Annotated in this window: 52 protein-coding genes and 1 riboswitch (1 of these 53 cut by a window edge); of the genes, 28 read left to right on the forward strand and 24 right to left on the reverse strand. The window is 69.6% G+C overall.

The window, feature by feature from the left end:
• Positions 1-1,159 precede the first annotated feature (1,159 nt).
• Positions 1,160-2,422, reverse strand: a complete 1,263-nt coding sequence (gene thrC, locus UA75_RS08340; RefSeq protein WP_075739760.1) for a threonine synthase — start codon at positions 2,420-2,422, stop codon at positions 1,160-1,162.
• A gap of 11 nt (positions 2,423-2,433) precedes the next feature.
• Positions 2,434-2,563: riboswitch (SAM riboswitch) on the reverse strand.
• Between the two features lie 379 nt (positions 2,564-2,942).
• On the opposite strand from thrC, the gene holA reads away from it, so the two are divergent.
• Positions 2,943-3,923 carry a DNA polymerase III subunit delta gene (gene holA / locus UA75_RS08345; RefSeq protein ID WP_075739761.1) on the forward strand — a complete coding sequence of 327 codons (981 nt, stop codon included), beginning with the start codon at positions 2,943-2,945 and terminating at the stop codon, positions 3,921-3,923.
• A 314-nt stretch (positions 3,924-4,237) separates the two neighbouring features.
• Here holA and rpsT read toward each other — a convergent pair whose 3' ends face one another.
• Positions 4,238-4,498, reverse strand: coding sequence for a 30S ribosomal protein S20 (gene rpsT, locus UA75_RS08350; protein WP_075739762.1), 261 nt, complete (start codon positions 4,496-4,498; stop codon positions 4,238-4,240).
• Between the two features lie 253 nt (positions 4,499-4,751).
• On the opposite strand from rpsT, the gene UA75_RS08355 reads away from it, so the two are divergent.
• Positions 4,752-5,558 carry a sulfite exporter TauE/SafE family protein gene (locus UA75_RS08355; RefSeq protein WP_232251178.1) on the forward strand — a complete coding sequence of 269 codons (807 nt, stop codon included), beginning with the start codon at positions 4,752-4,754 and terminating at the stop codon, positions 5,556-5,558.
• A gap of 94 nt (positions 5,559-5,652) precedes the next feature.
• The gene (locus tag UA75_RS08360) at positions 5,653-6,123 is read left to right on the forward strand and encodes a hypothetical protein (RefSeq protein WP_075739763.1); all 471 of its coding nucleotides are present in this window, start codon (positions 5,653-5,655) and stop codon (positions 6,121-6,123) included.
• Between the two features lie 205 nt (positions 6,124-6,328).
• Here UA75_RS08360 and UA75_RS08365 read toward each other — a convergent pair whose 3' ends face one another.
• From UA75_RS08365 to UA75_RS08375, 3 genes are all read right to left on the reverse strand, one after another.
• Positions 6,329-7,417 (reverse strand): 3-deoxy-7-phosphoheptulonate synthase, encoded by a 1,089-nt coding sequence (locus UA75_RS08365; protein WP_075739764.1) that lies wholly within the window; start codon positions 7,415-7,417, stop codon positions 6,329-6,331.
• Positions 7,418-7,805: 388 nt separating this feature from the next.
• A complete protein-coding gene (locus tag UA75_RS08370) occupies positions 7,806-8,048 on the reverse strand; it encodes a hypothetical protein (RefSeq protein WP_075739765.1) in 243 nt (80 codons plus the stop codon).
• Positions 8,049-8,052: 4 nt separating this feature from the next.
• A complete protein-coding gene (locus tag UA75_RS08375; protein ID WP_075739766.1) occupies positions 8,053-8,970 on the reverse strand; it encodes an SPFH domain-containing protein in 918 nt (305 codons plus the stop codon).
• Positions 8,971-9,162: 192 nt separating this feature from the next.
• Here UA75_RS08375 and UA75_RS08380 point away from each other — a divergent pair, with 192 nt between their 5' ends.
• Positions 9,163-9,546: a VOC family protein gene (locus UA75_RS08380; protein WP_075739767.1), complete on the forward strand. Its 384-nt coding sequence runs from the start codon at positions 9,163-9,165 to the stop codon at positions 9,544-9,546.
• A gap of 101 nt (positions 9,547-9,647) precedes the next feature.
• Here UA75_RS08380 and UA75_RS08385 read toward each other — a convergent pair whose 3' ends face one another.
• The gene (locus UA75_RS08385; RefSeq protein ID WP_157434062.1) at positions 9,648-10,370 is read right to left on the reverse strand and encodes a hypothetical protein; all 723 of its coding nucleotides are present in this window, start codon (positions 10,368-10,370) and stop codon (positions 9,648-9,650) included.
• 214 nt (positions 10,371-10,584) lie between these two features.
• Here UA75_RS08385 and UA75_RS08390 point away from each other — a divergent pair, with 214 nt between their 5' ends.
• Positions 10,585-11,052, forward strand: coding sequence for a hypothetical protein (locus UA75_RS08390; RefSeq protein WP_232237677.1), 468 nt, complete (start codon positions 10,585-10,587; stop codon positions 11,050-11,052).
• 1,043 nt (positions 11,053-12,095) lie between these two features.
• On the opposite strand, the gene UA75_RS08395 is transcribed toward UA75_RS08390, so the two are convergent.
• The 3 genes from UA75_RS08395 to UA75_RS08405 all read right to left on the reverse strand — a co-directional run bounded on the left by UA75_RS08395 (position 12,096) and on the right by UA75_RS08405 (position 14,575).
• Positions 12,096-13,070 carry a sigma-70 family RNA polymerase sigma factor gene (locus UA75_RS08395; RefSeq protein WP_075739770.1) on the reverse strand — a complete coding sequence of 325 codons (975 nt, stop codon included), beginning with the start codon at positions 13,068-13,070 and terminating at the stop codon, positions 12,096-12,098.
• A 276-nt stretch (positions 13,071-13,346) separates the two neighbouring features.
• Positions 13,347-13,772 (reverse strand): D-aminoacyl-tRNA deacylase, encoded by a 426-nt coding sequence (gene dtd, locus UA75_RS08400; protein WP_075739771.1) that lies wholly within the window; start codon positions 13,770-13,772, stop codon positions 13,347-13,349.
• Positions 13,773-13,906: 134 nt separating this feature from the next.
• Positions 13,907-14,575: a lysophospholipid acyltransferase family protein gene (locus UA75_RS08405; RefSeq protein ID WP_075739772.1), complete on the reverse strand. Its 669-nt coding sequence runs from the start codon at positions 14,573-14,575 to the stop codon at positions 13,907-13,909.
• A 180-nt stretch (positions 14,576-14,755) separates the two neighbouring features.
• Between UA75_RS08405 and UA75_RS08410 the strand changes: the two genes are divergently transcribed.
• Entirely contained in the window at positions 14,756-15,082 is a 327-nt protein-coding gene (locus UA75_RS08410; protein WP_075739773.1) for a DUF3099 domain-containing protein, read from the forward strand.
• Positions 15,083-15,289: 207 nt separating this feature from the next.
• Here the strand turns inward: UA75_RS08410 and UA75_RS08415 are convergent, their stop codons facing one another.
• The 3 genes from UA75_RS08415 to UA75_RS08425 form a co-directional block, all read right to left on the reverse strand.
• A complete protein-coding gene (locus UA75_RS08415) occupies positions 15,290-16,111 on the reverse strand; it encodes a sporulation protein (RefSeq protein WP_075739774.1) in 822 nt (273 codons plus the stop codon).
• 167 nt (positions 16,112-16,278) lie between these two features.
• Positions 16,279-17,202, reverse strand: coding sequence for a carbohydrate kinase family protein (locus UA75_RS08420; RefSeq protein WP_075739775.1), 924 nt, complete (start codon positions 17,200-17,202; stop codon positions 16,279-16,281).
• Complete coding sequence (locus UA75_RS08425; protein ID WP_075739776.1) at positions 17,199-18,122, reverse strand: pseudouridine-5'-phosphate glycosidase; 924 nt, start codon at positions 18,120-18,122, stop codon at positions 17,199-17,201. Before UA75_RS08425 ends, UA75_RS08420 begins: the two co-directional genes overlap by 4 nt.
• A 39-nt stretch (positions 18,123-18,161) precedes the next feature.
• Here UA75_RS08425 and UA75_RS08430 point away from each other — a divergent pair, with 39 nt between their 5' ends.
• The gene (locus UA75_RS08430; protein WP_075739777.1) at positions 18,162-18,425 is read left to right on the forward strand and encodes a DUF3039 domain-containing protein; all 264 of its coding nucleotides are present in this window, start codon (positions 18,162-18,164) and stop codon (positions 18,423-18,425) included.
• Between the two features lie 104 nt (positions 18,426-18,529).
• Here the strand turns inward: UA75_RS08430 and UA75_RS08435 are convergent, their stop codons facing one another.
• Positions 18,530-19,876, reverse strand: coding sequence for a YihY/virulence factor BrkB family protein (locus UA75_RS08435; protein WP_075739778.1), 1,347 nt, complete (start codon positions 19,874-19,876; stop codon positions 18,530-18,532).
• Positions 19,877-20,147: 271 nt separating this feature from the next.
• On the opposite strand from UA75_RS08435, the gene UA75_RS08440 reads away from it, so the two are divergent.
• Positions 20,148-21,896, forward strand: a complete 1,749-nt coding sequence (locus UA75_RS08440) for a DEAD/DEAH box helicase (protein ID WP_075743555.1) — start codon at positions 20,148-20,150, stop codon at positions 21,894-21,896.
• Between the two features lie 279 nt (positions 21,897-22,175).
• Here the strand turns inward: UA75_RS08440 and UA75_RS08445 are convergent, their stop codons facing one another.
• Entirely contained in the window at positions 22,176-22,982 is an 807-nt protein-coding gene (locus UA75_RS08445; protein ID WP_198042967.1) for an FkbM family methyltransferase, read from the reverse strand.
• Between the two features lie 348 nt (positions 22,983-23,330).
• Here UA75_RS08445 and UA75_RS08450 point away from each other — a divergent pair, with 348 nt between their 5' ends.
• The 4 genes from UA75_RS08450 (at position 23,331) to UA75_RS08465 (ending at position 28,024) form a co-directional block, all read left to right on the forward strand.
• A complete protein-coding gene (locus tag UA75_RS08450; RefSeq protein ID WP_075739779.1) occupies positions 23,331-24,452 on the forward strand; it encodes a sugar ABC transporter substrate-binding protein in 1,122 nt (373 codons plus the stop codon).
• Between the two features lie 77 nt (positions 24,453-24,529).
• Complete coding sequence (locus tag UA75_RS08455; RefSeq protein ID WP_075739780.1) at positions 24,530-25,309, forward strand: ATP-binding cassette domain-containing protein; 780 nt, start codon at positions 24,530-24,532, stop codon at positions 25,307-25,309.
• A gap of 103 nt (positions 25,310-25,412) precedes the next feature.
• A complete protein-coding gene (locus UA75_RS08460) occupies positions 25,413-26,852 on the forward strand; it encodes a sugar ABC transporter permease (protein WP_083683027.1) in 1,440 nt (479 codons plus the stop codon).
• 8 nt (positions 26,853-26,860) lie between these two features.
• The gene (locus UA75_RS08465; protein ID WP_075739781.1) at positions 26,861-28,024 is read left to right on the forward strand and encodes an ROK family protein; all 1,164 of its coding nucleotides are present in this window, start codon (positions 26,861-26,863) and stop codon (positions 28,022-28,024) included.
• 134 nt (positions 28,025-28,158) lie between these two features.
• On the opposite strand, the gene UA75_RS34400 is transcribed toward UA75_RS08465, so the two are convergent.
• The 4 genes from UA75_RS34400 to ppgK all read right to left on the reverse strand — a co-directional run bounded on the left by UA75_RS34400 (position 28,159) and on the right by ppgK (position 32,039).
• Positions 28,159-28,338 carry a hypothetical protein gene (locus UA75_RS34400; protein WP_075739782.1) on the reverse strand — a complete coding sequence of 60 codons (180 nt, stop codon included), beginning with the start codon at positions 28,336-28,338 and terminating at the stop codon, positions 28,159-28,161.
• Between the two features lie 359 nt (positions 28,339-28,697).
• On the reverse strand, positions 28,698-29,444 hold the full coding sequence (locus UA75_RS08475; protein ID WP_075739783.1) for an SDR family oxidoreductase: 747 nt from the start codon (positions 29,442-29,444) through the stop codon (positions 28,698-28,700).
• A gap of 235 nt (positions 29,445-29,679) precedes the next feature.
• On the reverse strand, positions 29,680-31,083 hold the full coding sequence (locus tag UA75_RS08480; RefSeq protein WP_075739784.1) for an RNA polymerase sigma factor: 1,404 nt from the start codon (positions 31,081-31,083) through the stop codon (positions 29,680-29,682).
• Between the two features lie 194 nt (positions 31,084-31,277).
• Complete coding sequence (ppgK, locus tag UA75_RS08485) at positions 31,278-32,039, reverse strand: polyphosphate--glucose phosphotransferase (RefSeq protein ID WP_075739785.1); 762 nt, start codon at positions 32,037-32,039, stop codon at positions 31,278-31,280.
• A 156-nt stretch (positions 32,040-32,195) separates the two neighbouring features.
• Between ppgK and UA75_RS08490 the strand changes: the two genes are divergently transcribed.
• On the forward strand, positions 32,196-33,050 hold the full coding sequence (locus UA75_RS08490; RefSeq protein WP_232237678.1) for an inositol monophosphatase family protein: 855 nt from the start codon (positions 32,196-32,198) through the stop codon (positions 33,048-33,050).
• Between the two features lie 525 nt (positions 33,051-33,575).
• Here the strand turns inward: UA75_RS08490 and cei are convergent.
• A complete protein-coding gene (gene cei / locus UA75_RS08495; RefSeq protein WP_083683030.1) occupies positions 33,576-34,286 on the reverse strand; it encodes an envelope integrity protein Cei in 711 nt (236 codons plus the stop codon).
• 547 nt (positions 34,287-34,833) lie between these two features.
• On the opposite strand from cei, the gene UA75_RS08500 reads away from it, so the two are divergent.
• On the forward strand, positions 34,834-35,136 hold the full coding sequence (locus tag UA75_RS08500; RefSeq protein WP_075739787.1) for a DUF4193 domain-containing protein: 303 nt from the start codon (positions 34,834-34,836) through the stop codon (positions 35,134-35,136).
• Between the two features lie 124 nt (positions 35,137-35,260).
• Here the strand turns inward: UA75_RS08500 and UA75_RS08505 are convergent, their stop codons facing one another.
• On the reverse strand, positions 35,261-35,851 hold the full coding sequence (locus UA75_RS08505; RefSeq protein WP_083683031.1) for a DUF3093 domain-containing protein: 591 nt from the start codon (positions 35,849-35,851) through the stop codon (positions 35,261-35,263).
• 24 nt (positions 35,852-35,875) lie between these two features.
• On the opposite strand from UA75_RS08505, the gene dut reads away from it, so the two are divergent.
• The 4 genes from dut to UA75_RS08525 all read left to right on the forward strand — a co-directional run bounded on the left by dut (position 35,876) and on the right by UA75_RS08525 (position 38,378).
• Entirely contained in the window at positions 35,876-36,379 is a 504-nt protein-coding gene (gene dut / locus UA75_RS08510; RefSeq protein ID WP_075739788.1) for a dUTP diphosphatase, read from the forward strand.
• Between the two features lie 3 nt (positions 36,380-36,382).
• The gene (locus UA75_RS08515) at positions 36,383-37,078 is read left to right on the forward strand and encodes a DUF3710 domain-containing protein (protein WP_075739789.1); all 696 of its coding nucleotides are present in this window, start codon (positions 36,383-36,385) and stop codon (positions 37,076-37,078) included.
• A 122-nt stretch (positions 37,079-37,200) separates the two neighbouring features.
• Positions 37,201-37,581: an OB-fold nucleic acid binding domain-containing protein gene (locus UA75_RS08520; RefSeq protein ID WP_075739790.1), complete on the forward strand. Its 381-nt coding sequence runs from the start codon at positions 37,201-37,203 to the stop codon at positions 37,579-37,581.
• Entirely contained in the window at positions 37,578-38,378 is an 801-nt protein-coding gene (locus UA75_RS08525; RefSeq protein ID WP_198044239.1) for a DUF3159 domain-containing protein, read from the forward strand. Before UA75_RS08520 ends, UA75_RS08525 begins: the two co-directional genes overlap by 4 nt.
• 156 nt (positions 38,379-38,534) lie before the next feature.
• On the opposite strand, the gene UA75_RS08530 is transcribed toward UA75_RS08525, so the two are convergent.
• Entirely contained in the window at positions 38,535-39,215 is a 681-nt protein-coding gene (locus UA75_RS08530; protein WP_075739791.1) for a potassium channel family protein, read from the reverse strand.
• A complete protein-coding gene (locus UA75_RS08535; RefSeq protein WP_075739792.1) occupies positions 39,215-39,880 on the reverse strand; it encodes a potassium channel family protein in 666 nt (221 codons plus the stop codon). Before UA75_RS08535 ends, UA75_RS08530 begins: the two co-directional genes overlap by 1 nt.
• Positions 39,881-40,510: 630 nt before the next feature.
• Here UA75_RS08535 and UA75_RS08540 point away from each other — a divergent pair.
• From UA75_RS08540 to UA75_RS08565, 6 genes are all read left to right on the forward strand, one after another.
• Entirely contained in the window at positions 40,511-42,520 is a 2,010-nt protein-coding gene (locus tag UA75_RS08540) for an APC family permease (protein ID WP_075739793.1), read from the forward strand.
• Positions 42,520-43,908, forward strand: coding sequence for a class I SAM-dependent RNA methyltransferase (locus tag UA75_RS08545; RefSeq protein WP_083690653.1), 1,389 nt, complete (start codon positions 42,520-42,522; stop codon positions 43,906-43,908). The genes UA75_RS08540 and UA75_RS08545 overlap by 1 nt, the downstream gene beginning before the upstream one ends.
• A gap of 397 nt (positions 43,909-44,305) precedes the next feature.
• Positions 44,306-46,294 carry a 1-deoxy-D-xylulose-5-phosphate synthase gene (gene dxs / locus UA75_RS08550; RefSeq protein WP_075743561.1) on the forward strand — a complete coding sequence of 663 codons (1,989 nt, stop codon included), beginning with the start codon at positions 44,306-44,308 and terminating at the stop codon, positions 46,292-46,294.
• Positions 46,295-46,576: 282 nt separating this feature from the next.
• The gene (locus tag UA75_RS08555) at positions 46,577-47,296 is read left to right on the forward strand and encodes a response regulator transcription factor (protein ID WP_075739794.1); all 720 of its coding nucleotides are present in this window, start codon (positions 46,577-46,579) and stop codon (positions 47,294-47,296) included.
• The gene (locus UA75_RS08560; RefSeq protein WP_075739795.1) at positions 47,293-48,429 is read left to right on the forward strand and encodes a sensor histidine kinase; all 1,137 of its coding nucleotides are present in this window, start codon (positions 47,293-47,295) and stop codon (positions 48,427-48,429) included. Before UA75_RS08555 ends, UA75_RS08560 begins: the two co-directional genes overlap by 4 nt.
• A 151-nt stretch (positions 48,430-48,580) precedes the next feature.
• Positions 48,581-50,740 carry a flavin monoamine oxidase family protein gene (locus UA75_RS08565; RefSeq protein ID WP_075739796.1) on the forward strand — a complete coding sequence of 720 codons (2,160 nt, stop codon included), beginning with the start codon at positions 48,581-48,583 and terminating at the stop codon, positions 50,738-50,740.
• 421 nt (positions 50,741-51,161) lie between these two features.
• On the opposite strand, the gene UA75_RS08575 is transcribed toward UA75_RS08565, so the two are convergent.
• The gene (locus UA75_RS08575; RefSeq protein ID WP_075739798.1) at positions 51,162-51,614 is read right to left on the reverse strand and encodes a type II toxin-antitoxin system PemK/MazF family toxin; all 453 of its coding nucleotides are present in this window, start codon (positions 51,612-51,614) and stop codon (positions 51,162-51,164) included.
• 249 nt (positions 51,615-51,863) lie between these two features.
• Between UA75_RS08575 and lepA the strand changes: the two genes are divergently transcribed.
• From lepA to UA75_RS08595, 4 genes are all read left to right on the forward strand, one after another.
• Positions 51,864-53,711, forward strand: a complete 1,848-nt coding sequence (gene lepA / locus UA75_RS08580) for a translation elongation factor 4 (RefSeq protein WP_075739799.1) — start codon at positions 51,864-51,866, stop codon at positions 53,709-53,711.
• Positions 53,712-54,008: 297 nt separating this feature from the next.
• Positions 54,009-55,052 (forward strand): recombinase RecA, encoded by a 1,044-nt coding sequence (gene recA, locus UA75_RS08585; RefSeq protein WP_075739800.1) that lies wholly within the window; start codon positions 54,009-54,011, stop codon positions 55,050-55,052.
• 3 nt (positions 55,053-55,055) lie between these two features.
• Positions 55,056-55,625 (forward strand): regulatory protein RecX, encoded by a 570-nt coding sequence (locus tag UA75_RS08590; RefSeq protein WP_075739801.1) that lies wholly within the window; start codon positions 55,056-55,058, stop codon positions 55,623-55,625.
• 319 nt (positions 55,626-55,944) lie between these two features.
• Positions 55,945-56,625 carry an HAD family hydrolase gene (locus UA75_RS08595; protein WP_075739802.1) on the forward strand — a complete coding sequence of 227 codons (681 nt, stop codon included), beginning with the start codon at positions 55,945-55,947 and terminating at the stop codon, positions 56,623-56,625.
• A gap of 492 nt (positions 56,626-57,117) precedes the next feature.
• Here UA75_RS08595 and eda read toward each other — a convergent pair whose 3' ends face one another.
• Positions 57,118-57,671, reverse strand: partial view of a bifunctional 4-hydroxy-2-oxoglutarate aldolase/2-dehydro-3-deoxy-phosphogluconate aldolase gene (eda, locus tag UA75_RS08600; RefSeq protein WP_075739803.1) — the 3' portion only. 82 nt of this gene lie beyond the right edge of the window; only the last 554 of its 636 coding nucleotides appear in the window; the start codon falls outside the window, past its right edge — the gene reads right to left on this strand; its stop codon occupies positions 57,118-57,120.

Raw genomic sequence — 57,671 nt, forward strand, 5'->3', positions numbered from 1 at the left:
CACCGACTCGGGTCGTCCCCGGACATGACGTGGCGCCGCCGGCGGGCGCCGGGCTTCGGGTACTGACACTCGACGGGCCGTACATCGGATGGCCGCCCATGCCGAGTTGGGCGGTCCCGCCATCCGGCGGGTGCCGATGCCACGGCAGAACCTGCCACCCGGCGGGCGCGCCGGGTGAGTCTTGCCTGCCGACGCGGCAGGCGGGTGGAACGAACCGCCACGGCGCAGAACCAACGGGAAGGGCGGAGGTGGAGGCGGGCGGGTGGGAAGGGGGAGGGGGAGGGAGGGAGACAACCCCGGCGGTCTCGGTCTCGGCCGCCGCCGCATTTCCGTGCGGCACGAGGCCGGTCGATGTGAGCCTGCATCTCAGCGCGGCGCCGGAGTCGGCCACGTCATGGACGGGCGATGCCGCCTGCCGCGCGCCGTTGCCAGCCGGCGCTACCCGGTGCTGGGGTACCGCTGTCCGGTTCACCTGACCGGGTCGTCGATCACGTCCGATGCCGCTGGGCCGGGGGTGTGACGGCTTGGCGTCGCCGCATACGTGGCTGCCACTCACCGAGTGGGCGTTGCCGCCGCACACACGGGCGCCGCAGATGCAGACGCCGCTCACACAGACGCGGTTTCTCGTCCCGGGCCGTCATTCGGCAGCCGACGTCCATCGCCGCGCCACGGAGAGACGCGGCGACCGACGGCAGCCGCCTGCCCCGGCGTAGCGGGGCGGCGCCGGTAGTTCAGCGGCGCCTGATGGAGCTGAACTGCGGTCCTGCTCCGGACCGGACCGAGCGACCGCGCCCGCGAATCCCGATCGCAGCGGAGACGGAGGACCGGTATTCGCCGCCGACTTCGCCTGTGGCGTCGACCCGGCACGTATTCCATGACTGCGCCCGGCCGATTCGTCCCGCCGAATCCGCCCTGGCCGAATGCGCCCGGCCCCACGTGCAGGGTCTGCTCGCCAAGCCCAGAGAGGACCGACTGGACGGCACCGCCTTAGACGCACCGCGCCGAACTGCCGTGAGGTGCCCCGACTGAAGACACTCCAGCCGGAGGACTTCGGCGGAACGGCGGGAACAGGCCTCGCCGTTAGCGCGCCGTCGGAGGGGAGACGACTGTCTGCACTCCGACGGCGCGACTGTCCGGCTTCGGCACAGGCTTCCGGTCGTCAGTACCCGAGTGCCTCGTGCACTGCCTTCGAGGAGGGCGGCACCGTGGCCTTGGGACCGACATGGTCCTGAATGGCATCGAGCGTCTTGAGCCCGTCGCCGGTGATCAGCAGTACGGTCTCGGCCTCCGGATCAAGCTTGCCCGCCTCGATGAGCTTCTTCGTCGTGGCCACGGTGACCCCGCCTGCGGTCTCGGTGAAGATCCCCTCGGTCCGGGCCAACAGGCGGATGCCCGCCACCACCTCGTCGTCGCTGACGTCCTCGATCGCTCCGCCCGTCCGCCGTACGGCGTCCAGCACGTAGGGCCCGTCGGCGGGCGCGCCGATCGCCAGCGAGCGAGCGATCGTGTCCGGACGCACCGGTTGCACCACGTCGCTGCCCGCTCGGAACGCGGCCGACACCGGCGAGCAGCCGGTCGCCTGGGCACCGAAGACGCGGTAGGGCGTGGGCTCCACCAATCCGAGCGTCCCCAGCTCCTGGAAGCCCTTGTCGACCTTCGTGAGCTGGGCCCCGGAGGCGATCGGCACGACGATCTGTTCTGGCAGCCGCCAGCCGAGTTGTTCGGCGACCTCGAAGGCGAGTGTCTTCGAGCCCTCGGCGTAATAGGGCCGCACGTTGACGTTGACGAACGCCCAGTCCTCGTGTTCGGCGGCCAGCTCGGTGGCGAGTCGATTCACGTCGTCGTAGTTGCCGTCCACGGCGATGAGCGCGCCGTCGTAGACGGCGGTCGTCAGCACTTTCGCCCGCTCCAGGGAGGAGGGGATCAGCACGATGGACCGCCAGCCCGCCCTGGCCGCCGCGGCGGCGACGGCGTTGGCGAGATTGCCGGTGGAGGGGCAGGCCAAGACCTGGAAGCCCAATTCACGGGCGGCGGCCAGTGCCACGGCGACCACGCGGTCCTTGAACGAATGGGTGGGGTTGCCGGTGTCGTCCTTGACCCACAGGTTCTTCAACCCCAGTTCGGCGGCGAGGCGATCGGCGCGAACCAGTCGGGTGAGGCCTGGCTGGGTGTTGGCGTGGTCGTCGACGTCGGCGGGCACCGGGAGAAGCCCGCGATACCGCCAGATCGATCGAGGCCCGGCCTCGATGTCCTCCCGGCGAATCCTGCCGAACTCGTAGGCCACCTCCAGCGGCCCGAAACACTCGGCGCAGGCGAACTCGGCGGCCAGCGGAGTTCGATTCCCGCATTCCCGACAGGACAGGGCGGCGGCGGGACCAAGGTCCAGCGTGGCGTTCGTGGGCGTGCGCAGGGTCGTCGTCATCGCGAGGCCTCTCCTCATCTTTCCCGCAGCGCGGGCCGGAATTGGCACCGTGATCGTCGAATGCCGCTGGACGCGGCCGGGCTGTCGACGCCGGTTGCCGGGGTTTCGCAGGGCCGGACCCTCTACCCCTCTGGATGAAGTGTTCAGTTGTGTCACCAACCCTAGGGCATCGAAACGGGTCGAAACCACCCTCTGTCCGAGGTGTGGGACCGCCGAGCCTCGGAGGTGCCCTGGGGGACGTCGAGCCGGGCCGACGAGCGGGCGGTCCGACTGACCAGGTGCAATCCCGGCTGCCGACCAGGGCAGACCCGAGCGGCGAGCACAGCGCGGCGCCGACGTCGGACATGCCACGTCCGTACCTCGGCTGTACTGCGACGAGGTCCTTCCCGACCCCGGAGGACCGCGCCGCCCCGCCGGGGTCTGCGGACCCGCTCCGACACCGAGGTCGCGGCTGGCCGGTCGCCGGCTGCCGGACTCGACTCCACGGAGGTCGGTCGGGGACCCGTGCCAGGATGAGCGGGTGAACACGCGAGTCGCCCCACCTGCTCCGGTTCAGCTCGTCCTCGGTGAGGAGGAGCTGCTCGTCGAGCGTGCGGTGCGGGCGGCGTCGGAGGCGGCGCGACAGGTCGACCCGATGACCGAGACGGTGCGGGTCAAGGCCGGCGAACTGACCCTCCCCCGGTTCACCGAGCTGGTGAGCCCGTCGCTGTTCGGGGAAGGGCGGGTCGTCGTCGTGGACGCCGCGCAGGATGCCGGACAGGAACTCGCAGAAGCGCTCGTCTCCTATCGGCCGCAGCCCGACGACGGGATCGTGCTGGTCGTGGTCCATTCCGGCGGTGGTCGGGCCAAACTCGCGAAGCAGCTTCCCGCCACCCTCCGCAAGGCGGGCGCGGACGTCCGGGAGTGCGGGAAGATCACCAGAGCCGCTGAGCGGGAGAACTTCGTTCGCAACGAGGTTCGCCAGGTGGGCGGACGGATCGATCCCGGCGGGGTCACCGCCTTGGTCGAGACGGTGGGGTCGGACCTGCGAGAACTCGCCGCCGCCGCCACTCAGCTCGTCGCCGACACCGAGGGGCCGATCGACGAGGCGACGGTGCGCCGCTACCACCGGGGCCGGGCCGAGGTGACCGGGTTCGCGGTCGCGGAGAAGGCCGTGACCGGCGATCGAGCCGGTGCGCTCGAAGCGCTGCGGTGGGCACTCCAGCTCGGCGTGCCCGCCGTACTCGTCGCCGACGCCCTGGCCGACGCCGTGCGCAGCATCGCGTTGGTGCGCGGGGCGCGCAACGGCGACCCGTTCCAGCTCGCGGGGGAGTTGGGCATGCCGCCGTGGAAGATCAAGAAGGTGCGTACCCAGGTTCGCGGTTGGGAGGAGGCCGGACTCGCCGAGGCGATGCACCTGGTCGCCCGACTCAACGGCGAGGTCAAGGGGCAGGCGGCCGACGCGAGTTACGCATTGGAACGCGCGGTCTTCGGCATCATCGACGCCCGCGCCCGGCACTGACTCCGCGCCCTCGGCGACGGGCGGGTGGTCGAAGCTCGTCCGCAACGGTCTCGGCAGCCGCCTGAGCCCACAGCCGGGCCTCACTGCCGACGTTCAGCGCACCGCACTCCCGCGACGGTGCCGACACGGCCAGCGATGACACCTGTCATGGCTGTGACCAGGCCGGACGCAGAAAGGACGCCTCGGGCAACCCGAGACGTCCTTCCGATGGTGCTGAAACCTGCCCCGCGTCTTTCCGGTGCCGTGGCGGCGACTCGTTCACAGCGCCGTCGGGAACCGGAGGTCTTTGCGGGCCGAAGCCCTTCCGGGACGGCTCAGAGCTGGTTCGCGCGCTGCGCGATCGCCGACTTCTTGTTCGCGGCCTGGTTGGCGTGGATGACGCCCTTGCTCGCGGCCTTGTCCAGCTTGCGGCAGGCCTCACGGCTCAACTCGACGGCCTTGGCCTTGTCACCGGCGTCGGCGGCCTCGCGGAACTTGCGGATCGCGGTCTTGACCGAGGACTTCACCGACTTGTTCCGCAGCCGGGCCTTCTCGTTGGTCTTGATCCGCTTGACCTGTGACTTGATGTTCGCCACGCGACAACCCCTCGGTCTCGATGTGTGTTCTGTCGTGCCGCGTTCGTCGTGGCGCTGCCGGGATGACCCGTGAGCGACGAGGCTCGACGGTCGCTGGCAGCCTTCCTCCATAGCGGAATGCCACACGGCACGACGGCGAAGTCTAACAGCCCCGGATCAGCGCTTTTGCCGCGCGCCGACCTGCGAGAACGCTGTGACGATTCTCGCGCCGCGAGGCCCCTCCCACGATGGTCGTGCTCCGTAGGCTCGACGGGTGTTCAACCCGCTCGATTGGCCTGGCTTCGCCGACGTGTCGATGGCCGCACTGCTGTTCCTGTGCGCCGCCGCGTTCGCTGCGGGCGCGGTCGATGCGATCGTCGGCGGTGGCGGGCTGATTCAGCTGCCCGCCCTGCTGCTGATCATGCCGGGTGGAGACACCTTGTTGAGCCTGGCGACGAGCAAGGTCGCCGCCTTCGCAGGCACGGCGTCTGCGGTTCCCACTTATGCGCGGCGGACTCGCATCGACTGGTGGACCGCCGTGCCGATGGCGTCGATCGCGTTCGGCGGAGCGGTCGGCGGTGCCGCGTTCGCGAATCTGCTGCCGGGGCAGGTGTTGAACGGGGTCGTGCTCTTCGCGCTGGTCGCCGTCGGGATCTACACCTGGCGCAAGCCCTCGCTCGGGTCCGTCGAGACGCCGCGCTTCGGACGGCGTGTGCAGATCCTGCTCGCCGGACTCGGCGGCATGACGATCGGCTTCTGGGATGGGCTCGCCGGGCCGGGCACCGGGTCCTTCCTGGTATTCCTGCTGGTGGGGCTGCTGGGCTTCGCGTTCTTACACGCCTCGGCGACGGCCAAGCTGGTCAACACCGCCACCAATCTGGGGGCGCTCTGCTATTTCATCCCGGCAGGCAAGGTCCTGTGGGGGCTCGGGCTGGTGATGGCGGTGTGCAACATCGCAGGCAGCGTCTCGGGAGCGTTGCTCGCGACCAGCCGAGGTTCGACCTTCGTGCGCAAGGTCTTCCTGTCGGTGGTCGCCGCGATGGCCCTGACGCTCGGCGCTCGGCTGTTCTTCGGTACCTGACTCCCTCGCCTTGTTCGTCGCCCGCTCGCATAGGTCCGGTATCGGTTCCCGCCGGAAGGTCGACAAGCGGTGCCCATGGCCAGAAGATGGCCGCGTGCAGTCTCGGCCAGACACGTCCTATACCCCGCGTCCGGTTCGTTTCCTCGGCATCGAGGAGGCAGGTGGGTGGCGGATCAAGTGCTACGGCATAGCCGAGGGCTCGCGATATCCGAGGGCCGAGTTGGTCGATGCGGGTGTCGCGCGCGCGGTCGAGGTCCTCGCGTCGGTCCGAGGCGATCAGGGCGCGCACGGTGTCGCCTACCTGATGGCCCATGACTCACGGGACCAGTGCGTGGTGTCGGTGGACTGGTGGATGCGTTCTCATGAACTGTGGCAGCGGTCGTTCCGCTCGTCGGTGGAGCGGCCGGAGGAGTTCTCCGAGATCCGTGAGGTGCTGGTGGCGCAGGTGTGGGAGTTGGCCGTGATCGGATACGAGCGCGCGGCGTGGATGCGACACGTGCTGGCGAACCGCAGCGGCCCCGATTTCGGTGCCTATCTCGACGACGCCTTCGAAGGGCTCGTCTGAGCCCTGTGGCCTTTCACGTGAGCGGCGTGGGGGAGAGGGAGACCGGAACCTGACTCCGAGCGTGCGCGGCCTGCCTGACCCGCCGCCCCGCCGCTTCCGCGACGTCGGCTCCCGTCTCGCTCTCCCCGCGTCGCCCCTGCCCCATCCGCAACGCACGTACCTCTGACCAGCCCGATCGGCCGGGGTCGGAATAGACCGCTCCGGGTCAGCCGTGCCTGGCCGATCGGCGCTCGGCGACGGCGGCGGCGAGCCCGTGCAGCGTCGACTCGGTCGTCTCCCAGTCCATGCAGGCGTCGGTGATGCTCTGGCCGTACTCGAGTTCCCTGCCGGGGGCCAGATCCTGGCGGCCCGCCACCAGGAAGCTCTCCAGCATCACGCCGACGACGCCGTGCTCGCCCGCCGCGAGCCGCCCGGCCACCTCGGCAGCCACGACAGGCTGCCTGCGGTGGTCCTTCCCGCTGTTGCCGTGGCTGGCGTCGATGACGGTCCGTTCGGGCAGCCCGGCGGCACGGAGCAGGGCCGTTGTCGAGGCGACGGACTCCGCATCGTGGTTGGGGCCCGCGGTGCTGCCCCGCAGCACCACATGGCAGTCGGGGTTGCCGGTGGTGCGGAGGATGGCGGCCAGCCCGCCGTCGGTGATGCCGGTGAAGACATGGCTTGATCCGGCGGCGGCGATGGCGTCGACCGCGACCTGGACGTCTCCGTCGGTGGCGTTCTTGATGCCGATGGGCATCGACAGCCCGCTGGAGAGCTGGCGGTGCACCTGGCTCTGTGCGGTCCGTGCCCCGATAGATCCCCAGCTGACGGCGTCGGCGATGTACTGCGGCGTGATCGGGTCCAGGAACTCGCAGCCCACGGGCAGGCCGAGCTCGAGGATGTCCAGCAGGAGCCGACGGGCCAGGCGCAGCCCCTTGTTGACCTGGAAGCTGCCGTCCAGGTCGGGATCGTTGATCAGACCCTTCCACCCCAGGGTGGTGCGGGGCTTCTCGAAGTAGACCCGCATGACGATGCGCAGGTCGTCGCGAACCGTCTCCGCCAGCGCCGCGAGCCGACGCGCGTAGGCCAGGGCCGCTGCGGGATCGTGCACCGAGCACGGCCCGACGACGACGAGGAGACGGTCGTCGCGGCCCGTGAGGACGTTGATCACCTCGTCGCGGCCGTCGGTGACCACCTGCGCGGCCTGGTCGCTCAGCGGCAGTTCGTCGCGCAGCAGCGCGGGAGAGACCAGCGGTCGGATCTCGGCGATGTGTCGATCTCGAATGAGATCCGAGGTGGAGGGAAGCGTGCTGGTCATGATCGACGCCTTTCCGCAGACCGCACCCCTTGCGACATCAGAGCCGGCCTGCCGTCAGTGGGCAGTGCACGCGAGAACAGGGCGGAAGATCCCTGTTCGCCGGCTCTGGATGGGGTTGTGGTCAGCGCGTGGTCTCGCCGCCCGGCCCATCCAGGGCCGGCTCGGTAAACCACCAATAGCGCTGCACGGCGGCGATGCTACCGGACGTGCAGGACCGAGTTTGCGTGCCGGGTCGATCCACTCATCGGAGCGTCGTCGTTCCTGGTCACGGCGGGTGGGCAGCCGTGGGGGCGAGCGCGGTGTGCGCCGCGCACGTCGTGGAACGGCTGACGGTCTGCCCGAGGTGCCGTCGACGAGAGGGAGCCCGGCGGCCTGGGTGCCGCCGGGCTCACTTCTCCGGCTCTCCTTCGGGAGCAGCCTGCGGAGGTGTCTCGGTCTGTTTCTTGGGCGGCCTGCCGCGTCGGGCGGGTTTCCCTGCGTCCTTGGGCAGTCGGCCGGCCGTGGTCAACGACCGGCGGAGGAGAAACTCGATCTGCGCGTTGGCACTGCGCAGATCGTCGTTCGCCCACCGCACCAGCGCGTCGTGCACCGCCGGATCCAGACGGAGTAGGAAGCTCTTGCGGTCCGCCACGGCGTCAGTGGTACAGCGAGCCCGCGTTGACCACCGGCTGGGTGGACCGGTCGCCGCACAGGACTACGAGGAGATTGCTGACCATGGCTGCCTTCCGTTCCTCGTCGAGTTCGACGACGCCCTGTTCGGCGATCTTGTCCAATGCCATCTCCACCATGCCCACCGCGCCTTCGACGATACGAGTCCGTGCCGCCACCACCGCGCCCGCCTGCTGACGCTGCAGCATGGCCTGGGCGATCTCGGGAGCGTAGGCGAGGTGGGTGAGGCGCGATTCGATCACTCGCACGCCTGCCGACTCGACGCGCACGCCGATCTCGGTCGACAGCTGCTCGGTGATGTCCTCGGCATTCTCCCGCAACGACGTGCTCTTCGGGTCGTCGCTGTCATAGGGGTAGCTCGTCGCGATGTGTCGAACGGCGGTCTCGGTCTGGGTCTGGACGAAGCGAACGAAGCTGTCGACCTCGAACATCGCCCGCGCCGAGTCCTCCACATGCCAGACCACCACGGCGGCGATCTCGATGGGGCTGCCGTCTGCGTCGTTGACCTTGAGGACGGTCGTCTCGTGGTTGCGGATTCGGGTCGACACCTTGGTGCGGGTGGTGAGCGGATTGACCCAGCGCAGGCCGTCGTCGCGGACGGTGCCGGTGTAGCGGCCGAGGAACTGGATCACGCGCGCCTCGCGCGGCTGCACCATGATCAGGCCCGCGAGGACGATGATTCCGATGAGCAGGATTCCGACTGCGAGTCCGATGAGCAGGCCGCTCTGGTCGTTGATCCCCATGATCCCCACGGTGACGCCTGCGGCGAGCAGGATGAGACCGAGGCATGCCATGAGGCCGCCCGGCAGCACGAAGGCGCGTTGTTCGCGAACCGACGGGGCGGGCATGGCCACCTGATCGATTGCCGAGGTCGTGTTGGTCATCGTGTTCTCCTGTTGTCCTTGACTGCCCCGACTATAGCAAACTGATATCAGATTTCTACGGGGGTGGACGGACGCTCGTCTACAGCGCTGGTCGTGTCTACCCGATCATGCGACGCTGGGAGGCTCAGCGCCGGCAGGTGCAGGCTCGGACGCGGGTGCATCCGAGCGGGCGGAAGACGAGAGGGGCAGGCGATGGAGGTCTTGAGCGGTCGGATCCTCGTGCGGCCGGTGGACCGTGCTCGTACCGTCGCCTTCTATCGCGACACCCTCGGTCTTGCGATTCACCGCGAGTTCGCGGTGGGCACCGTGTTCTTCCTGGGCACCGGCCTGCTGGAAGTCTCCGGCGAAGGGGGCGGGGGTGCGAGCCCCGATCAGTCGTTGTGGCTCCAGGTCCGAGACCTGGCGGCGACGTTGGACGAACTGCGGCAGGGCGGCTTGGAGATCAAGCGGGATGCCCGCCGTGAACCCTGGGGCCTCGACGAGGCCTGGATCGAGGACCCGGACGGGATGCGGATCGTCCTGGTCGAGATTCCGCCAGACCATCCGTTGCGGCGGGACGCCCGGACGCCCGAGTAGGCCGTAGGGCAGCAGGCTCCGAGGCCTCCCTACGCCTTCTCCGGCGGTCGGGACGTCCGGCGCGATGTGAGACCGCTGCGGCCGTCGAGCAGTCCTGCGGCTCAGTCGATCGTCAACGTCGAGGCTCCCGTCGACCAGCCGTCGGCCAGGCTCGTGATCGCGATCACCGTGTAGTCGCCCCGTGCCAGCGGTTCTCCGGTGTGAATCCACTTCCGTTCGCGCAGTTCGGGGCGCTCCCACTCCTCGGCCGCATCCTCGCCTTGTTCATGGTCGAGCTTGGCCTGTTCCACGAGATGCCGCGGCGGATGGGAGCTGAGCGGCTCCAGCGGTGCCAGCCTTCCGTCGCCGTCCACGAGCAGGACGATGCCGCTCCCGTCGTCGTCCGGGTGGACGACGACGGGAGCGGACCCCGCATGCAGGATCTCGGCGGGGGTACCGGCCTGCCTGCTCGGATCCACGGTGCCGGGATCGCCCGTGGCGCGGTCGTGGACGACCGCCGTGACCCACGGCCCGCCGGGAAGCGTGCCCAACACCAGCCATGCGGTCTCCGCGTCGTAACTCATGGCGTGATCCGACACGACGATCCAGCGCGCGGCCGGGTCGGTCAGCGCCGTCCACCTCGCCTGCTCGTCCGCAGCAGGCGCCTGCGCGTCGGGGCTCAGCAACTCGCGCACCGCCGCCGAGTCGTCCTCGGCGAGCGCCTGGGCGAACCGCTGCACGGTCGGGATCACCTCGCTGTCGTCGGGCGGGAGCGCGCAGCCGCAGGCCTGCGGGCCGGAGCCGAACAACCCGCAGGAGGCCGTCAGCAGCACGGCCGTCAGCACGCTGCCGAGCCTGAGGTGGCGACGGTGGCGAGCCGAGAGAGGAGGATGCCGTCGGTCGCTGTTCATGTCTGATCAGATGCCGCGGTCTCTGTGGTCGTTCCCGGCCCACGATGCCGGATCGCACCCCGGCCGGATTGCATAACGAACGGATAACCACCGCATTCGGAGCAACCGGCGGTCTCCCGGGGTCCGTCCTAGAGGCATGAGACGCCTGATGAATGCAGTGAGTGCGGGCGTCCTGCTTCTGGCAGTCTCCGCGTGCGCCGATACTGGAGACGATGTCGGATACGGCGGGACGCCCTCGGCCGAGCAAGCCGAGACGACCGAGTCCAACAGCCGGGACATGTCCTCGCCCGAGATCCCACCGATCGAGGAGGCGCCCGCCGACGCTGCACCGGTCGCGACCGAGCGGGTGGACAGTTCCGCGCTTCCGGACGACTACCCGGTGGAGGTGTGGACCAGCGAGGACGGCACCGTGGTCGGTGCCAACGGCCAGGAGGGCGGCTGCACCGTCGTCAGCGCCGAACTGGCGGAGGAGACCGCAGAGTCGGTCACCATCGCCCTCGTCGAGACCGGCCCCGGCGAAGAGGCGGTGTGCACCATGGACATCCGCATCCGTCCGGTGAGCGTCGAGCTCGCCGAGCCCATCGGCGAGCGCACGGTGATCCTCGAGGCGAGCTGAGCGATCGGCTCCGATGACCAACTGACCAGCCCCCCAGCAGGTGCCCGGTCCCGCGAACGCGGGGCCGGGCACTGTGCTGTGCGGCGGCGAGTGCCGAACTCGCCGCCGTTCTGCTGCCGGAACCGGTTCCGCAGGACCCCCGGCGCCGCATCAGCGGCGCCGGGCACTGTCGTCGTCGGCCTCGGCGAGCGGGCGCTGGCCTGGGGAGGAGATCGACCGCTGAGCCAGGGTGAAGTCCTCCGTGACGGCGTTTGCGCGCGGGGCGTCTCGCCGAACGGAGGCGGGCCGAGTCGCCTGTTCGTCCAGGCGAGCCCCCGATGCCTGTCTGACGGGTCGGCTGCGGCAGACGGGGGAGCCACTCGGCGAAGCGGTGGCCGCCTGCCACCGGCTCCAGATGACCTCGGCCGTCCCGGCAGGCTCGCACGCGGGCATCGACCACGGCCGTCACCGAGACGGCTCCGGACGGCGCCCACGTCACAGGAGATCCCGCAGCACCGTGCTGCTGGTCCGCTCCTGGCGGTCTCCGCCCTGTCGCCGCGACCGGTCAGCTGCGCCCGCGGTAGGGCTGGGTTGCCCTGTGCACGAGGCGAGGCCGCCTCCGGGCCGCTCGGAGCTTGTCAGCGCCTATTGCCGCGGGCTGGTGCGAGCCCACCGCCGAAGCGAACCCGGCGCGGATCGCTGTGCCCGGTGCCGGTGGCATCAGCTGCTCCGGCACGCCGACGCACAGCGCACATGGCTGGTGCCCGGCAAGTCGCGGCGGAGAGGCAGGCCCTGGACTACGGGCACCTCCTAGCGCCGTGTACCAGCGTGGCGCACCGGCATTGCCTGGCGCGTCCCCTGGATTCGGTGCGGCGGTGTCCGCTCGGGCGTCTCCGGTACACGTGGACGGGAGGTCGGACCCGCCCCCGACGGGTCCGACCTCCCGGAAGGACGCGGCAGCGGGCGGCACACGGCCGACCGCCCCCGCTCACGTTGTCGTACAAAACAGTGCCGTGATGTGAATCACAAGTCAACGCGGCCGTTCGGGTGATGCGGCGGCGCCGTCAGCTCGCGTAAGCGCGCAGCCGCTCAGCGCGGTCGCCCTGCCGGAGCTTGGCCATCACCTCACGCTCGATCTGGCGAACCCGCTCTCGCGAGAGGCCGAAGCTGCGGCCGATCTGGTCGAGAGTGCGCGGCTGGCCGTCGTCGAGGCCATAGCGAAGCCGGATCACATGCTGTTCACGGTCGTCCAGCGTGCCAAGGACACGGCGAAGGTCGTCCTGGAGCAGCCCGGAGATCACCGAGTTCTCTGCGTCGGTGGCCTCGGAGTCCTCGATGAAGTCGCCGAGCGGCGCGTCCTCCTCGGCCCCGACCGGCATGTCCAGGCTCACCGGGTCACGCGAGTGGTCGAGCAGGTCGCCGACCTTGTGCGCGGGAATACCGGACTCCTCGCTCAACTCGTCGTGCGTCGCCTCGCGGCCGAGTCGCTGATGCAGGTCCCGCTTGATCCTGGCGAGCTTGTTCACCTGTTCGACGAGGTGAACGGGCAGCCGGATGGTCCGGCCCTGGTCCGCCATGCCTCGGGTGATCGCCTGCCGGATCCACCAGGTCGCGTAGGTGGAGAACTTGAAGCCCTTGGTGTAGTCGAACTTCTCGACGGCCCGGATCAGGCCGAGGTTGCCCTCCTGGATCAGGTCGAGCAGAGGCATGCCTCGGCCGGTGTAGCGCTTGGCGAGGCTGACGACCAGCCGGAGGTTGGCCTCCAACAGGTGGTTCTTCGCTCGGTGACCGTCCCGCACGAGCGCCCGCAGGTCGGTCCGCCGCGCCGGGGAGAGGCGCTTCGCGGTGTCCAGCATGTGCTGGGCGAAGACGCCTGCCTCGATCCGCTTGGCGAGGTCGACCTCCTGCTGAGCGGTGAGTAGCGCTGTTCTGCCGATCCCGTTGAGGTACACCCGTACGAGGTCGGCGGCGGGGCCCTGTGCGTCGAGGTCGGCCTCGGCGTAGGCTTCGGCGGTAGGGATGGTCTGCGGGATGGTCATGGACTTCCCTCCCTGTCACGGGATGTCGGCAAACTGTGGCAGGACGCCGCAGCGTTGGAGCGCCGCGGAGCGCCTTGCCAGGGCGCCGGTTGATCGGGTCGTGGATTCGGAACGTCGGCTATATGGCAAACGTGCTCAGGGCTGGATTCGTTCCCGAGCCGCACAGTGAGAAGACGTCGTCGTCATCACAGCGGTTGCTCGTCCGTGCCTGAGGATCGCCTGAGAGAAAGTTCTGACCGTGGCCGAGCGTCGGGTCGTCGAGCCCCGCCTGGGCCCCTAGATCTCGACGATGACGGTGAACGGTCCGTCGTTCACACTTTCCACCGCCATGGCGGCGCCGAACCGGCCCGTCTCCACTCGGGCGCCGCGTCGTCGCAGTTCAGCGATTACCCCATCGACCAGCGGCCGTGCCTGTTCCGGCCCGGCCGCAGCGCTCCACGAGGGTCTGCGGCCCTTCCTGGTCTCTCCGTAGAGGGTGAACTGACTGACGACCAGCAGTGGCGCGCGGGTGTCCGCGCAGGATCGTTCGCCGTCCAGGATTCGGAGTTCGTGAAGCTTCGTCGCCATCGTGACCGATCGCGAAATGTCATCCGTGTGGGTTACACCGAGCAGGACGAGCAGACCAGGCTCGTCGAGCGCTCCCACCACCTCGTCGCCCACCCGAACCGTCGCCAGGGTGACCCTCGACACCACCGCGCGCACCGCGCACCCCTCTCGTCACTTCGGTCGGCGATCGCCCTGTCCGCGGGGCGGACGCGGCCTCGGGCAGGCCGCCCGATCGGTCGGATTACCTCGACCACGTCGGACGGCCGTCCTCCGGGGCTTCCGGCGCCGCTTTAGGCCGCGTCGGCCTGACGGTGGTAGCTGTCCACGTACTCCTGGCCCGACAACTCGAGGATGCGGTAGACGACCTCGTCGGTCACCGAGCGTTGAATCGGAACCGACGTCGCCATTCCGTCGTAGCGGGAGAAGTCCATCGCCGGGCCGAACCGCACGGTGACCGGCCTGATCCTCGGCAGCCGCCTGCCGATCGGCTGGACCTGTTCGGTGCCGCTCAACGCGACGGGGACGACCGGGGCTCCGGTGCTCAAGGCCAGTCGACCCACCCCGGTACGTCCTCGATACATCCTGCCGTCGCTGGACCGGGTCCCCTCGGGATAGATCGCGAAGGCCCCGCCGTCGCGGAGGACCTGCTCGGCCTGGTCGAGTGCGTCCTTGGCGGCCCGTCCGTTGCCGCGCCGCACCGGGATGTGACCGAGGCTGCCGAGAAACCACTTCCGCAGCCTGCCGCCCACGCTCGTGGTCTCGAAGTACTCGGCCTTGGCGAGGATCGAGACGCGGCGCGGCACGACCAGCGGGATGATCAGGCTGTCGATGACGGAGAGGTGGTTGCTGGCCAGGATCACCCGACCGGTGGTCGGGATGTTCTCCAGCCCCTCGATCCGAGGACGGAACACCCACCGCAGCAGCGGCGCGAGCACGCCCTTCGTCAGCCCGTAGAGCACCTGATCTCTCCTTCAGTCCTCGGTCCTGATCGTCGGCATCGGCGCCGCCGGGAATCGACCCTCGATCTTCACCCAAGTCGAGTCCCTCGTGCGTCCCGTCGCCGGTGACGTGCGTCACGACGTGGTCCGGTCTGACCCGTGGGCTGCCGGAGTGGCACGATGGCGGCTGAAGCAGGGGTGATGACCGTGAGCGCATCCGACCAGGACGACGGCCCGATTCTGATCACTGAGGCGGCTCCGTCTCATGAGGCCGAGCACGCCAGACGACGGCGAAAATACTCGATCATGATGTCGGTACGGCTGGCCTGTGTGATCGCCGCGGCCCTGACTTATCAGATCTGGTGGCTCGCCCTCGGATTCCTGCTGCTCTCCATCCCGCTGCCGTGGATGGCCGTGCTGATCGCGAACGACGCGCCGCCGCGAAAGCGGGAGGACGTGAACCGGTTCCGTCGGACGGCCCGCGAGGTGGAGGGCACGAGCCACCCGGTGATCGACTCCGCCGACTGAGCAGCAGGCCGAGCCTGCACCCCGACCACGTGCCCCGGGCGCCGACTGCCGAGGACTTGCCGGAGTGCGGTCCGGCACCAGCAGCCGGACCGCAGCCTGCTCCCGCGTCTGCCGCGATGCCGACCCTGGCGGGCCGCGTCGTCGAATCAGGCGACGGCCTCGTCGACGCACGGCATCGCGGCAGTACCTCGAGACCTCGGATCTCGGTCAGGCCAGGATCGCAGGCGTCCTCGCCACGTTCGTGAGCCAGGACTGGAGCCGGTCCTCCCAGTCCACCGTGTCGAACTCGGTGTGACTCAGCGAGAAGTCGCCCATGGTCGTCTCGCCCCGAGCCGTGGTGTCCTCGCTCTTGCTCACCCGAACCCGCTTGTCGACCTCGACCACCACCTGGAGGTCCTGCGCTCGGGCGACGAACGTCAACTCGACGTCGTGCAGGTGCTCGACGAACTCCATCGGCGGCTCGTACTCGATCTCCTGGATGAACGGAAGCTGTTGTTCCACGCCGCGGAGCGAGTTGTACTCCAGGTCGGCGGCCTTGGGCACGAAGCCGATGTTGGTCATCGCGTCGAGAATGCGCTGCTGAGAGGGCAGCGGCGTCACCACGATCGGCGCGATCGCCACCGCATCGACGAACGTCCTGACCAGGTCGGCCTCGGCGCGGATGCCCACCGCCATTCCGCTGAGGTAGCCGCTTCGGCTGATCGTGATGGGCGTCTCCCAGGGAAGGACGATCTCGAAGGGCACCATCACCGACTCACCGGGCGCGATCGTGCGCCGGTTGCCGATCTCGACCTTGGTGAGGGGAAGCGTGACGGTGGGATGCGCTGCGGGATCGAGCGTGCTGTTCTCCGCCATGTGGACCTCGGCGACGAGGTCGACGGACAGCGAGCCCAGCTCCTGGGCGGTCTGGCCGCCCAGGAGCAGGACCCCGCCCTGCACGGTCTCGCCCGGGGCGACCTCCGGTACCGAGGGCAGTACCTCGACGGTCGCCCCACCGTGTCCGAACGTGGCCAGCACCTTCTTGAGCATGGAATCCCCTCCGCCTGCGTGGGCCGCCCCGACCTCGCCGTCGGCCCTTGCCGGGCGCGATCTTCTCATCCCCCGATCGGATGAGGGAGGGTGAGCTGCGAGATCGACGCCTGATCGACGACGGGAACCGCGCGGCAGGCAGGTGGCTGCGGGGGAGGACGCCGACGTCAGGCCGTCGAGCAGGCGGCGGCCGGCGGCTGGGCGCCGATCTGCCGGACCGCGCTGCTGCCCATGTCGACCCCCGCCCGCAGGGCGTCGTCCGGTGCCGCGCCCCGCAGCCAGCTGCTCAGGAAGCCCGCATTGAAGGCGTCGCCTGCGCCGGTGGAGTCCACGCACTCGACCGAAGGCGCCTCGACGGAGACCTGTCGGTCGGCGTCGATCCAGGTCGCTCCGGTCTCGCCGGTCGTGACCACCACGGCGCCGACCTGATCGAGCAGCGCGCGGGCGGACTCGGGTTCGGTGGAGCCCGTCAATGCCGCCAGCTCGTCGGTGTTGGGCAACAGGAGATCGACGCCTGCGATGGCGGCGAGGAAGTCCTCGGTCCCCTGGGCCCGTAACAACGCCCCCGCCTGGGGATCCACCGAGGTGGTCAGGCCTGCTGCCCTGGCTGCCCGTAGTGCGGCCACGCCTGCCGGACGAGACGTGCGATCCAGCAGCAGGTAACCCGACAGGTGCAGATGTGCGGGCTTAGGGCCTGCGGCGCCGTCGAGCAGCCCCGGATCGAGGTCATCGGGGGAGACTCGGGCACTGGCGCCCCGGTCGGGCAGCATGGTGCGCTGGCCGGAGGCGTCGACCAGCACGACGACGCAGCAGGTCGCCGCAGCCGGGTCCACGGTGAAGGCACACCGCACGCCCGCCGCCGTCAGCTCCGCCGCCACCTGCCTGCCCGCCGAATCGTCGCCGACCCTGGCGACCAGCAGCGGTTCCACGTCGCAGCGGGCCAGCCACACCGAGGTGTTCGCGCCTGCGCCGCCTGCCGTGAGCCTGACCTGGGCCCTCGTGTCGCCGCCCGTGGCGAGCGGCTCTCGATGCGAGGCGACCACGTCCAGTCCGGCGTCGCCGACGACGACCACGCGGGGCTGGATCGTCATGGCGAATCCGTGAGGGCTACGGCGACCGCCGCCGCCAGCTCGGCGTTGGAGACCACGAGCTCCTCATTGGCGTCGAGGCTGACGCCCTCGCTCGCGTCGTGGAAGTGTTCCAGGAGCACGGGCGTCACGTCCTTGCCGTGCACGCCTCGCTGGGCGAGCAGCTCCAGGCCGCTGCGCAGCAGCTCCTCGTGCAGGCTCTGCGGCATCTCGTGCACGGCGGGGATCGGGTTGGCCAACACCACGCCCGCGCGGCCGGAGACCGACGATCGGTGGGCCGCCACGACGGCCGCCGCCGCTTCAGGGCTGTCCACCCGCCACGGCGAGGGCAGGCCGGAGTCGCGCAGGTAGAAGGCAGGGAAGTTGTCGGTGCGGTACGACAGCACGGGCACCGAACGGCTCTCCAGCACCTCCAGGGTCGCCGGGATGTCCAGGATCGACTTCACTCCCGAGCAGACCACCGTCACCGGTGTGGACGCCAGCACGTCGAGGTCGGCCGAGACGTCCCAGCTCGTCTCCGCGCCACGATGCACACCGCCCATGCCGCCGGTCGCGAACAGGGTGATGCCCGCCGCGTGGGCGAGCGCGGCAGTGCTGGCCACCGTCGTCGCCCCGCTGCCGCGCAGGCCCAGTGCGGGACCCAGGTCACGGCGGGACAGTTTGACCAGGTCGGCGGCAGGGTCGCAGACCCGGTCCAGCTCTGAGTCGGACAGCCCGATCCTGGCCACGCCGTCGAGCACCGCGATGGTCGCGGGTGCCGCGCCGACGGTGCGGATCACCGATTCCAGCCGGGCTGCGACTGCTCTGTTCCGACCTGCGGGCAGGCCGTGCGCGAGCAGGGTGCTCTCCAGTGCCACCACGCCCCGTCCCTGCGCGAGGGCGTCGGCGACCTCCTCATTCACGACCAGTTGCCTCGGTGTCACAACGCCTCCTGTAGTCCGTGGCCGGTTGCCTGGGGCATCATGGACGATGTGAGTACTCCGACGCAGACGCTCCCCGATGTCGACACCCGCCCGGAAGGCGTCGACACGACCAGCGACGACACGCCGAAGATGTTCCACTACGTGCGCAAAGCCAAGATCACCGAGAGCGCGGTGACCGGCACGCACGTGGTGGCGCTGTGTGGTGAGGTGTTTCCCGTCACTCGATCGCCGAAGCCCGGTTCGCCGGTGTGCCCGGACTGCAAGAAGGTCTTCGAGTCGCTGCCGCCCGGCGGCAAGGACTGACTCACCCGGACCGGACTCGGCCCGTCGTCGCGGCCCGGCTGCCACGCAGGTGGTGACACGTCGCAGCAGGGGTTTCGGCCGGGCGACGGCGTCTCCGACCCACGTCAGGGCGCACGGTCTCCGGGGTCGACCCGTCTCGTGGCCGTAGTGGAACCCGGCTCCGTTGTGCCGTCCGCAACGGAGGGCTCGGTGTCGACCGGGTCCGCAACGGCGGCCCGCGCAGCGATGACGTCTGTGGAGGCGGGCGCGGCCTGCGTCGGCACCGCATCGAGGGACGTCTCCTCGGCCGGCACGGTGCCGAGCGGCCCGGCCGTCCGTCCCGCCTCGACCCGATCGCTCGTGTCGCCACTCACAGCGGTCGCCGAACCGCCTGCTCCCGGCGCGCGGTCGCCCGACTCGCCTTGTCGCGACGTCGCCTGCTCCATCTCCCACGGCCCTGGTACGCGATGCCGTCGGCGCCAGGCCTGCCTGCCTCGTTCCAGCCGCAGCCGGGTCGTGACGCGGTCGAACTGTTCCTGTCGTCTGCGCTGCCGTTCTCGATGCGTGGGAGGGGGCGGCCACAACTCGTCGATGCCCGCGTTGACATGCGCGCCGAGGACGATGGCGAAGCCGAGGAAGAACGTGAAGAGGAGGAAGGCGATCGGCGCGCTCAGCGCTCCGTAGCTGTAGCCGGTGTCGGAGACCCAGGCGATGTAGCGACGGAGCACGACCCCGGCGGCGAGGAAGACCACCACGGCCAGCACGGCGCCGGGCAGCCCTCGGTGCCACGGCGGCTTGCGCGGCAGGGCGACCTTGTAGAGCGTCGTGATCGTGAGGGTGAGCAGCAGTCCGGCGATCGGGTAGTACATCCAGTCGCCAAGCCGGTTGATCCCCGGCTGCCACGAGTCCGGCAGCAGAGAGATGAGCAGATCGGGTCCGAGCGCCAGCACCGGCAGCGTGATCATCGCCATGAACAGGCCCGCCACGTAGAGCAGGAGCGCGACCATCCGCTGCCAGACGGGATTGCGGACGTCGTACTGCTGATAGGCGACGGTGACGGCGTCGATATAGGACGCCATCGCCGACGAGCCTGCCCACAGCGAGGTCAGGAAGCCCAGCGAGACGATGCCGCCCCTGCCCTGGGTCAGGATGTCCGTGACGGTCGGGGCGATGATCTCCTCGACGAGCGTCGGACTGAAGACGTGTGCACAGAACGCGAGGATCTGGGCCTGGACCTCCGCGACGACCTCGGGGCCGAACCAGCCGCCGACGAATCCGATGCTGCCGAGCACGCCGAGCAGCAGCGGCGGCAGGGACAGCGTCGACCAGAACGCGGCTTCGGCCGCCTCCGCGCCGATGTCGTCCTCCCAGGCTCGGCGCAGCGTCCGTCGGGACAGCGTGGCGAGTCGGGTACGTCCTCGGGCGGTCCCGTCGCGTTGCTGCTCAGCGTCGGTGTCGTCGACCTGGTCCATGGTGATGTCCAGGATGGTTCATCGACTGTCTCCGCCGATCACCGGCCGTCCGCTCGGCGAGTCGCCGACCGTGCGATGGCTGCGTGGTGGCGGCCGGACGACACCGTAGACGGGTAAACTGCCGGCTGCCCTCTTCGAGATCCCGACGCCGTCGCGGGAGTCTCCGTCACGAGGGCCTTCGTCTGTCCGCAGTCGGACTCGCCCGCCCAGCAAGGAGGTGCAGCACCTCGTGGCTCACTCGCCGTCGGACGGCCTCGTCGTCTCCTCGACCATGGATCCGCCGGTTGCGGCCGATCCGCGTGAGCGGCCGTTGCGCGCCTGGCAGCGCCGGGCGATCACCCGGTATCTCCGGGATTCACCGCAGGACTTCACGGTGGTGGCGACTCCGGGAGCAGGCAAGACCACCTTCGGTCTGCGCATCGCCGCCGAGCTGCTCGCCGATCGCGTGATCGAGCGGGTCACCGTGGTGACTCCGACGGAGCACCTGAAGCATCAGTGGGCCCAGTCCGCCGCCTCGGCGGGGATCGCGATGGACTCCTCATTCCGCAACGCGGCCGGGGCCAGCTCGGCGGACCTCGACGGCGTCGCGGTCACCTACGCCCAGGTCGCGGCCCATCCGACGCTGCACCGGGTGCGCACCGAGCGGCGCAAGACGCTGGTGATCCTCGACGAGATCCACCACGCGGGCGACGCCAAGTCCTGGGGCGACGCCGTCCGGGAGGCCTTCACCCCGGCGGCTCGACGGCTCGGCCTGACCGGGACCCCGTTCCGCAGCGACGACACGCCGATCCCGTTCATCACCTACGAACCGGACGGCGAGGGCTCCCCGCGCAGCAAGGCCGATCACTCCTACGGGTACGCCGAGGCGCTGCGCGACGGCGTGGTCCGGCCGGTGCTGTTCCTCGCCTACTCGGGTGAGGCTCGCTGGCGTACCAGTGCGGGGGACGAGTACGTCGCCCGGCTCGGGGAGCCGTTGAGCGCCGAGGAGACCGCTCGCGCCTGGCGTACCGCGCTCGACCCGGCGGGGGAATGGATTCCCGCCGTGTTGCAGGCAGCGGACACCCGGCTCTCCCAGCTCCGGGCAGGCGGGATGCCGGACGCGGGCGCCCTGGTGATCGCCTCGGATCACGTCTCGGCGAAGGCCTACGCGAAGATTCTCGCCACCATGACGGGGGTCGAGCCCGTGGTCGTGCTGTCCGACGATCCGCAGGCCTCCAGCCGGATCGGCGAGTTCTCCCTCTCCGACGACCGGTGGATGGTCGCGGTGCGGATGGTCAGCGAGGGCGTCGACGTCCCCAGGCTCGCGGTGGGTGTGTACGCCACGAGCGCCTCGACGCCGCTGTTCTTCGCACAGGCGATCGGTCGGTTCGTCCGGGCTCGCAAGCCCAAGGCGGGTCCGCCGGGGGCCAGGGAGACGGCGAGCGTGTTCCTGCCCAGCGTCCCGGTGCTGCTGGACCTGGCCAGCGAGCTCGAGGCCCAGCGGGATCACGTCATCGGCAAGCCGCATCGGGAGAAGAACGGCTGGGACGATGAACTGCTGGCCGAGGCCAACCGGCAGCGCGACGAGCCCGGCGAGGAGGAGAAGGCGTTCACCTCCCTCGGCGCCGAGGCAGAGCTGGATCAGCTCATCTACGACGGTTCGTCGTTCGGGACGGCCGCCTTCGCCGCGACCTCCGATGAGGAGGACTACCTGGGGCTGCCGGGACTGCTCGAACCGGATCAGGTCCGGGCTCTGCTGCGGCAGCGGCAGGAACAGCAGCTCGACGCCGCCGCCGCCCGTCAGGCTCAGAAGGCGGCGGCCCCGGCTCCCGCGGCGCCTGCGCGAAGCCGGAACACGACGGAGCGGCTCGCCGAACTGCGCAAGGAACTGAACACACTGGTCGCCCTGTATCACCACCGGACCAAGAAGCCGCACGGGGCGATCCACAACCAGCTGCGCAAGTACTGCGGCGGACCGCCGACCGCGATGGCCACCATCGATCAGCTCGAAGAGCGCATCGCGACTCTGCGTTCCTGGTGAGTCGCGGCGGCACTGTCTTCGCCTCCTGACGCTGTCGCCTCCTGACCGTGCGCGCCGACGGTCGACGGCCGGTGTTCGAGCCGGTGCCGATGTTCGGTGCGGTCGCGAGACTGCGAGTCGGCGTGCGACGGCGGTCAACGGGACCAGTCTGACCGCCGGGATTCCCGCCGAGCGCGTCGAAGAGCCGAGCCGTCTCCCCTGAGCCGGGTCGGGGGAGACGGCTGCCGCCTGCCGATTCAGCGCGGGCGCGAGGCAGACCGCCGTTTCGGTGCTGGTGGATCAGCGGGCGGCGATGGGGCGCGCGGTGAACAGGTAGTTGCGGTGCTGCTCGGTGACCTGCTCGGTCTTCCGCCAGCCGTCCTCCCACACGTAGGGGACGTAGTCCAGGGTCGCGAGCCTGGCCACGAGATCTTCGGCGCGGTGCTCGAACTTGGCCAGATGCCGGTCCTCGATCTCCAGCAGCAGTGCGGGCCGGTTCTCCTTGAGCACGCGGCCTGCTCCGTCCAGCAGGGCCAGTTCCGCGCCTTCGACGTCGGCCTTGATGAAATGGACCTCGGACAGACCCTCACGCGCGCACAGTTCGTCGACGGTGGTCACAGGCACTCGGATCGGCCGGTTGGACGCGAACTCCGCGTTCGGGCCGTGGTTCTTGGCGCCGGTGGTGAGGAAGGCACGTCCGTGCACCGGCAGCCCGTTGCGGCGCGGCAGGCTGAGCACACCGGCGCCGGAGTCCGCGCCGACGGCGGTCGCGTGGACCTGGGCGTTGCGTGCGCCGAGCCCGCGCAACGCCACCCGCAGGGCCTTGACGAGGCTCGGCTGCGGTTCGACGGTGTGCACCACACCCTGGGCACCCACGAGTCGCAGCAGCTGATAGGTGTAGAGACCGTACTCCGCTCCGATGTCCAGGCAGGTGTCTCCCGGGCGGACGACCGCGTCGAGACCGAGGATCTCCTTCTCCACGAAGGACGTCCGGCCCGCGAACCACCGCAGCACTCTGACGAGGTTTCTCGTCCGGCCGTTCACGAAGGCGCCGGAGTTCTCCGGCAGGGGCGGGACCGGCCGCAGGCGGGGTGCTGGGTCACTCAATCTGGTCTCCGGAGTCTCGCTGCCGAACGCATCTGGAGGAAGCAGGGTGTCGGGCCCGCCGTGTGCGGGGCTGCTGCGGACCGTACGGAGAGCGTAGGCGACGTGCCTCCGCCGCATGGTCGTCCGGCGCAACTGTCGTGTCCTGGTTGTGCGGTTCGACCCCAACTGGGTGAGTCGCGTCCGCTGATCGCGTCGAGTTTTGCCAGATCGTGATCTGACTTCGCCAGATTGCTGGCACGTACGTGTTCCCTATCACTCGTTCGGGGGTTACGTTGTGGCGCACAACATTTCCCCACCCTCAGTGCAGGATCTGCTGCGCTCGGTACTCGACGAAGAGAAGGGGAGGCCATGCGCGTCAGGAGCATGTTGGCCTTGACCAGCGGATTGGTTCTCGTCCTCGCAGGCTGCGGGGCAAACCAGGCGTCCGAGACGCCCGAGGACACCGGTTCGACCGGCGGCGGAGCGGCGGACACCGGCCTGGTGGTCGGCGTCATCCTGCCCGACACGGAGAGCTCCGCCCGGTGGGAGGGCTTCGACAAGCCGTATCTGGAGAGCGCCTTCGCCGAGGCAGGCGTGGAGGCCGACGTCCAGAACGCTCAGGGAGACATCCAGCGGTTCTCCACGATCGCCGATCAGATGATCCAGCGCGGAGTCGACGTCCTCGCACTGACCAACCTCAGCAACGAGAGCGGCGCGGCCGTCCAGCAGCGGGCCGAGGCCGCGGGCATTCCCACCATCGACTACGACCGGCTCACCCTCGGCGGCAACGCCCAGTACTACGTGTCCTTCGACAACACCCAGGTCGGCAGGCTGCAGGGTGAGGGCCTCGTCGAGTGTCTCGGTGACCAGTCTGGTGCGCAGATCATCGAGATCCAGGGCTCGCCGACCGACAGCAACGCGACCCTCTTCCAGGAGGGGCAGCGCGAGATCCTCCAGCCGCTGTACGACTCGGGCGAGTACGAACTGGTCCAGAGCCAGCCGATCGACCAGTGGGAGAACCAGGTCGGCGGCCGGACCTTCCAGCAGATCCTCACCAGCAACGGCGGCGAGGTCGACGGTGTCGTGGCCGCCAACGACGGCCTGGCGGGCGCGGTGATCACGGTCCTCCAGCAGGCGGGTCTGGCGGGCGAGGTGCCGGTCACTGGCCAGGACGCCTCACCGGAGGGACTGCGGTCCATCCTGCTCGGCGACCAGTGCATGACCGTCTACAAGCCGGTCTTCACCGAGGCGCAGGCCCTGGTCGACCTGGCCGTTCCGCTGGCCCAGGGCGATACCGAGGCCGCCGACGCGTTGGCCTCCGACGTCAGCACGGACACCGAGGGAGATCGTGAGGTCGCCTCGGTGCTGCTCGACCCGGTCCTGGTCACCAGCGAGAACGTCCAGCAGGTCGTCGACGACGAATGGGTGTCGGTCGAGGACCTCTGCGCGGGCGAGGTGGCCGACGCCTGCTCCGAGCAGGGCATCTCCTGATCCGTCCTCAATCCTCGCCGGAGGCCGCGACGCGCGGCCTCCGGCGGCTTCCCTCACGGCTCGAAAGGTGTGTCGGCGTGGCCGAAGGCGATCCGATCCTGGAACTTCGCGCGGTAAACAAGAGCTTCGGACCCGTGCACGTCCTGCACGACGTGGACTTCGTCGTCCGTCCCGGCCAGGTCACGGCGCTGGTCGGCGACAACGGCGCGGGCAAGTCGACGCTGATCAAGTCCATCGCGGGCATCCACCCCATCGATTCCGGCGAGATCCTCTTCGACGGCAGGCCGGTGCGGATCAACGATCCGAAGGACGCGGCCGAGCTGGGCATCGAGGTCGTCTATCAGGACCTCGCGCTGGCCGACAACCTCGACATCGTGCAGAACATGTTCCTCGGCCGCGAGCGGCTGCGCGGCGGCCTGCTCGACGAGGCGGACATGGAGAAGGCCGCGCGCAGCACGCTGTCGGCTCTCTCGGTGCGCACCGTGTCCTCGGTCCGTACGCCGGTGGCCTCGCTGTCCGGCGGTCAGCGCCAGACCGTCGCCATCGCCAAGGCGGTGCTCTGGGAGAGCCGGGTCGTGCTGCTCGACGAGCCGACCGCCGCCCTCGGCGTCGCCCAGACCCGCCAAGTGCTCGATCTGGTCCGCAGGCTCGCCGAACAGGGTCTCGGCGTCGTCCTGATCAGCCACAACCTCAACGACGTCTTCGAGGTCGCCGACCGGGTCGCCACCCTGTACCTGGGCAGGCTCGTCGCGGAGCTGCCGGTCAAGGAGACGAACAACAGCCAGGTGGTCGAGCTGATCACCGCAGGACGATCCGGCGACATCGGACTGCGTCGCCCGGAGAACGTCGCGCTCTGAATCTCAGCCTGCCGGACGCGGGTCGTCGACCCGCGAGCCTGCCTCGCCACTCGACCACGGCAGCGCCGCCAGCGCGGCGCCCTCATCGCGCAAGGATGACGACATGACAGAGGGCTCAGCCTCCTCGTCTACCAGCCCGGCCTCGACCACGACGGACCAGCCAGCCGAGGGCTTCGGCATCGACACCACCCGACGGGACACCGCAGGGGCGCTGCGTGACTATGTCTCCCGGCTGCGCGGCGGCCAGCTCGGTGCGCTGCCCGCCTTACTCGGACTGGCCACGCTCTTCGTCGTCTTCGCGCTGCTCTCGGACCGATTCCTGACCCTGGGCAACCTCGCGAACCTGCTCAGCCAGGGCGCGGGCACCGCGGTGATCGCCATGGGCCTGGTGTTCGTCCTGCTGATGGGCGACATCGATCTGTCTGCGGGCACCGCCTCCGGAGTGGCCGCCTCCGTGATGGCCCTGCACCTCGTCGAGGGCGGCAACCTGCTCGGTGCCATGGGCGGCACCGTCTTCGCCGTCTTCTGCGGCGGGCTGGTCGTCGCCGCCGTACTCGCCCTGGTGATGCGGGTCTGGGCAGGCGCGGCCATGGCGATCCTCGGGCTGCTCCTGGTCCTGCTGGGCGTGCCTGCCAACCCGTGGCTGGAGATGCTGCTCGCGATCTGCGTCGGCGCCGCCATCGGCTGCATCACCGGCTTCCTCGTCGCCCGCGTCGGCATCCCGGCGTTCGTGGTGACCCTGGCGCTGTTCCTCGCCTGGGGCGGCGTGGTCCTTCAGCTGATCGGCCAGGGCGGCACGCTGGGGCTGCGCAACGACGTGATGTTCTCGGTGGCCAACGGGAACCTGCCGATCTGGGGAAGCTGGCTGCTCTTCGTCCTCGCAGCGGGCGGATACTCGGCGCTGCTGCTCATCCGCCACTTCAACCGGCTTCGTCATGATCTCGTCGCCCAGCCCACGCCGCTGGTGCTGACGCGAGTGGGCGCCGTGCTCGCTCTCGGCGCGTCGGCCACCTGGCTGCTGACGATCAACCGGTCCAACAGCGAGACCATCCAGATCGCAGGCGTTCCCTACGTCGTGCCGATCGTGCTGGTGCTGCTCGTCCTCGGCACCTTCGTCCTGGACCGCACCCGGTACGGCAGGCACCTCTACGCCATCGGTGGGAACCGGGAGGCCGCGCGACGGGCGGGCATCGACGTCGCGAAGCTGCGAATGAGCGTGTTCGTGGTGTGCTCCACCGTCGCCGCCGTCGGCGCGATCATCTATTCCTCGAAGGTCGGCTCGGTCGATCCCCAGGCAGGCGGCGGGAACACCCTGCTCTTCGCCGTCGGTGCGGCCGTGATCGGCGGAACCTCGCTGTTCGGCGGCAAGGGCCGGGTCCGTGACGCCGTCATCGGCGGTGCCGTCATCGCCACCATCGACAACGGCCTGGGCCTCCTCGGCCAGTCGGCGGCCATGGTCTCCATCGTGACCGGCCTGGTACTGCTGCTCGCCGCCAGCGTCGACGCCGTCTCCCGTCGACGAGCCGCCGCCGTGGGGCGGTAGTCGATCCCATGGCACTCGGAGCCCGTCCGGACGGCGTGCGCAGGCACAATCGCAGCACCCTGCTGCGCAGACTGCACACACTCGGTGCCGGCAGTCGCACCGAGCTGGCCGCGGAGCTGGGCCTCAACCGCAGCACCATCAAGGCGTTGGTCGACGGGCTGGCCGCTGCCGGACTGGTCACCGAGCGGGCGGTGGCGCCGAACGGAACGGCGGGCCGCCCCTCGCTGCTGGTCTCGCCTCGGCCCGAGTCGCTGTGCGTGCTGGCGGTGGACGTCGCGGTGGAGCGCATCACCGTCGCGCTCGTCGGATTCGGCGGCCGCATCCTGGTCGGGAGGCACCGTCCCGTCCAACGCGGGGACACCGAGCCCACGGTGGTCATCGAACGGGTGGCCGCCGTGGCGGAGGCCTTGAGCCTGGGCGGTCTGCGACCCGCCGAGGTCGCGGTGTCGGTGCCCGGCATCGTGCGGCGTGCCGACGGGCTCGTTCACGAGGCGCCGAATCTCCGCTGGACCGAGGTGCCACTGGGGACGCTGCTCGGCGAGGCGCTCGACCTTCCGGTGGCGGTCGGCAACGATGCTGATCTCGGAGCCCTGGCGGAACACCGGCGCGGCGCGGCGCGGGGCGTCGGCGACGTCGTCTACCTGTCTGCCGACATCGGCGTCGGCGGCGGCGTGATCACCGGTGGACTGCCCCTGCGCGGCTCGACCGGTCACGTCGGCGAGGTGGGACACATGGTCCTGCGGCCGGGCGGGCGGCTCTGCTACTGCGGCTGCCGAGGCTGCTGGGAGACCGAGGTGGGCGAACAGGCCCTCAGCCGGGCACTCGGTCTGCCTGCCGACGCCTCCCGACGGCGCCTGGTCGCCGAGCTGCGGACGATCGCGGAGAAGCAGGACACGATGCACGGCAGGCTCGACGAGTACGCGGGCTGGCTCGGCGTCGGAGTGGTCAACCTCGTGAATCTGCTCGCCCCGGAGCTCGTCGTGCTCGGCGGCCTGCTCGCCGCACTGCCCCCCGACCTGCTGGCGGGGGTGGAGGCTCGAGCACGTGACCGGAGCCTGGTCGGCCGGGCCGCCGCCAGGTCCGTACGCATCCGGCCCGCCGAGCTGGGTGGCCAGGCGAGCCTGCTCGGTGCGGCCGAACTCGCCTTCGAACGGGTCATAGCGGCGAGCTGACCGCCGGGCCGGTCAGACTGGCCGCAGAGCGGGCGAGGGGAGACGACGCGGACCTTGAGACCTGGGGACATGAGTCCGGGCGGGGACCCGTCGTGGGTACCCCGCCCGGAGCGATCGAGATCCGGCAGTGAGTATCAGCCGTCTTGAATGTCGGCTGCCAGCTCACGAAGACGCGTTTCATGCTCCCTCGCGTGGTGGCCGCAGAAGAGCAGCTCGCCACCCGAGGGGAGGACGGCGCGAACTTGGGCTGCCGCCCCGCAGCGGTCGCAGCGGTCTGCAGCGGTGAGCTCGGGGCGGGTGAGCGTTCCTGTCATGTTGCCTCTCCCTCCGTCCCGGGTCGGGGGTTCCGACGCCGTCGGGCCTGCCGCGTCCACCGCAGGCCCGTCATGGACGGGCCGTGGTGTTCGCTGCCACCCACTCTTACAGACGCTCGGCGTCTCGTCAGTGTTCCCGCGCCTCGCGGCGAGCCGGATCACGTCTTAACACCCGGTTGCAGCAGCCTTCGTTTCCCGGATGGCCTAGCGTCTGCCCGAGTAATCACTGCGAGTGTCGTGATTGTCACCCACAGTCGACTTTCGGTGGGTCGGTGGGGCCTTCATCCCCGATTCGAGATAAAGACCGGCAGGTCAGAATAGGTTACAGTCGTCGCCCGTCGTTCTCGATCGGACGCTGATCAGAGCCCTCCCGCCACCCGCAGGACGGCGCCGGTGACATACGAGGCGCCTTCGGTGAAGAACCACTCGACGGTCGTGGCGATCTCCGCCGGCCGTCCCGCGCGCCCCATCGGTATCCGTGCGGCCACCCGATCCGCCCGGTCCGGCACCCCGGACGACGCATGGATCTCGGTGTGCACGGTTCCCGGAGCCACCGCGTTGACCCGGATTCCCGACGTCGCGACCTCCTTGGCCAACCCCAGGGTGAAGGCGTCCACAGCGGCCTTGGCCGCGGCGTAGTGGACGTACTCACCGGGGCTGCCGAGCGTGGCCGCGGCCGAGGAGATGTTCACGATCACGCCGCCCCTGCCGCCTCGCTCGGTGGACATGTCCCGCACCGCCCTGCGTGCGCACAGGATGACGCCCGTGACGTTCACGTCCAACACTCGACGGAGCGCGGCGGGATCCAGCTCGGCCAGCGGCCCGACGGTGCTGGTCACCCCGGCGTTGTTGACGAGCCCGGTAACGGGCCCCAGGATCGCCGTGGCCTCGTCGAAGAGCCGTTCCACGTCCTTCTCGATCGAGGTGTCCACGCGGACCGCACACGCCGCTTGACCGTGCCGCTCGACGGCGGCCACGACCTCGAAGGCGGACCGCGAGTCCTGTCGGTAACCCACGCAGACGCGATGACCGGCCTCGCCGAGTCTGCGGGCCGTCGCCGCACCGATTCCCCGGCCGCCGCCGGTGACGATCGTGACCTGGTTCATCCGCATCCTCCGGCGTTCGGCTTGGGGTGACTCGCCGTACTCGCGACGGTCGGTCCCCGCTTCTGCGCGACACGAGGCGGGGATGTTCGGCGACCGGGTCCGACGAGGGGGCGCGGGGGCGAGCAGGCATGCGATCGGACGGGGCGCCGAACGCGACGCGGCTCCGAGTCGAAGTCGACTCGGAGCCGCGGTCGTTGCTCTGTTCCGGTTCGTCCTGGCCGGGCAGGCCGTCCGATCAGTCCAGGTAGTCGCGAAGTACCTGGGACCGGGACGGGTGCCGAAGCTTGGACATCGTCTTCGACTCGATCTGCCGGATGCGCTCCCGCGTGACGCCGTAGACCTGGCCGATCTCGTCCAGCGTGCGCGGCTGACCGTCGGTCAGGCCGAACCGCAGGCGCACCACGCCTGCCTCCCGCTCGGACAGCGTGGCGAGCACGGACTGGAGCTGGTCCTGCAACAGGGTGAACGAGACGGCGTCGACCGCGACCACGGCCTCCGAGTCCTCGATGAAGTCACCGAGCTGCGAGTCACCCTCGTCGCCGATGGTCTGATCCAGCGAGATGGGCTCCCGAGCGTACTGCTGGATCTCCAGCACCTTCTCGGGCGTGATGTCCATCTCCTTGGCGAGCTCCTCCGGCGTGGGCTCTCGGCCCAGGTCCTGAAGCAGCTCGCGCTGGATGCGACCCAGCTTGTTGATGACCTCGACCATGTGCACCGGAATCCGGATGGTGCGTGCCTGGTCGGCCATCGCTCGCGTGATCGCCTGCCGGATCCACCAGGTGGCGTACGTGGAGAACTTGTAGCCCTTGGTGTAGTCGAACTTCTCGACGGCCCGGATCAGACCGAGGTTGCCCTCCTGGATCAGGTCGAGGAACGCCATGCCTCGGCCGGTGTAGCGCTTGGCGAGGCTGACGACCAGCCGGAGGTTGGCCTCCAGCAGGTGGCTCTTGGCCCGCTCGCCGTCCCGGACGATCCAGCGCAGATCGCGCCGCATCTGGGGGGAGAGCTTCTCGTCCTCCTCCTCGGCCTTGCGCAGCCGCTCGGCGCCGTAGAGGCCTGCCTCGATCCGTTTGGCGAGTTCGACCTCCTCTTCGGCGTTGAGCAGCGCCACCTTGCCGATCTGCTTGAGGTAGGCGCGAACCGAGTCGGCCGAGGCGGTGAGCTCCGCGTCCTTGCGTGCCTGACGCAGGGCCTCGGACTCCTCCTCGTCCCAGACGAAGTCACTGCTGTTGGCCTTGGCCACCTCTTCGCTGGTGGCCTCGACCTCGGTGATGTCGTCGGTGAGATCCGCCGCGACCTCGACCAGGTCGTCGCTGCCGGGCGCCGGGTCGAGCTCGACGGCCTCGTCGAGCTCCATGCCCTCGTTCGGCTCCTCGCCCTTGGCGGAGCCCTTCTTGGCCCGAGTGGTGGTGGTCCTTGCGGGTGCCTTCTTCGTGCCCGGCGCTGCCTTCTTCGCCGGGGCCTTGGAAGTCCCGCCCGCCGACTTGGTCGTCGAGGTCCTCCTGACTGGGGTCGGCTTCTTCGCGGCCGAGTCGGCGTCAAGCTTCGCGGCCGCCTGCGCCGGCGTGGCCGTCGTCGACTTGGCGCCGCCTGCGGCGGCGGAGCTGGAGCGTCGGGTTGCGGTTTCTGCGGCTGCCACGTACGCCCTTTCGCGACGATCGATCACGGCAGGCCGCAGGTCGCGAACCTCGGCCGCCAGATGTTCGGGGAATCACCCGTTCTGCCAGCTCACTGGGGGCAGCTGGCCGGGTATGCGTTCCATTGTAACGACATATCCGGCTTGGGGAACTCAGTGCGAGCCCCCAGACGGGCGCATCATGCGTCGTAGGCCGCCTAATCGTCGCCGTTGCAGGCGGCGGAGGCGGCTCCGACGATGCCCGCGTCGTTCTTCAGATGAGCCGCCACGATCGGCGTGCGCGCGTCCAACAGCGGCAGCCAGCGGGAGGCCTTCTTGCTGACACCGCCGCCCGCGATGATCAGGTCCGGCCAGATCACCTTCTCCAACGCGTGGATGTAGCGGTCGACTCGCTTGGCCCACTCCTCGTAGGTGAGGTCCTCGTCGTCCTTGACCGACGCCGCGGCGCGCTTCTCCCCGTCGAAGCCGTCGACCTCCAGATGGCCGAACTCCGTGTTCGGCACGAGTCTGCCGTCGAGGAACATGGCGCTGCCGATCCCGGTGCCGAAGGTCAGCACGACCACCAGACCGCGGTGGCCGACTCCCGCCCCGAGCATCATCTCGGCGGTTCCCGCCGCGTCGGCGTCGTTGAGCACGACGATCTCGTCGACGGACCGGTCCAGGCGGTTCGCGAACAGGGCTCTGGCGTCGGTGCCGATCCAGGCGTCGTCGACGTTGGCCGCGCTGCGCGCGATGCCGTCGGCGATGACGCAGGGCAGCGTGACGCCTATCGGCCCCTCCCACTTGAAGGCCGTGGTGATCTCCGCGACCACCTCGGCCACGGCCTCGGGCCGGGACGGCTGTGGAGTGGGGATACGCAGTCGTTCCCCCTCGAGAGATCCCGCCTCCAGATCGACCAGACATCCCTTGATCCCGGAACCGCCGATGTCAATGCCGAAACCGCGGGTAGCGCCGCCCATCCCGAGGTCCTTCCTTCTCGATTCAGTAATGGTGGGGAGACCTTAGGACATAATCCCTGAGGATGGTGAGTCTGTGGTGAGCCAGTTGGCGCAGGCAGTGCGCCTGCCTCTGCCGCGTCCGGCGCCGTCGTCGCCGTGATGTGGTCGGATGGACGGGTGGCACATCAAGGAGAAGACGAACATCGGATTCCATCGGCGAGCCCGGCTGAGCTGCGTCGCATCGCGATCGAGGTGGCGGGCAACGCGGCCGAGCTGGCCCGGAGCCTGCGAGGCGGTCCGAGCGTCTACTCGGGCGGGGTGGAGACCAAGAGCACCAGCACCGACGTCGTGACCGAGGCGGATCGGGCCGCCGAGCGACTGCTCCGGGACGAGCTCGCCCTGCGCAGGCCCGGCGATGCGATCCTCGGCGAGGAGGAGGGCGGCGGCACCCCGGAGCCCGACCGGCTCTGCTGGGTCCTCGATCCGATCGACGGCACGGTCAACTACCTCTACGGCTTTCCCTGGTTCGGGGTCTCGGTCGCCGCGCAGCTGGGCGGGCGGTCGGTGGCGGGCGCGGTCGTCGAGCCGATGACCGGGCGGGTCTGGAGCGCCGCGCTCGGGGAGGGGGCCGAGCTGAACGGTGTGGCGCTCCACGTCTCCGCCGCCACGCGGATCGAACTCTCGCTGGTGGCCACGGGCTTCGCCTACTCCGTGGACCGCCGCGAGCGGCAGGCACGGGCGGTCGCGGCTCTGCTGCCCAGGGTGCGCGACATCCGCCGAGCAGGCGCGGCCTCGCTCGATCTGTGCGCGGTCGCGGCGGGCTGGGTGGACGGATATGTCGAACACGGGCTCAACCGGTGGGACTGGGCGGCGGGCGCCCTGATCGCCGAGGAGGCAGGCGCGATCGTCCGACTGCCGGTGGAGCCCGAGACGGCGGACGGCATGCCTGCCGATCTCATGTTCGCCGCTGCCCCCGGCATCGCCGACCAGCTCTGGAAGACCATCGGCGACGCGGGATTCGCGAGGGTCTGAGCGGCAGGGCCGCCGTCGGTCCGGACGGTGTCGCCCGCCGAGGGCGTGCGGCCCGTCCGGCCCGCCGCTCGGGTGCAGACAGCGTGCGGGTGCGGCTCGCGGCGTTGTGGCATTCCGTGGGTGTGCGGCACGTCCGATGTACCCGCGAGTGCGACGGCTCGAAGCGCTGCGACTCGAAGCGCAGGAGAGCCCCACGGAACCGTCGCGGCCCCCGCCTGCCGTCGAGGCAGGGCAGTCCCCCTCAGCTGTGCAGGGGAGCCGCAGAGCCCGGCGGATTCCATCGGCCCGAGAGCATCGTCGTCTTCCTGGCGCCGCCTCTGCCTCCGCCTCCGTCGTCGGCGGCGGGCAGGGCTGGCTGACGCTGTCCCCCGGCGGGTGCTACTTCGTCACCCGAAGGGGTCTGATGGGGCCGAGCACGCCCGAGGGCGCCCGTTTCGGGGAGTGCGTGTTCTCGGCCCGCGCCACGTCCGACGCGCGGGCCTCGAATGCGACTGGTCGTGCCTGCCGTGTCGGGTCGGCGAGGTGTCAGCAGTGCACGTCGCGAGCGGCGGTGAGGAGCTCGTCGGAGACCTCGGGCACCTCGCCCTCGCCCCCGCCCTCGCTCTGTTCGCCGCCGTCGCCGGTCTGCTCCATCTGCCAGCCGGCGAGGACGTCGAAGATCTCCCGGGTGTGGGCGTTGGGGCTCACCTCGGTGAAGCGGTCGCCGACCGCCAGGTCCACGTGCTGTCCTTCCCGGCCGTCGTCGACCAGCTCCGCGCAGGGCACCGCCAGGCTCAGCGTCCTGGCCATGCCTGCACTGTTCTGGCCGTAGCGGATCTGGCCGTAGCAGGCCATGTCCTCCGCCGGATAGACCGGATCGTTCGCGGGCGAGTTCTCCTGTGCGAAGCCGAAGTCGGCCAGTTCGGTCGCCACCAGCGTCGCCTGATTGCGTGCGCCGCTGGCGTTGACGACCGAGACGCGAACCTGTTCTGGAGGCAGCGGGTCGGTGCGATCGAGCGCGTCTCTGGCGCGCACGTCACCGGGTTCGGGTGCGGGCTCCGACTCGTCCTCGGTGGCCAGCGCCGAGGGTGGATTGCACCGAGTGGCCGCCTCGATGTCATCGGCCTGAGCAAGCACCTGGGTCCACACATAGCCCGCCAGCACGCCCAGGATCGCAAGAAGGATCAGGGCGGGAAGCGGTCTCCGTCGCCGGTACCTGGGCACCCGTCCACCAGAACCAGCGCTGCCCTCAGCCACGGTCTCCCGGCCTCCCCGTTCAGGCGAGCCCGCCGCAGGGGGCGGGCGGGCTTCGGAATGTCCTAAGCCTATGTCCTGCCGAATGCTCGCGCGCCACGGCTGGGCCGTTCGTGTCGACCTTGACCTCACTTCGTGTCCTGGCTCTGTCCGGTAGCCGGGGAATGCACGGCCACCTCAGGTTGTTGAGGTCGGCGTCATGCGGGAACACGCTGGTGAGAGCGGTTTGCGGCGCCTCGTGGCGGCGCGGGCGGCGATCGGATGCGGCCCGTTGGGTGACCCGGTGCGCGATCCGCTTCACCGTGGGCTACCCTCGCCCCGCCGCAGGGGCAGCGACGTCCCGGTATGACGAGCTCGATGACAACGGGTGGCGAGGCGATTCCGCAGCGTGGGATCGTCGCGGTGGATCGGAGTGATTCCGAGCGCCGAGTCACCCGCAATCGGGTGGATCGAGACCTCCGTCACTGACGGAGGTGGGCACGAATTGGGGAGCTGGGACGTTCTCCAGCGACATGAAACATGTCTCCGTTGATCGCAGGGGTGAAACACGATGGCGACCGACTACGACGCTCCACGACGTAGTGAGGCCGATGAGCTCGCCGAGGACTCGCTCGAAGAGCTGAAGCAACGGCGTAACGAGGCGCAGTCCGCAGTAGTCGACGTCGACGAGTCGGACAGCGCCGAGAACTTCGAGCTGCCAGGCGCAGACCTGTCCGGCGAAGAGCTCACGGTGAAGGTGCTGCCCAAGCAGGCAGACGAGTTCACCTGTTCACGGTGCTTCCTCGTGCACCACCGCAGCAGGCTCGCCAACCAGCGGGACGGCCAGTACGTCTGCCGAGACTGCGCCTTCTGAGGGCGGCAGTCCCGGGCGGGAACGCCCGTGGGACGGCGATGTCAGAGAAGAAGAGAAGATCGAGACGGCAACGGCACCGGGGCAGGACTCCGGTGCCGTATTCGTCTGCCCCCCGCGTCGCGAATCAGGGACGTCGCGTCGTGCCGTCATCGGCGGCCTCGGAGTCGTCGCCGGACCGCGAGCCGGTCAAGGTGTCCGCCTGTGCCTGCTGCGCCGCCACGAGCAGCGCCTGCAGCCGTTCCGGGTCCCGGACGCTGAACAGCCAGTACGGCGTCGGATCGTCGGGGTCGGTCAGCTCCACCCAGAGCATCGGACCCACCCAGCCTCGATGCATCACGAACGCCGCCGGATCGAGTTCCGGGCCGAGCGCCTTGCGCTTCTGGTCCTTGGTGACGATCTCGACCTCGCCGATGAAGCGCAGCGGCAGGTGTGCTCGACCGACTCGCAGCACCTGCTTGTCCAACCCCACCCGAACGCGGCCGAGCCACACCATGCCGACCACGGCCAGCGGGACGAGCACCGCGTAGGGCAGCCAGGCACGGACTCCCGGATGGCCCATGTGCACCTGCATCGCCAGCAGCGACGCGCCGAGCAGTGGCAGTGGCCAGCCCCACCAGCTCACGCTCAGCCGCTCCCGGAAGAGCGATTCAACCGTGTCGTGGGGGTCGCGTGTCGCCGCGACCTCGGAGAGGGCCGTACCCGCGCTGTCCGTCACGCGGCCAGAGTAGTCTCGCCGCTCGTGGCTGCCGTCGAGGTGTTGTTGGCCAGAGTCGATCCCGATGTGCCCGTCCCCCGATACGCGCAGCCCGGTGATGCCGGGGTCGACCTGGTGACGACCAGCGACGTGTCGTTGGCGCCGGGCGAGCGGATCGTGGTCGGCACCGGAGTCTCCATCGCCCTGCCTGTCGGTTTCGTCGGATTAGTTCATCCCCGTTCCGGGCTCGCTGCTCGTGTCGGACTCAGCGTGGTCAACACTCCTGGCACCATTGACTCCGGGTATCGAGGTGAGATCAGGGTGTGCCTGATCAATCACGACCCACGTCACCCGATCCTGCTGCGAAGGCTGGATCGGATCGCGCAACTGGTGGTGCAACGAGTGGAGCACGCGGTGTTCCGTGAGGTCGCCGACGTCGCCGGACTGCCTGTTTCGGAACGAGGCGCAGGCGGTTACGGCTCGACCGGTGGACATGCACTGCTCGACGTGTCGGGGCCTGCCGGCATCCGACCAGAGACGGAGGTTTGACACATGTTCGGTTGGGGCCGCCGTCGGGAGTCCAGACATGGCCGAGGTGCCGACGAGACGTCGGAGGAGGAGCCCGACGTCGTCGAGTCGGGTCCCTTCGACGAGCACGAGGCGCCGAATGACGAGTTGAGCCGACTGGATCTCGGCTCGGTCCGGATTCCGGTGCCCAGCGGCGCACAGCTCCAGGTCGAGCTCGATCCGTCCGGACCGGTGCGCGCGGTGCACCTGGTCACCGGGATGGGCAGGCTCACCGTGAGCGCGTTCGCCGCCCCGCGCAGTGCGGGGCTGTGGGGCGAGGTGAAGCACGAGCTGGCCGAGCAGTTGGGCAAGGACGGCACGCGGGTCCGCAAGGAGCAGGGTGAGTGGTCCACCGAACTGATCGCGGCGTCGCCGAAGGTGACCTTGCGGTTCATCGGCGTCGACGGGCCTCGCTGGCTGCTGCGCGGCGTCGCCACCGGCCCGACCGATCACGCTCCGCAGTTGGCTCGAGTCCTGTACGACGTGGTTCGCGACACGGTCGTGGTCCGCGGCACCAACCCGATGCCGGTGCGGACGCCGCTGCCCATCACCCTTCCAGAGCAGCTCTCTCGTCATCTCGAACAGGCCAAGGCTCAGCAGGAGGCGACCGCACGCACCCAGCAGACGCAGATTCATCAAGAGCAGTCCGGTATTGCTCAGCGTAGGCAAGCCGGCCGCTGAGCCACTGGATGGTTGGTGTTATCTGCCCAGATGAGTCACGCTGGTCTTTCGTGGGCCGGTTCGTGGTTACGCTGGGAAGCGGACCGGGACGCCGGTCCGCTGCTACTGCACTGGAGCGTGCGATGACTTCCAGTCGGGGTGACGGCTACTGGCGTCGCCTGGTTCGACGGTTCACCTCCGACGAGGAGCAGCTCGATGCGGACGAACTCGCCAGTCGATCGGCGGCGTCCGGCTGTCGCAAGGTCGGCGACTGCTGCTCTGGTGAGGAGGCGGCCGTCCTCGGTCGACTCAGGTCCGTGGCGCTGTGCCCCACGGACACGACGCCCACGTTGGAGGCCGAACTGTTCGACGGGACGGAGGGCGTGACGCTGATCTGGCTGGGTCGACGCCGCATCCCCGGCATCGAGCCGGGACGAACCCTGCGCGCCTGGGGGCGGATCTCGGAACGAGACGGGCAGAAGGTGCTCTACAACCCCTACTACGAGTTGCAGACGAGCGGATGACGGAACCCGGAACTCAGACCACGCACGGCGATGACGGCCGAGCACGTAGGACGTACGCGAGCCAGGACCAGGGCGAGGAGCCGCCCACCCCGACGATGCTGGAGCAGATGGGCGGGATTCCAGGCCTTCTCGCCTCGGTCATCCCGGTCATCGTCTTCGTTCTCATCAACTCGCTCACCAGCCTGACGCCTGCGATCTGGGCAGCGGTCGGCTCGGCGGTGGGAATCGGGATCTGGCGGGCCGTCCGTAAGCAGACCATCCAACCCGCCGTGTCGGGCATCTTCGGCGTGGCGATCTGTGCCTTCATCGCCTATCGCACGGGCGAGGCACGGGGATTCTTCCTGTTCGGGATCTGGGCGAGTCTGATCTACGGCGGTGCCTTCCTGATCTCGCTGCTCGTGCGCTGGCCGCTGGTGGGCGTGGTCTGGTCCGCGCTCAACGGCTCCGGCTTCGCCTGGCGGAAGGTGCCCAAGGCCCGCCTGCCCTACGACATCGCCACGATCGTGTGGACCGTCTTCTTCATCGCCCGGTATGTCGTGCAGAACCAGCTCTACGACGCCGACGAGACGGGCTGGCTCGGGGTGGCCCGCATCGCGATGGGCACGCCGCTCACCGCGATCGCGGTCCTGGTCACCATCTGGGCCGTGCGGCGATCCGGTCGAATCCTCGAGCAGACGGCTGTCCGGCAGGCCGAGACCGAGGCGGCGGCCGTGCAGGGGTCCCCGGCGGCGGTCGTCGACGACGCGGCACAGAACACCGCCGCTGATGCAGGACGCCGGGCGACACCGGAGCAGTGACGGCCGCCTGTCGCCGAGCAGGCCGAACCAGGTTCGGGAGAACCCGCGTGTCGCGCCGGTCGCCCGCTCGCCACGGCCCTTGGCGGTCCACCTTGATCACCATGGGTCGAGGCCGCCGGGCTGCGGCTGCGGGCGCCGACTGCGGTGACCAGTCGCTCAGCGCGCAGGCTGACCCTGCGGGGTGATGTGCAGCGCCTCCTGGATCTGCGCCTCGACGTCCACGGTGGCCATGAACAGCATCTCGTCGCCGGGTTCGAGCGGATCGTCCTGCTGCGGGACGATCACTCGGCTGCCCCGCAGGATCGCGACCAGGGCGGCGTCGGCAGGCAGACGCAGGGTGCGCACCGGCTTCCCGGCCAGCGGAGTGGCACCGGGCAGTGTCACTCCCACCAGGTTCGTCTGACCCGTCCGCAAGGTGAGCAGCCGGACCAGGTCGCCGACTCCGACCGCCTCCTCCACCATCGCCGCCATGATGCGTGGCGTGGAGACGGCCCGGTCGACGCCCCAGCCCTCGTCGAAGAGCCACTCGTTGCGCGGATCATTGACCCTGGCGACGACGCGCTGGACGGCGAACTCGGTCTTGGCCAGCAGCGCCACGACCAGGTTGACCTTGTCGTCGCCGGTCGCGGCGATGACCACCTGGTAGTCCTGGAGGCGAGCCTCCTCCAGCGAGGCCAGTTCGCAGGCGTCGGCGACCAGCCAGTTCGCCCGCTCCAGGCCGGTGCGCAGCACGTTGGCCGCGTCACGCTCGATGAGCAGCACCTCGTGGCCTGCCTCGACGAGTTCGGCTGCGGTCGAGCGACCGACCGCTCCCGCTCCCGCGATGGCTACCCGCATCAGTCGTTCTCCTCCGGGGGTACGGCGGCGGCCTGGCCGACCTCGGTGACGGTCCCGGACAGCGCCGCGACGTAGACCTGGTCGTCCGCCTGGATGACGGTCCGTGAATCCGGCAGCACCCCGGTGCCGAACCGCATGACGAAGGCGACGCGTGCGCCGGTCGCCCGCTCCAGTTCGGTGATTCGCCTGCCGACCCAGCCCTCGTTCAGCGGCAGTGCCACCACGGCGACCGTGCCGGAGGGGTCACGCCACGCGGTGGCGATGCCGTCGGGCAGCAGCATCCGCAGGAAGCGATCAGTGGTCCAGGGCACCACGGCGACTGTGGGCACGCCCATCCGCTCGAAGACCGCCGCCCGTTTGGCGTCGTAGATGCGCGCGACGACGTGATCGACGCCGAAGGTCTCCTTGGCGACCCGTGCCGAGATGATGTTGGAGTTGTCTCCGCTGGAGACGGCGGCGAAGGCGGCGGCGCGGTCGACGCCCGCCTCGGCGAGCACGGCTCGGTCGAAGCCGACCCCGACGACCCGGCTGCCGCCGAACCCGCTGTTCAGCCTGCGGAACGCCCGCCCGTCCTGATCGATCACCGCGACCGTGTGACCCATCCGGTCCAACGCGGTGGCCAGCGACGCGCCGACCCGTCCGCATCCCATGATCACGACATGCACCAGTGCCCCCTCGCGGCCTCGCCTCGAACGCTACCGCCGGTCGGGCCGCCCACCTAGCCGAGCCGGGGCACCGCGCGGGCCGGACGTCGAGCGCGGCGCCGAGCGGCCTGCCGCCGATCGGCGGGAGGCCGGCGGTGCCGTCGGCTCGTCGACGGCGGCACGGCTCTCGCCATGCCGCCATTCCGGTCGTCGTCGGCGGTGCCGGACTCTCGAGAGGCGGCGGATCAGTCACCTGTGCTGCCGACCGGCCTGCCCTCGACGACGGCCCGCCACACTCGAGCGAACGAGCCGTGACTCCGTGACTTTCGTCGCGGAGCGCGCCGGCATCGGCGGCGGGACGGAGTGCGGCCGGATCACGCCGCTCCCGGCGAAGGGCTCGAGGATGGTCGCGTCGGCAGCCCGCGGCAGTGATCACGAAGTCCTCGACCGGAGCATGGTGCGGCGGTCGCGTGGACAGCGGAGGAGACGGTCGCCCGCGACGTCCTCTTGATCGGTCGAGTGATCGCCCATGTGAGCCTGCTGTGAGTCCCGGGCACCCCAGCGATCTGCGTACGAGCCTCTCGGCGCATGGCGTCGTCGGCCCGGCCCTGAATCGGGCCCTCTCGGTGACTTCCGGCCTACGCTCAGCCCGTGCCCAAGCTCGCGACTGCGGCGAAACGGTTCCTGCTCGGACGTCCGTTCCGCAGTGACCGGATCTCCCGCACTCTGCTGCCCAAACGGATCGCCCTCCCGGTGTTCGCCTCCGACCCGATGTCGAGCGTGGCGTACGCGCCGGAGGAGATCCTGCTCATGCTGTCCGTGGCGGGACTGTCCGCCTACGCCTTCACTCCCTGGATCGGGCTCGCCGTCGTCGTCGTGATGGTCGCAGTGATCGCCAGCAGCAGGCAGAACATCTACGCCTACCCGTCCGGCGGCGGGGACTACGTCGTGACCGCCGTGAATCACGGCAGGCGTTGGGGCCTGGTCGTGGCGAGCGCGCTGATGGTCGACTACGTCCTCACGGTGGCCGTGTCCATCTCCGCAGCGGCGGCCAACATCGGCTCGGCCGTGCCGTTCGTCGCCGCCCACAAGGTCGAGTTCGCGGTGGTGGCCATCGTCGTGCTGACGGCGTTGAACCTGCGCGGCATCCGGGAGACCGGGGTGCTGTTCGCGATACCGACCTATGCCTTCGTCATCGGCATGCTGGGGATGGTCGCCGTCGGCCTCCTCCGGGCCCTCCACGGCGACGACATCAGGGCGGAGAGCGCGGGCTTCGACCTCGAAGCGCCCGCCACCGAGTTGTCCGCCGCCGCGATGCTGCTGATAGTGCTGCGTGCGTTCTCCTCGGGCAGCGCCGCGCTCACCGGCGTCGAGGCCATCAGCAACGGGGTGCCCGCCTTCCGCAAGCCCAAGAGCCACAACGCGGCGCTCACGCTGATCATGATGGGTGGCCTGGCGATCAGCATGTTCATCGGGCTGCTGCTCCTCGCCCACCTCACCGGCGTCAAGGTCGCCGAGAATCCCGCGACGCAGCTCCTCGGCGCGCCCGAGGACTACGAACAACGGACCATGGTGGCCCAGATCGCCGCCGCCGTCTTCGACGGGTTCACGCCTGCCTTCTACTTCCTGCTGACCGTCACCGGCCTGATCCTCGTGCTCGCGGCGAACACCGCCTTCAACGGCTTCCCCGTGCTCGGATCGATCCTCGCGCAGGAGCGCTACCTGCCGAGACAGCTCCACACCCGCGGCGATCGACTCGCCTACAGCAACGGCATCATCTTCCTGGCGCTGGCGGCGATCCTGCTGGTGATCGTCTTCAACGCCGAGGTCACCGACCTGATCCATCTCTACATCGTCGGCGTCTTCGTCGCCTTCGTGCTGAGCCAGAGCGGGATGCTCCTGCACTGGCGGGGTCTGCTGCGCACCGAGACCGATCCGGCGGCGCGGCGGCGGATGCGGCGCGCACAGGCGGTGAACATGCTGGGCCTGATCACCACCGCCATCGTGCTGGTCGTGGTGGTCGTCACCAAGTTCCTGCGGGGTGCCTGGATCGCCATCGCCGCCATGGCGGTGCTCTGCCTGCTGATGTCGGCCATCCGCAGGCACTACGACCGGGTGGCCACGGAACTGGCGGAGCACGAGGGCGACACGGTGCTGCCGTCTCGCAACCACGCGATCGTGCTGGTCTCTCAGCTCCACCGTCCGACGCTGCGTGCGCTCGCCTATGCCCGGGCGACCCGCCCCGACGTGTTGGAGGCGGTTACCGTCAATGTCGACGAGGCCAATACCCTCGTCGTGACTCGTCGTTGGCAAGAGGAGAACTTCCAGGTGCCGCTGAAAGTCGTCGAGTCCCCATACCGGGAGATCACGAAACCGGTGCTCGACTACGTGAAACGAATTCGAACCGACAACCCTCGCAACGTCGTGACGGTGTTCATCCCCGAGTACGTCGTCGGACACTGGTGGGAGAACGTCCTGCACAATCAGAGCGCCCTGCGTCTCAAGGGCAGGCTCCTGTTCGAGCCGGGTGTCATGGTGACCAGCGTCCCGTGGCAGCTGGCCTCCTCTCAGCGCATCGCCGACCAGAAGACGTCCGCCCCCGGCGCGGCTCGCCGGGGCCTGGACGTCCCTGATTCCGAACACGATCGGCGGGACCACTGATGACCCTCTCCGCCGAGCCGTCCGGTGCCTCGGTCTCGTCCGCCGCACGCCCCGAGCTCGCCGCGCGCACCACGGCGACCGCGGGTGTCGAGGAACCCCAGAACCCCGAGAGCAGACCGCCGAAGGTCGACTGGACCGGACGACGTTTCGAGGTCGAGGTCGGCAGCCCCGGTCATGGCGGCTTCTGCGTCGCACGTCATGAGGGGCGGGTGGTGTTCGTGCGACACGCCCTGCCTGGCGAGAAGGTCGTGGTGTCGGTCACCGAGGACAACGGCGGCAGCTTCTGTCGGGCCGACGCCGTCCAGATCGAACAGGCCTCTGCCGACCGCGTGGAGCCGCCCTGTTCCGTGGCCCGCCCCGGCGGCTGCGGCGGTTGCGACTGGCAGCATGTCGCCCCCTCCGCACAGCGTGAGCTGAAGGCGCAGGTCGTCGTCGAGCAGCTCCGGCGGATCGCGGGAATCGAGCTCGCGGTGGTCGTGGAAGAACTGCCCGGCGGTCCGCTCGGCTGGCGCAGTCGGGTGCGGCTGGCCGTCGACGACCGGGGCAGGCCGGGGCTGCGGGCGCATCGCAGCCATCGGATCGTGCCCGTGGAGAACTGCCCGATCGCGGTCCCCGGCTCGCTCGACGAGGTGTTGAACCGGCGATGGCGGGCGCGGTCGGAGCTGGAGGTCACCAGCGACTCGCTGGGCCGGCTTCACCTCGCCGAACCGGGGCCCGGCTCGCCGGGCAGGCGCGGCGCCGGACGTCAGATCACCGGCGGCACGGCTGTCCAGCAGGCGGCGGGACGCGAGTGGCAGATCGCGGCGCATGGTTTCTGGCAGGTGCACCCGGCGGCTGCCGACGTCTTCGCGGGCGTCGTTCGCGAGTGGGCCGACGCACCGGAGGGCGGCACCGCCTGGGACCTCTACGGCGGGGCTGGGCTGTTCGCCTCGGTGCTGGCCGACCAGGTGGGCCCCACCGGGGCGGTGGAGGCGGTGGAGTCCTCTCGACGGGCCGTGCGCGACGGGATGCAGGCCTTGGCCGACCAGCCGCAGGTGCGGTTCCACGCGGGTCGGGTCGAGACGATGCTGTCGGAGCTGGCGGGCACCGCCGCGTCGTCTGAGTCGGGATCGGCAGGCGCAGGCTCCGCCAGGCGTCGACCCGACGTGGTGGTGCTCGATCCGCCGCGCAAGGGTGCGGGGCGCGCGGTGATCAGCGCGGTCACCGATGCTCGACCCGACAGGGTGATCCTGGTGGCCTGCGACCCGGCCGCCATGGCCAGGGATGTCGGCCTGTTCGCCGAGGCGGGTTACCGCCTGCGGCAGCTGCGGGCCTTCGACGCCTTCCCCATGACGCACCACGTCGAGTGCATCGTGCTGCTGGAGCCAGGCGCGGAGCAGGCCGGCTGATCGGGATTCAGCCTGATCGGCGGCAGGCCTGCGTTCGTGCGGGACAGGCGGGCGACGGGTGGTCGCCCTGGCAGGCTCTTCTCGCCCGGCGGCGAGGAGCGGCCGGGGATCAGACCGTGTCCCGCAGGGTCGGTCCCCGGCCCTGCGGGTGCCGGTACCTGAGTGATCAAGAATGCCGACATTCGTGAGCAGGCTCCACGATCGGGGCAACCTAGTCGCGCCCGAGAACGTCTTTTCTGACGACGGAGTGCAATCCGTCGAGCCCATTGGGTGAACGGCCGTGAGAGCCGGGATAGTTACCGGTCCGTAGACTGTCCCGCGCCGCATGGTCACATAGCGGACCTGAGGACGCGGCTGCCCGCACCGTGGGCGACCGGTATCGAAGCGAGGTGGAGTGGTGACACTGCTGGAGTCCGTGCACGGCCCGGCCGACCTCAAGCGAATGGAACTCGGCGAGCTGGAGCAGCTCGCCGAGGAGATTCGGTCCTTCCTGGTGACCAAGGTGTCTCGCACCGGTGGCCACCTCGGACCGAACCTCGGCGTGGTCGAACTGACGATGTCGGTGCACCGCGTCTTCGACTCGCCGCACGACAAGGTGGTGTTCGACACCGGTCATCAGGCGTACGTGCACAAGATCCTCACCGGTAGACAGGCGGGCTTCGACCGGCTGCGCCTGCGGGACGGGTTGTCCGGCTATCCGTCCAGGGCCGAGAGCGAGCACGACCTCGTCGAGAACAGTCATGCCTCGACGGCGCTCTCCTATGCCGACGGCCTCGCCAAGGCCTTCCAGCTCGCGGGCGCGCGCAGACACGTGGTCGCCGTGGTCGGCGACGGCGCACTCACCGGCGGCATGTGCTGGGAGGCGCTGAACAACATCGCCGCAGGCCAGCGGCGCTCCCTCGTCATCGTCGTCAACGACAACGGCCGGTCCTACTCGCCGACCATCGGCGGTTTCGCCGAGCACCTGTCGTCGCTGCGGCTGCGGCCCGGCTATGAGCGGGCATTGGAGAGCGGCAGGCGCACGCTCCAGAGCATTCCGATGGTCGGCGGGCCGCTGTATGCGGGGCTGCACGCCGCGAAGCGGGGACTCAAGGACGCCATCAGCCCACAGGTGATGTTCGAGGACCTCGGACTGAAGTACCTCGGGCCGGTCGACGGCCACGATCTCAGCGCCATGGACGCCGCCCTGCGTCGCGCGAAGGCCTTCGGCGGACCGGTGATCGTGCACGCCGTCACACGTAAGGGCAACGGCTTCGCACCCGCCGAGAACGACGAGGCCGACCAGATGCACTCGACGGGGGCGATCGACCCCGTCACGGGCGAGCCGACCTCGACCTCCTCGGGCAACAGCTGGACCTCGGTCTTCGCCGACGAGCTGGTGAAGATCGGCCGGGAGCGGTCGGACGTCGTCGCGATCACCGCCGCGATGCTGGGCCCGACGGGCCTGGACCGATTCGCCGCCGCCTACCCGCAGCGCTGCTTCGACGTGGGCATCGCAGAACAGCACGCGTTGACCTCGGCGGCCGGCCTCGCGATGGGCGGGCAGCACCCGGTCGTCGCCGTCTACGCGACGTTCCTGAACCGGGCCTTCGACCAGCTGTTGATGGACGTGGCGCTGCACCGCCAGCCCGTGACGGTGGTGCTCGACCGCGCCGGGGTCACCGGCACCGACGGCGCGAGCCACAACGGGATGTGGGACATGTCGATGCTCGGCATGATCCCCGGTATTCGAGTCGCCGCCCCCCGGGACGCCGTGACCCTGCGCGAGGAGCTGAACGAGGCCGTCGAGGTCTCCGACGGGCCCACGGTCGTTCGATTCTCCAAGGGCGCGGTGATCGAGGAGCTGGCGGCGCTGCGACGCACCGGCTCGGTCGACGTGCTCTACGAGCCTGCGGGCGATGGGGCGGACGATCCCGTGTCCGACGAGTCCTCCGACGGCGATGCGGCCGCCACGACCACGCCCCGGTCGGACGTCCTGCTCGTCGCGGTGGGTGCCTTCGGAACGCTGGGCGTCGAGGTGGCTCGCAGGCTTGCCGATCAGGGGATCGGCGTCACGGTGGTCGACCCGAGGTGGGTGACGCCGGTGCCGCCGGAGCTGGTGGAGCTGTCTCGGGATCACCGACTCGTGGTGACGGTCGAGGACGGCGGGCGCCACGGCGGCGTCGGCTGGGCGCTGGCTGCGGCGCTGCGCGACGCGGACCTGGACGTCCCGCTGCGGGACATCGGCATCCCGCAGCGGTTCCTCGATCACGGGTCTCGTTCGGAGGTGTTGGCTGAGTTGGGGCTCACCGCGCAGGACATCGCCCGTCGGATCACCGAGTGGGCGGCCGACCGGATGGGCGACGTCGACGCCGCCGTCCCCTCGGTCAGCACCCGCGAGCTCTGAGGCCGTAGCACCTCCGATCACTCGGGAGACCGCACGACCGTCGGTGGTGCGGTCTCCCGAGCTGCTCCTGCCCGGGATTCGCATCCGGGATCGCTGCCGGTGCCTGCCGTGCTCAGCCGTCCCGTCCGGTCCGCCTCTCCCTCCTCCTGCGGCGGCGGTTCGGCCGTCGCTGTGCCGTCCTCGAACGGGACGGGGGACGTTCGACCGTGCAGACATGGACGACGACCAGAATCAACGCGGGATCGACAGCTCTTTCTCAGGTTCGTATGGCACGGTTGAGCGGTGCGGATTCTGGTCGTTGAGGACGAACAGCCACTGGCCGATGCGATCGCCAGGGGTTTACGGAGAGAAGGAATGGCGGTGGACACCGCCTACGACGGTGAGTCGGGCCACGAGAAGGCCGCCATCACCCGTTATGACGTCGTGGTCCTCGATCGAGACCTGCCTGGCATGTCGGGCGATGCTCTGTGTCGTGAGATCCTGCAGTCCGGCGCCATCACGCGAGTGATCATGCTCACCGCCAGCGGTGCGGTGGAGGACCGCGTCGCCGGTCTGTCGCTGGGTGCCGACGACTATCTGGCCAAGCCCTTCGCCTTCGCCGAGCTGGTCGCGAGGGTCCGCGCGCTCGGCCGCCGGTCCACGCCTGCCGCGCCGCCGGTGCTGATCGCCGAGGACCTGGAGCTTGATCCGTCCTCGCGCAACGTCACGCGCTCCGGACGACAGATCGAGCTCACCCGAAAGGAGTTCGGCGTCCTGGAGGTCCTGCTGTCAGCGGGCGGCTCGGTGGTCAGCAGCGAGGAACTGCTGGAACGCGTGTGGGATGAGAACGCCGACCCGTTCACCACCACCGTGCGCGTCACGGTCATGACCCTGCGCAAGAAGCTCGGCGATCCTGGCGTGATCGAGACGGTGGTGGGCTCGGGTTACCGGGTGCCTACCGCCGCCGGTGAGAAGACCGAGGGGTCGGACACGGCGGCAGGTTCCGGACCGCTGCGTCGGTGAGGCGCGCGGTCCGCAGGCGGGGACTCGGACTTCGCGCGCGCATCACCCTGCTGGCGACCGGGCTCGTCGCCGCGGTCAGCGGCATCCTGCTCTGGCTGGGCTGGCTGCTGGTCGGCGAGGTGCTCGCCGAGGTGCCGCAGTTCCCCTCTGGAACGTTGATCCGGGTCGACGGCGTCGACGTCGAGGCGACGAGACTGGCCACGATCCTGCGAGACAACGCCAGAGCACAGGTGCTCGAGGTCGGTGCCGTGGCCTTCCTCTGCGTCGTGCTGGCGGTGCTGACCTTGGCCTGGTCGATCACCGGTCGGGTGCTCTCGCCGTTGCATCGGGTCACCGCGACGGCCCGGCGCCTCTCCGCCGAGTCGCTGGGCGAGCGGATCGACTTCGAAGGCGCTCGGGACGAGGTGGCCGAACTCGCGGACACCTTCGACGAGATGCTGGCCAGGTTGGAGGCCGCCTTCGACTCGCAGCGCAGATTCGTGGCCAATGCGAGTCATGAGCTGCGGACCCCGCTCGCGGTCATCAGGACCGAATTGGACGTCACGCTGGCCGACGGCGACGCCGACATCGCCGAGTTGCGTCGGATGGCAGGGGTGGTCCAAGACGCCACTCGACGGGCCGCGCAGCTCGTGGAGGCGTTGTTGCTGCTGGCCAAGACGGATGCCGTCGGGCTGGCCGTTCGTGAGCCGGTCGACCTGGCCGTGGTGGTGGAGAGCGCCTGGCGGGCCGCGCGGGCCGAGGCCGAGTCCCGAGGCCTGCGCGTCGCAATGCACACCGAGCCGGTGCTCGTGATGGGCGATCCGGCGCTGTTGGAGCGGGTCGCGGGCAATCTCCTGGAGAACGCCGTGCGACACAACGTCGAGCAGGGCTGGATCGAGGTGCACGCCGACAGCGATGCCGAGAATGCCCGGCTGACGGTCGCGGCCTCTGGTCCGATCGTGTCGCCGGAACGAGTGACCGAGCTGTTGGAGCCCTTCAGTCGGGGCGGCACCGGTCGGACGGCGCAGTCGGGTGCCGGACTCGGCCTGTCGATCGTGCGGGCGGCAGTCGGCGCGCATGGCGGGCGGGTAACGGTGGATGCGATCCCCGGTGGAGGAATGGCGGTCGGCGTGTCGCTCCCCGTGGCGCCGTGAGCGCTGCGGAAAGTGATCATGCCGTCACTCGATTCAGCTAAGCATATTGGCGAACGAGGGGTCGCGGTGCACTCAGGGTCCGCAGGGTCCGATGACCTTGACGGTGACCTCGTGATCGACGATCACACACCATGAGCCGCAAGGAGTTCTCATGGGCAATGCACGACGGCCGGGCGAGGCAGTGGGCCGCCGCTCCTTCCTGAAGGCGGCGGGCGTGGCGGGCGCAGTACCCGCTCTCGGCGTGATGGCAGGCATCCCGGTTACGGCCCAGCCGCAGACCGGAGGCCCGACACCGGCCGTGCGGACGCCCGCTCGGATGCAGCCCCCCGTGGATGATCCGGAGAAGTGGGCGCGCTGTCTGCAGGTCGCACGGGACCTGCTGGTGGTGGGGCCGGAGAACGAGGACCTCAAGCTCGAATACCTCAAGATCCTCATCGACGACGGCCTCCCCAGGACGACCGCGCCGAAGAACGTCCTGATCCTGGGAGCGGGCATCGCGGGCCTCGCCGCCGCGACGCTGCTCAAGCGTGCCGGGCATCGCGTGACCATCCTGGAGGCGAACGCCAATCGCGTCGGCGGGCGGATCAAGACGTTCCGCACCGCCGCCGACGGCGGTGGCGCACCCTTCCGGGACCCCCGGCAGTACGCCGAGGCGGGTGCGATGCGCCTGCCCGACTTCCACCCGCTGACCCTTGCGCTCGCCGACCGTCTCGGCCTGCATCGGAGGCTGTTCTTCAACGTCGACGTCGTGCCGGGTACGGGCAACCAGAACGCCCCGCTGCCCGCCGTCGTCTACCGGTCGCACACCGGTGAGGTGTGGCGACGCGGACCGGTGAACACCGACTTCCGCGCCCCGAATCCCGCCTCGAACACCTGGCTCGACGCCAACGGCGTCCAGGCTCGTCGGTCCGAGTACGCCGCCGACCCCCGAGGGATCAACGGCGGGTTCGGCGTGCCCGCGTCCGACCTGCCCCGGACGGCGGGGGCACTGCTCGACGCCGCCGTCGACCCGCTGCGCGACTACTACTCCGATCTCGGTCCGGACGGTGTCCGGGTCGACCGCCCGATTGCCGACCAGGTCGAGGGCTGGGCGCGGCTGATCTACGACTTCGACGGCCACAGCATGGACCGGTACCTGCGCGAGGAGGCAGGACTGAGCGACGCGACCGTCGATGCGATCGGCACCCTCCAGAACGTCACCTCACGCCTCCCGCTGTCCCTGGTGCACAGTTTCCGAGGCCTCGCCCTGATCAGTCCCTCCGCGACCTACTGGGAGCTCGACGGCGGCAGCTGGCGGCTTCCCGAGGCGCTGCGGACCGGACTCGTCGACGAGATCCGGATGAACCGACGGGCGGTGCGCATCGAGTACTACGACCCGCAGCGGCCCGAGTCGGCCACCGACAACGTCGGACCCGACGGTCCGGCCGTCTGGGTTGAGACCACGACCGAGACCGGGGGAGACGAGTCGGACGCGGGGGACACCCTGCCGGAGCGGGAGGCCTTCACCGCCGACGTCGCCATCGTCACCCTGCCGCTGTCGAGTCTGCGCCACGTCCAGGTCGAGCCCCTGATGTCCTACACCAAGCGGCGCGCCGTCATCGAGATTCACTACGACTCCGCCTCCAAGGTGCTGCTGGAGTTCAGCAGGCGCTGGTGGGAGTTCACCGAGGACGACTGGCGGCGCGAGCTCGACGCGATCAGCCCCGGCCTGTATCGGCGCTATCAGTCGCGTACCGCCGAGGTGGCCGACACCACCCGATGGCTCGGTGCGGCGCGCTCGGTGGACGCCTCGGCGATCCCGGAACGACAGAAGGAGTTCTACGCCCGGCACCGGCAGGCCGACGAGCCCGACACCCGGCCTGCCGACCACGTCTTCGGCGGCGGCTCGGCGACGGACAACCCGAACCGGTTCATCTACTACCCCTCTCACCAGATCGAGGGCAGCGCGGGCGGCGTCGTGCTCGCGGCCTACGTCTGGGCCGACGACGCCGCCCGATGGGACTCGATGGAGGACGACGAGCGATACGTCTACGCGCTGCGTGGCATGGAGGCGGTGCACGGCAACCGCATCGAGGTCTTCTACACCGGTGCGGGCCAGACCCAGAGCTGGCTGCGCAACCGCTACGCGTTCGGTGAGGCGGCCGTCCTCACCCCCGGCCAGCTCAGCAGGCTCCAGGCAGGCGTGCGGACTCCCGAGGGGCCGCTGCACTTCGCGGGCGACCACACCTCGATCAAGCCCGCGTGGATCGAGGGAGCACTGGAGTCGGCCGTGCGCGCTGCCTTGGAGGTGCACACCGGCGAGGTCCGCTGATCCCCGGCGCTGATCCGAGGGTGATCCGGCTGCCGGATCACCCTCGGTTCGTCGACGAGCATCGTGCAGACGAGGTCGGCGAGGCGAGAAACCCGGCGGACCAAGGCGATCCCGACGGAGCCCGCCGCCGTCTCGACGGCGGCGGGGAGTCGACTCGACGACTGCCCGGCTCGGATGCGCGGGAGTCCTCCTCGCCTCCGCCTGAGACGCCGGTCGCGCAACGGGTGTGCCGATCGGGACGCGAGACGACCGGGTGACGGTGCGCGGGCTGGTCATGCCCGCACCGCAGCCGTTGCGTCGCAGCCGCAGGACGGCCGGGATTCGGGAGTTCTGTTCACCGGCCTAGCCGGTCTGCGTGCGATGCTCGCAGCGCTGACGGGCAGGCAGGCACGCTGATCCGGCGAACCCGGCACGGGCGCCGTCAGGCGGAGCCCGCCTCCCAGCCGTAGCGCTGCTGTAAGGCCAGTGCGACCCGGACGAAGCGCTCGCCGTCGAGCACGGCTCCCTCGCGGCGGATGTCGTCCTCGTCGAACTCGAACAGCCGGTCGAGGCACAGATACGACTCGCGGCCGGAGCGGTCCCACGGCCCCTCGCCCAGCTCGAACCAGTCGTGTTCCTCCCAGTGGTCGGGCTCCTTGCTGGAGAGCATCAGCGCCTGAAGCCGCCTGCCCCGGTGTCCCACCACCAGCACCGGCCGGTCCTTGCCCTGGTTCGGATCCTCCTCGTAGGGGACCCAGGTCCAGACGATCTCGCCTGGATCGGCCTTTCCATCGAGGTCGGGGGCATAGGCGAGCCTGGTGGCGCCCTGTCTGGTCGGGATCTCGCGAACCTCGCCCTGCAGATGATGGGGGCGAGCGGAATAGACGTCTGTCACGCGCCTCACCCTAAAGGGGGAGGACCAGACGGTGATCGACTCGTTCGCAGGCCGGGCTGGATCTGCTCTGGCGGGGATGGGCCGCCCGGTCCGCTCGTGCTCAGTGGCCGTCGACCACCACCGCGCCTGCTTCTGCGGGTGCGTCGTCCGGGCCGCAGACCGGCATCGAGGACACCGCGACGCATCGGACGCACGTGCTCGCGTGCGACGATGGGGCGTCAGCCGTCCACCCGCGCGAGGAATCCATTCGTGAGCACGTTCGCCGACACCACCTTCACACCTCCGGAACTCATCCGGAACTTCTGCATCATCGCCCACATCGACCACGGCAAATCCACCTTGGCCGACCGTATGCTGCAACTCACCGGTGTGGTCGACGCCCGCTCCATGCGAGCCCAGTACCTCGATCGAATGGACATCGAGCGGGAGCGCGGCATCACCATCAAGGCGCAGAACGTGCGCCTGCCCTGGCAGCTCGACGGCACCGACCACGTGCTGCACATGATCGACACCCCTGGTCACGTCGACTTCACCTACGAGGTGTCGCGCGCGCTGGAGGCCTGCGAGGGCGCGATCCTGCTCGTGGACGCCGCGCAGGGGATCGAGGCGCAGACGCTGGCGAACCTCTACCTGGCGCTGGAGAACGACCTCACCATCATCCCGGTGCTCAACAAGATCGACCTGCCCGCCGCCGACCCCGACAAGTACGCGGCCGAGCTGTCTCGCATCGTCGGCTGTGAGCCCGAGGAGGTGCTGCGGGTCTCGGCGAAGAGCGGCCTCGGCGTCGGAGACGTCCTCGACACGGTCGTCCGGCAGGTTCCCGCGCCGGTCGGGGCGGCCGACGCACCGCCTCGCGCGATGATCTTCGACTCCGTCTACGACACCTATCGGGGCGTCGTCACCTACATCCGAGTGGTCGACGGGCGGATCACGCCACGGCAGCGCATTCGGATGATGTCCACCGGGGCGACGCACGAGCTTCTCGAGGTCGGCATCATCTCCCCGGAGCCCAAGCCGAGCCAGGGCCTCGGCGTCGGCGAGGTCGGATACCTGATCACCGGAGTGAAGGACGTCAGGCAGTCCAGGGTCGGCGACACGGTCACCGCAGAGCGCAAGGGCGCCACGGAGCCGCTGGCGGGATACCGGGACCCGAAGCCCATGGTCTACGCCGGTCTGTACCCGATGGACGGCTCGGACTACCCGGACCTCCGCGAGGCCCTGGACAAGCTCCAGCTCAACGACGCCGCGCTGACCTATGAGCCGGAGACGTCGGCGGCGCTGGGCTTCGGCTTCCGCTGCGGCTTCCTGGGGCTGCTCCACCTGGAGATCACCAGGGACCGGCTGGAGCGCGAGTTCGGTCTCGATCTCATCTCCACCGCGCCCAACGTGGTGTACCAGGTCGAGATGGAGGACGGCGCGCTGCACGAGGTCACCAATCCGTCCGACTGGCCGGATGGCAAGATCGGAGCTGTTCACGAGCCGATCACCAAGTGCACGGTGATCGCCCCGGTCGACTTCGTCGGCGCGATCATGGAGCTCTGCCAGAGCAAGCGGGGCCAGCTCGACGGCATGGACTACCTCTCCGAAGACCGCGTCGAACTGCGGTACACGGTGCCGCTGGCAGAGATCATCTACGACTTCTTCGACGCCCTGAAGTCCAGGACCAGGGGATACGCCTCATTGGACTATGAGGAGTCCGGCGATCAGACTGCGGACCTCGTCAAGGTGGACATCCTCCTGCAGGGCGAGCCGGTGGACGCTTTCAGCGCGATCGTGCACAAGGACTCGGCCTACGGCTACGGCACGAAGATGGCCAGCAAGCTTCGCGAGTTGATTCCGAGGCAGCAGTTCGAGGTGCCCATCCAGGCCGCCATCGGCGCGCGGATCATCGCCAGGGAGACGATTCGGGCCATCCGGAAGGACGTGCTCGCCAAGTGCTACGGCGGTGACATCACCCGGAAGCGCAAACTGCTGGAGAAGCAGAAGGAGGGCAAGAAGCGAATGAAGATGGTGGGACGGGTCGAGGTCCCGCAGGAGGCGTTCGTGGCCGCACTGTCCACTGAGGACTCGGCTGACAAGGGCAAGGGCAAGAAGTAGTCGGGAGGCGCCCGTGTTCTCGGTCGGTTTCTCCGGCGGGCGCCATCGGGTCCGTCGCCGCGTCTCTGCCGTGTCTCCGCCGTGTCTCTGTCATGAAATTCAGTGCCCCGATCGAGTGGCTTCGCTGCCATCGAACACGTGTTCGGCTAGTGTGGGTCGCACTGGCCGCGTCACGATGTGGCGCCTTGCTCATGACACCTCGAGTCGCGACACATGAGGTTGTCGGTCCGACCCTCTAGCGTCGGGCCCTACAGACCGGCCCAGCCCGTTCATCCGACTTACCCGAGGGGACCCACAATGGCACCCGCCGCACCGAACAGGGAGAAGGCCCTAGAGCTCGCCCTGGCGCAGATCGACAAGCAGTTCGGCAAGGGCTCGGTGATGCGTCTCGGCGACGAAGGACGTCCGCCGATGGAGGTGATCCCCACCGGTTCGATCGCCTTGGACGCCGCCCTGGGCATCGGGGGGCTGCCGCGTGGCCGCGTGGTGGAGATCTACGGACCGGAGAGCAGCGGTAAGACCACCGTCGCGCTGCACGCGGTGGCCAACGCGCAGCGACTCGGCGGAGTCGCCGCGTTCATCGACGCCGAGCACGCACTCGATCCCGACTACGCCAAGGCGCTGGGCGTGGACACCGACGCCCTGCTGGTCTCACAGCCGGACACCGGCGAGCAGGCGCTGGAGATCACCGACATGCTCATCCGGTCCGGCGCGCTGGACATCGTGGTGGTCGACTCGGTGGCCGCACTGGTGCCCCGCGCCGAGATCGAGGGCGAGATGGGCGACTCCCACGTCGGTCTCCAGGCTCGGCTGATGAGCCAGGCGCTCCGCAAGCTCACCTCCGCGCTGAACACCGCCAAGACCACCGCCATCTTCATCAACCAGCTGCGAGAGAAGATCGGGGTGATGTTCGGCAGCCCCGAGACGACCACGGGCGGCAAGGCGCTGAAGTTCTACGCCTCGGTGCGGCTGGACGTGCGTCGGATCGAGACGTTGAAGGACGGCGGCGACGCAGTCGGCAACCGGACCAGGGTCAAGGTGGTCAAGAACAAGGTCAGCCCGCCGTTCAAGCAGGCCGAGTTCGACATCATCTACGGCCAGGGCATCAGCCGGGAGGGCTCGTTGATCGACATGGGCGTCGAGCACGGCATCCTGCGCAAGTCCGGTGCCTGGTACACCTACGAGGGCGATCAGCTCGGACAGGGCAAGGAGAATGCCCGCAAGTTCCTGCGGGACAACCCGGACATCGCCAACGAGTTGGAGAAGCGGCTTCAGGAGAAGCTCGGCATCATCCCGAAGCTCGAGGCCGACCCGGAGTCGCCTGCCCCGGTCGACTTCTGATCGATGGCGAGGTTTCGCTCCTCCCCACCGAACGGAGACGACGCCGAGCAGCGGAAGGCAGATGACCCACCCACAGATCCAGCAGCTCGGGCTAGGGACTACTGCCTACGGCTGCTCACCTCACGTCCACGTACCAGGGCCGAACTGGCCCAGGCCCTGGTACGGCGGGAGGTGGATCAGGAGGTCATCGACCAGGTGCTCGGCAGGCTCGACGAGGTCGGGCTGATCGACGATCAGTCCTTCGCCGAGATGTGGGTGCGTTCGCGACACACTCACCAGGGGTTGGGGCGCCGGGCACTGCTGGAGGAACTGCGTCGTAAGGGCGTCGACGCCGAGGTCGCGGCCGAGGCGGCACAGGGTCTCGATCGGGACGCGGAGGAGGAACGGGCTCGGCAGCTCGTTCGGCGCAAGCTGGCCGCCTCGGCCGGGGCGGACGAGCGGGTGCGGATTCGACGACTGGTGGGGATGCTCGCCCGCAAGGGGTACTCGCAGGGGCTGGCGTTCCAGGTGGTGCGTGCGGAGTTGGCCGCAGAGGGCACCGACGTCGAGCTGTTGGACGAGCTGCGCGACTGACGGCGAACCACGCCCGGGCACTGCGTCGGCGCACCCCGACGTCTCCGTAGAGGCAGCACGGCGCTGTCTCGCCACCGGGTGATGCCTCGGCTGCCCACGGGGTGTGCTCGTCGGCGTGCGGCACCTGTCCTTTCCGCTGGCTGACGACATCGGGTGGGCTGATCTCGTTCCGTGTGTGGGTGCTCGGCCGCGTTCGGAATGTGGCCGGAGTCGCCGGCGCGGTGCCGGGCGGGCAGGGGCAGGCGTTCGACCTTCGAGCCGGGATGCCGAGGAAAACAGTTCGCGGGAGCTGCCGTCTCGGCCTTTAGAGTGTGTCCCCGTGACGACAGGGGCAACGGGAGACAGCGCGAAGGCGCACATCGTCTGGGACTGGAACGGCACGCTGCTGAACGACAACCATGCGGTGTTGGAGGGAGTGAACTCGATCTGCCGCTTCTACCGACGCGAGGAGGTCGACCTCGACTACTGGCGTTCGGTGTTCAGCCGGCCGTTACAGGCCTGCTATGAACGACTGCTCGAGCGACCGCTGACCGAGGAGGACTGGGCACGGGTCGACACGCTGTACCACGGCGCGTACAACGAACTGCTGCACACGTGCGCTCTCGCGGTCGATGCCGAGCAGGTCCTGACCGACTGGCGGGCAGCGGGCAACAGCCAGTCCTTGTTGTCCATGTGGTTTCACGATCCGCTGACCGAGATGATCGCCCGACTGGGCCTGGTGGACTTCTTCTCCAGGGTCGATGGCCTGGTGGGGCCGATGGGCGGGGGTTCCAAGGCCGAGCACCTGGCTCGGCACCTTGCCGAGGGCGAGCTCGATCCGGCGTCGGTGGTCCTGGTCGGCGACGTCGTCGACGATGCTCGTGCAGCCGAGAGCGTCGGGGCGGGCTGTGTCCTGGTGACCACGGGGATGACAGCTCGCCCGGTGTTGGAGGCGACGGGACATCCGGTGGCGGACTCGTTAGCCGACGCGGTGGCGCTGGCGGTGAAGAGCCGCAGCTGACGATGGCCCGGCCCGTCGGCGAGGCGAGTCCGACGGCCGAGGGCGCGGCCGGCGCGAGGTAGAGGCCGACACTGCGAGCGCGGCGGGGCCGGTCGGTTGATTGGTTGGCCGGCTGGTCAGCCCGTCGGTTGGTCGCGCAGCTTGTCGCGTCGAGCCTGGCGTGGTGTGGACGAAGCTGCTCGGTCAACGCCCGCTTGGTGCGGGTCCTGGACTCCACGGTTCGGCGTGACAGAGGTTCGACCGCCGATCTCCTGCGGTCTCCTGACCGGCGACGAGCGTGGCCTGGGTGCGAGGCATCGGCGAGTCGTCGGTGTGCACGCCGCCCGTCGGAGTGGACGTCGAGTGATGGTGGCGGCCATGATCGCTCGCGGTTCACCCGGCACGCTGTCGGGCGGCCCGCCGACCTGGTCGTCGCTGGATGCCCGTCGGCAGACCCCTCCCACTGTCCGGAGGAGGGCCTGCCGTCGACCGCGGGCCGGGGTTAGCGTGGGATCAGCCGGTGAGGCTCGCAGCGTCCGTCGCAAGCGCTGCCACGGCGTCCCAGTCGCCTGCGGCCAGGGTGGCGGCAGGCGTCAGCCAGGAACCACCGACGCAGCCGACGTTGGGCAACGCCAGGTAGTCCTTGGCATTGGTCGCGCTGACGCCGCCCGTCGGGCAGAACCGCAGGTTCGGCAGGGGGCCTGCGAGGGATCGCAGGTAGCCGACGCCGCCCGCAGCCTCGGCAGGGAAGAACTTGAGCGAGGAGTAGCCGAGTTCGGCCAGCGCGAGTGCCTCGGAGGCGGTGGCCGCGCCGGGGAGCACCGGCAGCCCGGTCTCCTCGGCTGCCTGCAGCAGGTTGCGGGTGCTGCCGGGAGTGACCAGGAACCGGGCACCGGCCGACGCGGCCTGCGTCGCGTGAGCGGGCACGGTCACCGTGCCCGCGCCGAGCAGGATCTCGGGTACCTCGGCGGCGATCCGCTCGATGGCAGGCAGGGCGGCCGCAGTGCGCAGGGTGACCTCGATGACGGCGATGCCGCCGCGGACGAGTGCCTGTGCCAGCGGCACGG

Source organism: Actinoalloteichus sp. GBA129-24, from assembly GCF_001941645.1.
Lineage (GTDB): Bacteria > Actinomycetota > Actinomycetes > Mycobacteriales > Pseudonocardiaceae > Actinoalloteichus_A > Actinoalloteichus_A fjordicus.

Coding starts and splice junctions, on each gene's coding strand:
- UA75_RS08515 (WP_075739789.1), top strand. CDS start 36,383: ATGTTCGGTTGGGGCCGCCGTCGGGAGTCCAGACATGGCCGAGGTGCC.
- UA75_RS08365 (WP_075739764.1), bottom strand. CDS start 7,417: ATGACCAGCACGCTTCCCTCCACCTCGGATCTCATTCGAGATCGACAC.
- UA75_RS08565 (WP_075739796.1), top strand. CDS start 48,581: ATGGGCAATGCACGACGGCCGGGCGAGGCAGTGGGCCGCCGCTCCTTC.
- UA75_RS08465 (WP_075739781.1), top strand. CDS start 26,861: ATGGCACTCGGAGCCCGTCCGGACGGCGTGCGCAGGCACAATCGCAGC.
- UA75_RS08475 (WP_075739783.1), bottom strand. CDS start 29,444: ATGAACCAGGTCACGATCGTCACCGGCGGCGGCCGGGGAATCGGTGCG.
- UA75_RS08525 (WP_198044239.1), top strand. CDS start 37,578: ATGACGGAACCCGGAACTCAGACCACGCACGGCGATGACGGCCGAGCA.
- UA75_RS08545 (WP_083690653.1), top strand. CDS start 42,520: ATGACCCTCTCCGCCGAGCCGTCCGGTGCCTCGGTCTCGTCCGCCGCA.
- recA (WP_075739800.1), top strand. CDS start 54,009: ATGGCACCCGCCGCACCGAACAGGGAGAAGGCCCTAGAGCTCGCCCTG.
- UA75_RS08520 (WP_075739790.1), top strand. CDS start 37,201: ATGACTTCCAGTCGGGGTGACGGCTACTGGCGTCGCCTGGTTCGACGG.
- UA75_RS08420 (WP_075739775.1), bottom strand. CDS start 17,202: ATGACGATCCAGCCCCGCGTGGTCGTCGTCGGCGACGCCGGACTGGAC.
- ppgK (WP_075739785.1), bottom strand. CDS start 32,039: ATGGGCGGCGCTACCCGCGGTTTCGGCATTGACATCGGCGGTTCCGGG.
- UA75_RS08375 (WP_075739766.1), bottom strand. CDS start 8,970: ATGACCAACACGACCTCGGCAATCGATCAGGTGGCCATGCCCGCCCCG.
- UA75_RS08530 (WP_075739791.1), bottom strand. CDS start 39,215: ATGCGGGTAGCCATCGCGGGAGCGGGAGCGGTCGGTCGCTCGACCGCA.
- UA75_RS08380 (WP_075739767.1), top strand. CDS start 9,163: ATGGAGGTCTTGAGCGGTCGGATCCTCGTGCGGCCGGTGGACCGTGCT.
- UA75_RS08395 (WP_075739770.1), bottom strand. CDS start 13,070: ATGACCATCCCGCAGACCATCCCTACCGCCGAAGCCTACGCCGAGGCC.
- UA75_RS08460 (WP_083683027.1), top strand. CDS start 25,413: ATGACAGAGGGCTCAGCCTCCTCGTCTACCAGCCCGGCCTCGACCACG.
- thrC (WP_075739760.1), bottom strand. CDS start 2,422: ATGACGACGACCCTGCGCACGCCCACGAACGCCACGCTGGACCTTGGT.
- UA75_RS08450 (WP_075739779.1), top strand. CDS start 23,331: ATGCGCGTCAGGAGCATGTTGGCCTTGACCAGCGGATTGGTTCTCGTC.
- UA75_RS08435 (WP_075739778.1), bottom strand. CDS start 19,876: ATGGACCAGGTCGACGACACCGACGCTGAGCAGCAACGCGACGGGACC.
- UA75_RS08430 (WP_075739777.1), top strand. CDS start 18,162: ATGGACGATGTGAGTACTCCGACGCAGACGCTCCCCGATGTCGACACC.
- UA75_RS08410 (WP_075739773.1), top strand. CDS start 14,756: ATGACCGTGAGCGCATCCGACCAGGACGACGGCCCGATTCTGATCACT.
- UA75_RS08415 (WP_075739774.1), bottom strand. CDS start 16,111: ATGCTCAAGAAGGTGCTGGCCACGTTCGGACACGGTGGGGCGACCGTC.
- UA75_RS08440 (WP_075743555.1), top strand. CDS start 20,148: ATGGATCCGCCGGTTGCGGCCGATCCGCGTGAGCGGCCGTTGCGCGCC.
- UA75_RS08390 (WP_232237677.1), top strand. CDS start 10,585: ATGAATGCAGTGAGTGCGGGCGTCCTGCTTCTGGCAGTCTCCGCGTGC.
- UA75_RS08590 (WP_075739801.1), top strand. CDS start 55,056: ATGGCGAGGTTTCGCTCCTCCCCACCGAACGGAGACGACGCCGAGCAG.
- UA75_RS08500 (WP_075739787.1), top strand. CDS start 34,834: ATGGCGACCGACTACGACGCTCCACGACGTAGTGAGGCCGATGAGCTC.
- UA75_RS34400 (WP_075739782.1), bottom strand. CDS start 28,338: ATGACAGGAACGCTCACCCGCCCCGAGCTCACCGCTGCAGACCGCTGC.